The 53,539-nt window shown below is 61.5% G+C and carries 66 protein-coding genes and 2 pseudogenes (2 of these 68 cut by a window edge); 37 read left to right on the top strand and 31 right to left on the bottom strand.

The window, feature by feature from the left end; translation table 11 throughout:
• Positions 1-840 carry the 3' portion of a MarR family transcriptional regulator gene (locus HHUB_RS15225; protein ID WP_059059013.1) on the top strand. Its footprint begins 87 nt before the window's first position, so the window shows 840 of its 927 coding nt (coding positions 88-927); the start codon falls outside the window, past its left edge; it ends in the stop codon at positions 838-840.
• 12 nt (positions 841-852) lie between these two features.
• Here HHUB_RS15225 and HHUB_RS15220 read toward each other — a convergent pair whose 3' ends face one another.
• On the bottom strand, positions 853-2,082 hold the full coding sequence (locus HHUB_RS15220) for an RNA-guided endonuclease InsQ/TnpB family protein (RefSeq protein ID WP_059059104.1): 1,230 nt from the start codon (positions 2,080-2,082) through the stop codon (positions 853-855).
• A gap of 138 nt (positions 2,083-2,220) precedes the next feature.
• On the opposite strand from HHUB_RS15220, the gene HHUB_RS15215 reads away from it, so the two are divergent.
• Complete coding sequence (locus HHUB_RS15215) at positions 2,221-3,024, top strand: DUF6036 family nucleotidyltransferase (RefSeq protein WP_059059011.1); 804 nt, start codon at positions 2,221-2,223, stop codon at positions 3,022-3,024.
• An 11-nt stretch (positions 3,025-3,035) separates the two neighbouring features.
• Here the strand turns inward: HHUB_RS15215 and HHUB_RS15210 are convergent, their stop codons facing one another.
• The 3 genes from HHUB_RS15210 to HHUB_RS15200 form a co-directional block, all read right to left on the bottom strand.
• Positions 3,036-3,851, bottom strand: a complete 816-nt coding sequence (locus tag HHUB_RS15210) for a hypothetical protein (protein WP_059059009.1) — start codon at positions 3,849-3,851, stop codon at positions 3,036-3,038.
• Positions 3,852-4,021: 170 nt separating this feature from the next.
• Positions 4,022-4,582 (bottom strand): class I SAM-dependent methyltransferase, encoded by a 561-nt coding sequence (locus tag HHUB_RS15205; RefSeq protein WP_059059007.1) that lies wholly within the window; start codon positions 4,580-4,582, stop codon positions 4,022-4,024.
• A gap of 1 nt (position 4,583) precedes the next feature.
• On the bottom strand, positions 4,584-5,024 hold the full coding sequence (locus HHUB_RS15200) for a DUF302 domain-containing protein (RefSeq protein WP_059059004.1): 441 nt from the start codon (positions 5,022-5,024) through the stop codon (positions 4,584-4,586).
• 159 nt (positions 5,025-5,183) lie between these two features.
• Here HHUB_RS15200 and HHUB_RS15195 point away from each other — a divergent pair, with 159 nt between their 5' ends.
• The 17 genes from HHUB_RS15195 to HHUB_RS15115 all read left to right on the top strand — a co-directional run bounded on the left by HHUB_RS15195 (position 5,184) and on the right by HHUB_RS15115 (position 18,926).
• Positions 5,184-5,603 carry a helix-turn-helix domain-containing protein gene (locus HHUB_RS15195; protein WP_059059001.1) on the top strand — a complete coding sequence of 140 codons (420 nt, stop codon included), beginning with the start codon at positions 5,184-5,186 and terminating at the stop codon, positions 5,601-5,603.
• 84 nt (positions 5,604-5,687) lie between these two features.
• Positions 5,688-6,101, top strand: coding sequence for a thioredoxin (trxA, locus tag HHUB_RS15190; RefSeq protein WP_059058999.1), 414 nt, complete (start codon positions 5,688-5,690; stop codon positions 6,099-6,101).
• Positions 6,102-6,108: 7 nt separating this feature from the next.
• Entirely contained in the window at positions 6,109-6,507 is a 399-nt protein-coding gene (locus HHUB_RS15185; RefSeq protein WP_059058997.1) for a hypothetical protein, read from the top strand.
• Between the two features lie 77 nt (positions 6,508-6,584).
• On the top strand, positions 6,585-7,322 hold the full coding sequence (locus tag HHUB_RS15180; protein WP_059058996.1) for a DsbA family protein: 738 nt from the start codon (positions 6,585-6,587) through the stop codon (positions 7,320-7,322).
• Complete coding sequence (locus HHUB_RS15175) at positions 7,319-7,873, top strand: hypothetical protein (protein WP_059058995.1); 555 nt, start codon at positions 7,319-7,321, stop codon at positions 7,871-7,873. The genes HHUB_RS15180 and HHUB_RS15175 overlap by 4 nt, the downstream gene beginning before the upstream one ends.
• Positions 7,870-8,283, top strand: a complete 414-nt coding sequence (locus HHUB_RS15170) for a hypothetical protein (protein WP_059058994.1) — start codon at positions 7,870-7,872, stop codon at positions 8,281-8,283. Before HHUB_RS15175 ends, HHUB_RS15170 begins: the two co-directional genes overlap by 4 nt.
• 461 nt (positions 8,284-8,744) lie before the next feature.
• Positions 8,745-9,992 (top strand): M20 family metallopeptidase, encoded by a 1,248-nt coding sequence (locus tag HHUB_RS15165; protein ID WP_059058992.1) that lies wholly within the window; start codon positions 8,745-8,747, stop codon positions 9,990-9,992.
• A 130-nt stretch (positions 9,993-10,122) separates the two neighbouring features.
• Entirely contained in the window at positions 10,123-11,364 is a 1,242-nt protein-coding gene (locus HHUB_RS15160; protein WP_059059102.1) for an RNA-guided endonuclease InsQ/TnpB family protein, read from the top strand.
• Positions 11,365-11,443: 79 nt separating this feature from the next.
• Positions 11,444-11,668: a YgaP family membrane protein gene (locus HHUB_RS15155; protein ID WP_082687303.1), complete on the top strand. Its 225-nt coding sequence runs from the start codon at positions 11,444-11,446 to the stop codon at positions 11,666-11,668.
• Positions 11,669-11,670: 2 nt separating this feature from the next.
• Positions 11,671-12,264 (top strand): class I SAM-dependent methyltransferase, encoded by a 594-nt coding sequence (locus HHUB_RS15150; RefSeq protein WP_059058988.1) that lies wholly within the window; start codon positions 11,671-11,673, stop codon positions 12,262-12,264.
• A gap of 128 nt (positions 12,265-12,392) precedes the next feature.
• Positions 12,393-12,629: a sulfurtransferase TusA family protein gene (locus HHUB_RS15145; protein WP_059058986.1), complete on the top strand. Its 237-nt coding sequence runs from the start codon at positions 12,393-12,395 to the stop codon at positions 12,627-12,629.
• Entirely contained in the window at positions 12,626-13,771 is a 1,146-nt protein-coding gene (locus HHUB_RS15140; RefSeq protein WP_059058983.1) for an NAD(P)/FAD-dependent oxidoreductase, read from the top strand. Before HHUB_RS15145 ends, HHUB_RS15140 begins: the two co-directional genes overlap by 4 nt.
• A gap of 2 nt (positions 13,772-13,773) precedes the next feature.
• A complete protein-coding gene (locus tag HHUB_RS15135) occupies positions 13,774-14,400 on the top strand; it encodes a DUF1641 domain-containing protein (protein WP_059058982.1) in 627 nt (208 codons plus the stop codon).
• 116 nt (positions 14,401-14,516) lie between these two features.
• The gene (locus tag HHUB_RS15130; protein WP_218778843.1) at positions 14,517-14,855 is read left to right on the top strand and encodes a thioredoxin family protein; all 339 of its coding nucleotides are present in this window, start codon (positions 14,517-14,519) and stop codon (positions 14,853-14,855) included.
• Between the two features lie 15 nt (positions 14,856-14,870).
• On the top strand, positions 14,871-15,989 hold the full coding sequence (locus HHUB_RS15125; protein WP_059058980.1) for an aminotransferase class V-fold PLP-dependent enzyme: 1,119 nt from the start codon (positions 14,871-14,873) through the stop codon (positions 15,987-15,989).
• Between the two features lie 500 nt (positions 15,990-16,489).
• Positions 16,490-17,938 carry a cytochrome ubiquinol oxidase subunit I gene (locus HHUB_RS15120; protein WP_059058978.1) on the top strand — a complete coding sequence of 483 codons (1,449 nt, stop codon included), beginning with the start codon at positions 16,490-16,492 and terminating at the stop codon, positions 17,936-17,938.
• On the top strand, positions 17,931-18,926 hold the full coding sequence (locus HHUB_RS15115; RefSeq protein ID WP_059058976.1) for a cytochrome d ubiquinol oxidase subunit II: 996 nt from the start codon (positions 17,931-17,933) through the stop codon (positions 18,924-18,926). The genes HHUB_RS15120 and HHUB_RS15115 overlap by 8 nt, the downstream gene beginning before the upstream one ends.
• Before the next feature lie 245 nt (positions 18,927-19,171).
• On the opposite strand, the gene HHUB_RS15110 is transcribed toward HHUB_RS15115, so the two are convergent.
• Positions 19,172-19,981: an ABC transporter permease gene (locus HHUB_RS15110; RefSeq protein WP_059058974.1), complete on the bottom strand. Its 810-nt coding sequence runs from the start codon at positions 19,979-19,981 to the stop codon at positions 19,172-19,174.
• Positions 19,974-20,738 carry an ABC transporter ATP-binding protein gene (locus tag HHUB_RS15105; RefSeq protein WP_059058972.1) on the bottom strand — a complete coding sequence of 255 codons (765 nt, stop codon included), beginning with the start codon at positions 20,736-20,738 and terminating at the stop codon, positions 19,974-19,976. Before HHUB_RS15105 ends, HHUB_RS15110 begins: the two co-directional genes overlap by 8 nt.
• Before the next feature lie 77 nt (positions 20,739-20,815).
• On the opposite strand from HHUB_RS15105, the gene HHUB_RS15100 reads away from it, so the two are divergent.
• Together HHUB_RS15100 and HHUB_RS17445 are read left to right on the top strand one after the other, a co-directional pair.
• A complete protein-coding gene (locus tag HHUB_RS15100) occupies positions 20,816-22,765 on the top strand; it encodes a NosD domain-containing protein (protein WP_059058970.1) in 1,950 nt (649 codons plus the stop codon).
• A 9-nt stretch (positions 22,766-22,774) separates the two neighbouring features.
• Positions 22,775-22,945, top strand: a pseudogene (locus tag HHUB_RS17445) (RNA-guided endonuclease TnpB family protein); the annotation flags it as partial.
• On the opposite strand, the gene HHUB_RS15095 reads toward HHUB_RS17445, so the two are convergent.
• Together HHUB_RS15095 and HHUB_RS15090 are read right to left on the bottom strand one after the other, a co-directional pair.
• On the bottom strand, positions 22,945-23,517 hold the full coding sequence (locus HHUB_RS15095) for a DsrE/DsrF/DrsH-like family protein (protein WP_059058968.1): 573 nt from the start codon (positions 23,515-23,517) through the stop codon (positions 22,945-22,947). The pseudogene HHUB_RS17445 and the gene HHUB_RS15095 overlap by 1 nt on opposite strands.
• Before the next feature lie 2 nt (positions 23,518-23,519).
• Entirely contained in the window at positions 23,520-23,765 is a 246-nt protein-coding gene (locus HHUB_RS15090) for a sulfurtransferase TusA family protein (RefSeq protein WP_059058966.1), read from the bottom strand.
• 248 nt (positions 23,766-24,013) lie between these two features.
• Here HHUB_RS15090 and HHUB_RS15085 point away from each other — a divergent pair, with 248 nt between their 5' ends.
• From HHUB_RS15085 to HHUB_RS15045, 10 genes and pseudogenes are all read left to right on the top strand, one after another.
• A complete protein-coding gene (locus HHUB_RS15085; protein ID WP_059058964.1) occupies positions 24,014-25,207 on the top strand; it encodes an MBL fold metallo-hydrolase in 1,194 nt (397 codons plus the stop codon).
• Between the two features lie 8 nt (positions 25,208-25,215).
• Positions 25,216-25,707 carry a YeeE/YedE family protein gene (locus tag HHUB_RS15080; protein WP_059058962.1) on the top strand — a complete coding sequence of 164 codons (492 nt, stop codon included), beginning with the start codon at positions 25,216-25,218 and terminating at the stop codon, positions 25,705-25,707.
• Positions 25,707-26,165, top strand: coding sequence for a YeeE/YedE family protein (locus HHUB_RS15075; RefSeq protein WP_059058959.1), 459 nt, complete (start codon positions 25,707-25,709; stop codon positions 26,163-26,165). The genes HHUB_RS15080 and HHUB_RS15075 overlap by 1 nt, the downstream gene beginning before the upstream one ends.
• A gap of 10 nt (positions 26,166-26,175) precedes the next feature.
• Positions 26,176-27,351 (top strand): inorganic phosphate transporter, encoded by a 1,176-nt coding sequence (locus HHUB_RS15070; RefSeq protein WP_059058957.1) that lies wholly within the window; start codon positions 26,176-26,178, stop codon positions 27,349-27,351.
• Positions 27,352-27,553: 202 nt separating this feature from the next.
• A complete protein-coding gene (locus HHUB_RS17170; protein WP_169793429.1) occupies positions 27,554-27,703 on the top strand; it encodes a DUF7512 family protein in 150 nt (49 codons plus the stop codon).
• 18 nt (positions 27,704-27,721) lie between these two features.
• Positions 27,722-28,702 (top strand): sulfite exporter TauE/SafE family protein, encoded by a 981-nt coding sequence (locus tag HHUB_RS15065; RefSeq protein WP_059059097.1) that lies wholly within the window; start codon positions 27,722-27,724, stop codon positions 28,700-28,702.
• A gap of 108 nt (positions 28,703-28,810) precedes the next feature.
• Positions 28,811-29,215: a helix-turn-helix domain-containing protein gene (locus tag HHUB_RS15060; protein ID WP_059058955.1), complete on the top strand. Its 405-nt coding sequence runs from the start codon at positions 28,811-28,813 to the stop codon at positions 29,213-29,215.
• Between the two features lie 162 nt (positions 29,216-29,377).
• A complete protein-coding gene (gene trxA / locus HHUB_RS15055; RefSeq protein WP_059058952.1) occupies positions 29,378-29,737 on the top strand; it encodes a thioredoxin in 360 nt (119 codons plus the stop codon).
• A pseudogene (locus HHUB_RS15050) lies at positions 29,738-30,783 on the top strand (NAD(P)/FAD-dependent oxidoreductase).
• Between the two features lie 107 nt (positions 30,784-30,890).
• On the top strand, positions 30,891-31,124 hold the full coding sequence (locus HHUB_RS15045; protein WP_218778844.1) for an SHOCT domain-containing protein: 234 nt from the start codon (positions 30,891-30,893) through the stop codon (positions 31,122-31,124).
• Positions 31,125-31,178: 54 nt separating this feature from the next.
• Here the strand turns inward: HHUB_RS15045 and HHUB_RS15040 are convergent, their stop codons facing one another.
• The 10 genes from HHUB_RS15040 to HHUB_RS15000 form a co-directional block, all read right to left on the bottom strand.
• A complete protein-coding gene (locus HHUB_RS15040) occupies positions 31,179-32,120 on the bottom strand; it encodes a M78 family metallopeptidase domain-containing protein (RefSeq protein WP_059058948.1) in 942 nt (313 codons plus the stop codon).
• Positions 32,121-32,423: 303 nt separating this feature from the next.
• A complete protein-coding gene (locus tag HHUB_RS15035; RefSeq protein WP_059058946.1) occupies positions 32,424-32,771 on the bottom strand; it encodes a hypothetical protein in 348 nt (115 codons plus the stop codon).
• A gap of 141 nt (positions 32,772-32,912) precedes the next feature.
• Complete coding sequence (locus HHUB_RS16895; protein WP_143416477.1) at positions 32,913-34,130, bottom strand: homing endonuclease associated repeat-containing protein; 1,218 nt, start codon at positions 34,128-34,130, stop codon at positions 32,913-32,915.
• A gap of 186 nt (positions 34,131-34,316) precedes the next feature.
• Positions 34,317-34,538 (bottom strand): hypothetical protein, encoded by a 222-nt coding sequence (locus tag HHUB_RS15025; RefSeq protein WP_059059096.1) that lies wholly within the window; start codon positions 34,536-34,538, stop codon positions 34,317-34,319.
• Between the two features lie 139 nt (positions 34,539-34,677).
• Positions 34,678-34,989 carry a hypothetical protein gene (locus HHUB_RS15020; protein ID WP_059058942.1) on the bottom strand — a complete coding sequence of 104 codons (312 nt, stop codon included), beginning with the start codon at positions 34,987-34,989 and terminating at the stop codon, positions 34,678-34,680.
• 97 nt (positions 34,990-35,086) lie between these two features.
• Positions 35,087-36,247 carry a hypothetical protein gene (locus HHUB_RS15015; RefSeq protein WP_082687302.1) on the bottom strand — a complete coding sequence of 387 codons (1,161 nt, stop codon included), beginning with the start codon at positions 36,245-36,247 and terminating at the stop codon, positions 35,087-35,089.
• Between the two features lie 171 nt (positions 36,248-36,418).
• Complete coding sequence (locus tag HHUB_RS15010; RefSeq protein ID WP_179204625.1) at positions 36,419-36,970, bottom strand: hypothetical protein; 552 nt, start codon at positions 36,968-36,970, stop codon at positions 36,419-36,421.
• Complete coding sequence (locus HHUB_RS15005) at positions 36,958-37,623, bottom strand: hypothetical protein (RefSeq protein WP_082687301.1); 666 nt, start codon at positions 37,621-37,623, stop codon at positions 36,958-36,960. Before HHUB_RS15005 ends, HHUB_RS15010 begins: the two co-directional genes overlap by 13 nt.
• Complete coding sequence (locus tag HHUB_RS17555) at positions 37,620-37,751, bottom strand: hypothetical protein (RefSeq protein WP_008458061.1); 132 nt, start codon at positions 37,749-37,751, stop codon at positions 37,620-37,622. The genes HHUB_RS15005 and HHUB_RS17555 overlap by 4 nt, the downstream gene beginning before the upstream one ends.
• Positions 37,751-38,419, bottom strand: coding sequence for a DUF6166 domain-containing protein (locus HHUB_RS15000; RefSeq protein ID WP_238324116.1), 669 nt, complete (start codon positions 38,417-38,419; stop codon positions 37,751-37,753). The genes HHUB_RS17555 and HHUB_RS15000 overlap by 1 nt, the downstream gene beginning before the upstream one ends.
• A gap of 135 nt (positions 38,420-38,554) precedes the next feature.
• Here HHUB_RS15000 and HHUB_RS14995 point away from each other — a divergent pair, with 135 nt between their 5' ends.
• Positions 38,555-39,919, top strand: coding sequence for a restriction endonuclease (locus HHUB_RS14995; RefSeq protein ID WP_059058936.1), 1,365 nt, complete (start codon positions 38,555-38,557; stop codon positions 39,917-39,919).
• 13 nt (positions 39,920-39,932) lie between these two features.
• Here the strand turns inward: HHUB_RS14995 and HHUB_RS14990 are convergent, their stop codons facing one another.
• A complete protein-coding gene (locus HHUB_RS14990; protein WP_059058934.1) occupies positions 39,933-40,505 on the bottom strand; it encodes a hypothetical protein in 573 nt (190 codons plus the stop codon).
• Positions 40,506-40,712: 207 nt separating this feature from the next.
• Between HHUB_RS14990 and HHUB_RS14985 the strand changes: the two genes are divergently transcribed.
• Positions 40,713-41,576, top strand: coding sequence for a hypothetical protein (locus HHUB_RS14985; protein ID WP_238324114.1), 864 nt, complete (start codon positions 40,713-40,715; stop codon positions 41,574-41,576).
• Positions 41,577-41,598: 22 nt separating this feature from the next.
• On the opposite strand, the gene HHUB_RS14980 is transcribed toward HHUB_RS14985, so the two are convergent.
• The 7 genes from HHUB_RS14980 to HHUB_RS14960 form a co-directional block, all read right to left on the bottom strand.
• Entirely contained in the window at positions 41,599-41,994 is a 396-nt protein-coding gene (locus HHUB_RS14980; RefSeq protein ID WP_059058930.1) for a DUF7567 family protein, read from the bottom strand.
• A 132-nt stretch (positions 41,995-42,126) separates the two neighbouring features.
• Complete coding sequence (locus tag HHUB_RS14975; protein ID WP_059058927.1) at positions 42,127-43,404, bottom strand: RNA-guided endonuclease InsQ/TnpB family protein; 1,278 nt, start codon at positions 43,402-43,404, stop codon at positions 42,127-42,129.
• Positions 43,401-43,556, bottom strand: coding sequence for a DUF2080 family transposase-associated protein (locus HHUB_RS16305; protein ID WP_004048587.1), 156 nt, complete (start codon positions 43,554-43,556; stop codon positions 43,401-43,403). The genes HHUB_RS14975 and HHUB_RS16305 overlap by 4 nt, the downstream gene beginning before the upstream one ends.
• 133 nt (positions 43,557-43,689) lie before the next feature.
• Complete coding sequence (locus tag HHUB_RS16300) at positions 43,690-44,058, bottom strand: DUF7568 family protein (protein ID WP_082687300.1); 369 nt, start codon at positions 44,056-44,058, stop codon at positions 43,690-43,692.
• A 3-nt stretch (positions 44,059-44,061) separates the two neighbouring features.
• The gene (locus HHUB_RS14970) at positions 44,062-44,553 is read right to left on the bottom strand and encodes a hypothetical protein (RefSeq protein ID WP_059059090.1); all 492 of its coding nucleotides are present in this window, start codon (positions 44,551-44,553) and stop codon (positions 44,062-44,064) included.
• 104 nt (positions 44,554-44,657) lie between these two features.
• Entirely contained in the window at positions 44,658-45,074 is a 417-nt protein-coding gene (locus tag HHUB_RS14965; protein ID WP_059058925.1) for a hypothetical protein, read from the bottom strand.
• 73 nt (positions 45,075-45,147) lie between these two features.
• A complete protein-coding gene (locus HHUB_RS14960; protein WP_059058923.1) occupies positions 45,148-45,810 on the bottom strand; it encodes a DUF6735 family protein in 663 nt (220 codons plus the stop codon).
• 351 nt (positions 45,811-46,161) lie between these two features.
• Here HHUB_RS14960 and HHUB_RS16295 point away from each other — a divergent pair, with 351 nt between their 5' ends.
• Complete coding sequence (locus HHUB_RS16295; protein ID WP_082687299.1) at positions 46,162-46,737, top strand: ArsR/SmtB family transcription factor; 576 nt, start codon at positions 46,162-46,164, stop codon at positions 46,735-46,737.
• Positions 46,738-47,606: 869 nt separating this feature from the next.
• On the opposite strand, the gene HHUB_RS14950 is transcribed toward HHUB_RS16295, so the two are convergent.
• The 3 genes from HHUB_RS14950 to HHUB_RS14945 all read right to left on the bottom strand — a co-directional run bounded on the left by HHUB_RS14950 (position 47,607) and on the right by HHUB_RS14945 (position 50,707).
• Positions 47,607-49,415, bottom strand: a complete 1,809-nt coding sequence (locus tag HHUB_RS14950) for a zinc ribbon domain-containing protein (protein WP_059058919.1) — start codon at positions 49,413-49,415, stop codon at positions 47,607-47,609.
• Positions 49,416-49,509: 94 nt separating this feature from the next.
• On the bottom strand, positions 49,510-49,698 hold the full coding sequence (locus HHUB_RS17605; RefSeq protein ID WP_082687298.1) for a hypothetical protein: 189 nt from the start codon (positions 49,696-49,698) through the stop codon (positions 49,510-49,512).
• A gap of 112 nt (positions 49,699-49,810) precedes the next feature.
• On the bottom strand, positions 49,811-50,707 hold the full coding sequence (locus HHUB_RS14945) for a biosurfactant protein 1 (RefSeq protein ID WP_059058917.1): 897 nt from the start codon (positions 50,705-50,707) through the stop codon (positions 49,811-49,813).
• A gap of 136 nt (positions 50,708-50,843) precedes the next feature.
• Between HHUB_RS14945 and HHUB_RS14940 the strand changes: the two genes are divergently transcribed.
• The gene (locus HHUB_RS14940; protein ID WP_059058915.1) at positions 50,844-51,395 is read left to right on the top strand and encodes a DUF7342 family protein; all 552 of its coding nucleotides are present in this window, start codon (positions 50,844-50,846) and stop codon (positions 51,393-51,395) included.
• A 17-nt stretch (positions 51,396-51,412) separates the two neighbouring features.
• Positions 51,413-51,901, top strand: a complete 489-nt coding sequence (locus HHUB_RS17600) for a hypothetical protein (RefSeq protein WP_059058913.1) — start codon at positions 51,413-51,415, stop codon at positions 51,899-51,901.
• On the opposite strand, the gene HHUB_RS14930 is transcribed toward HHUB_RS17600, so the two are convergent.
• Positions 51,898-52,458, bottom strand: a complete 561-nt coding sequence (locus tag HHUB_RS14930) for a TATA-box-binding protein (protein ID WP_059058911.1) — start codon at positions 52,456-52,458, stop codon at positions 51,898-51,900. The two genes, HHUB_RS17600 and HHUB_RS14930, sit on opposite strands and share 4 nt — an antisense overlap.
• A gap of 197 nt (positions 52,459-52,655) precedes the next feature.
• On the opposite strand from HHUB_RS14930, the gene HHUB_RS17685 reads away from it, so the two are divergent.
• The gene (locus tag HHUB_RS17685; RefSeq protein WP_449271435.1) at positions 52,656-52,802 is read left to right on the top strand and encodes a DUF7563 family protein; all 147 of its coding nucleotides are present in this window, start codon (positions 52,656-52,658) and stop codon (positions 52,800-52,802) included.
• Positions 52,803-52,916: 114 nt separating this feature from the next.
• Here HHUB_RS17685 and HHUB_RS14925 read toward each other — a convergent pair whose 3' ends face one another.
• Positions 52,917-53,539, bottom strand: the 3' portion of a protein-coding gene (locus HHUB_RS14925; RefSeq protein ID WP_059059089.1) for a transcription initiation factor IIB. The gene runs 304 nt beyond the window's last position; 623 of the gene's 927 nt are visible here — the last part of the coding sequence; the start codon falls outside the window, past its right edge; its stop codon occupies positions 52,917-52,919.

The following is a 53,539-nucleotide window of genomic DNA, read 5'->3' as shown; positions in this document are numbered from 1 at the left end:
AAGAGTTACCTCTCTCGTGCCGTCGGCGACCTCGTCGAGAAGGGGCTCGTCTACACGGAACGCGATGGCCGGCGAAAACGAGTCGTCCCGTCGGATGCTCGCGCCGTCGAACTCTATCGGGACCTCGTCCGCCAGCACTCCCACATCGAGTTCCCCGAGCTGCTGACTGGGAAGGCACTCGAGGTGCTGTACTACTTCAACCAGCCGCGAACCGTCTCCGAGATCGCCGACCGAAGCGACAACTACCGCAACACGGTCAACCGCGTCCTCAAGCGCTTTCGTGACCGTGGTCTCGTCGGGACGGCCGACGGCCACTACGAGTTCAACGCCGACTTCGACCGCCTCCACGAGTTTTCCCGTGAACTCGCACACCATCTACATCGTCAACGCCTCGAATCCGTTGCCCCGAAGGGCACGATTCTCTGGGAGGACTACGACGAATTCCTCGCCCAGGCCGAGACGGAGGTCGACGCGGAGGCGTTCCACCAAACCGGCCTCGGTCGGTTCGCGGCCTTCGACCTCCAGTTCCTGCTCACCGGCCATCGCTACTACTTCTACTCCGAGGATCTCGACGCAGTCTCGCCGGCGGAACTTTGCTGTCACACCCTGCTCATCGACAACGGCAGCCGTCACCGCTCGTACTGCCTCCTCCTGCTCAGCCACGTCGACGTCGACGAGGAGGACCTCCGAGAGCAGGCGGTGAAGTACGACCTCGAAGACGAAATCGACGCCTTGCTGCGCTACCTCGAGACGTACGGCGAGGTTGATGACGAGCAGCTCCCGGCGTGGGACGAGTTCCAGGAGCTGGCGGCTGACTACGAGGTGCCACTACCACAGTAAGCTCACTACGGTCTAGGGACCGTGGTGTTCACCGTGGACTCCCGCTCTGGCCGAATTCGGCAGGGGTTTGACCCCGTTCGCGTTCACCATCCCGGTGTTCAGGCGCACGCCTACGGGTGCGCCTCCTTCGCCGCCAGTTTGGTTGCGAAGGAGTCGATAGCCAATGTTCTTCGCTGCGTTGTAGTCCGCGTGGTTCTCGTATCCACAGGACTGACAGCAGAATGTGTCCTGTGCCGGGCGGTTGTCCCCGTGTGTGAACCCACAAGATGAACACCGTCTCGACGTGTTCTTCGGGTTCACTTGCTCAACCTGGATTCCGCGTACCTCGGTCTTGTACGAGACGTAGTCGTACAGACGGCGGAACGCCCACTCGTGGAACCTACGGGCATCGGGCATCCGATGGCGGATATCCGTCAAGTTCTCGAAGGCGATCACTGTGCAGCCATTTTCAGCTGCCTCGTCTACGAGTTCGTTCGCGACACGGTGAAGATACTGCTCAAAGCGCCCCGTCTCCTTGCGGCCGACCGCTTGGACGTTCTCGTGGGCCCACCGCGAGCCACACTCTTGGAGCGATTTGCGGCGCTGAACGTACTCCTGTCGCCAGTGGTTGAGTTCGTCGGCAGACCAGAACACGCCAGTCGAAGTAACGGCGATGTTCTCGACCCCGAGGTCCACACCAAGAACCGTTCCGTTCTCGGCTGGAACGGGGTCGTCCACATCCGCCTTTGTTCGGACGTGGAGGTAGAAATCGCCACGGCGATAATGGAGTGTCGCACCAGTAGTCTCCCACTTGTTGCTCTGCAGATATTCGGAGAAGGGCGTTTCACGGTTTAGCTCGGGAATGACGTACTTGACAGTGACGCGTCCCTCGACGGTAGATAACGAGGCGTGGTCGTCGTGGAATGTGGCGTTTCGCTGGTTATATTCCACGAACGGCGAGGTGAACGTGGGCAACGAAGCGTACTCACCCTTCGACCACTTCGCGACCACACTTTCGAGTGCGTCAACGGCACGGTCGCGAGCCGACTGAACGTGATTGCTGTGAAGCCGTGTCTGCTCGCGTAGTTCGTCGTAAGTCAGGTCGTGCAGGACTGACTTGCGGGTCTCGGCCCATTCGCCGTCCCACGCAGCATCTACGACATAGTTGGCGGCCCACCGAAACTCGTCGATGGTCTCGTGAAGCAGGTCCGCCTGCTCTTTGGTCACATCGAGTTTGACCGGAACAGTGCGGTGGGCCTCCATATACATCACAACACAACCTGTGATTAAAAGTATTAATAAGGAATCGTAGCGAGTCAACCCTGCTATGGACTGTGAGACGGCTCACGAGTGTCGGTTTTATCCCGCACCCGTAGTCTCGGGTACTCCTATTGATCTACTATGAGACCAACCTTCGGCCGTGAGTACATCGAGAGCGAATTCCAGCGAATCGGGGACGGGCTATCTGAACCGCTCACGGTCTACCTGATCGGTGGTGGCGCGATGTCGCTGCGCGACCTCAAGGGGGCGACGAAAGATATCGACCTGGTCGTCCCGGATGGCGACGCATACGGGCAGTTGTGGGCCATCCTGATGGACCTCGGGTATGCGGAGGTCCAGTCACTGGATCCAGATTATCGGGCGCTTGGCGCGACGAGCTGCGTCGAGAACGACGACGGGTGTCGCCTCGACATCTTCAACCAGCAGGTCGCGAACAAGCTCGTGCTCACCGACGGGATGCAAGAGCGCAGCGAGCCGTTCCTCGACACGGATCGACTGACGGTCCGGCTGGTCAGCAACGAGGATATCTTCCTGTTCAAGGCGATCGCAGGCCGCGACGACGACATCGACGACATGAATATGCTCGTACAGGCCGGCCTCGATTACGACGTCGTCCGAGATGAACTCGAAGCCCAGATCGAACGCCTGGGGGACGATCAGTTCGCCACGTTCGCGAACGAGGCCCTGGTCGAACTCGAGGAGCGGTACGGAGTAACCACACCGATCGAGGACCGCGTCCAGGAGCTCACGAACAGGTACTACCGGGGGCTCGAAGTCCTCCAAGCACTCGACGAGCCGATGACCGTCGACGAACTGGCCGCCAAACTGGAGCTGGATACCGACGAGGTTCACGACCGGATCGCGTATCTCTCAACGTTCGACCGGGTCCGTCGGGATGGCGACACAGTCCGTCCCGTGGAGTAGTTTGGCCACGACTACGGGGAGGGAAGGCGGCCGTCTGGTCGGGGAACGCGGCCCCGTTTGATCTCGTGATCGACGCGGCGCAGGTGCTTGCAGCCGCCTTCGGGTGAGCGCTGCTGCCAGTCGGGACAGGTACACGATTCGTCGACGACGTCGACTTCGTACCTGTTGCCGGACGCGGACTGCACCTCGTAGCGGCCACCTTTCGAGAGGAGCGAGACGTCCATTGCTTCGGCGACGGCACGCTTCGTGCGGGGCTCAAGATCGTCCTGTGACTCTGCGTTCTCGTCGACGACCAGTCGGTCGCGAACGTCGCCCGTTCGGCCGCCGTCGGGAGCGACGGCTTCCGCAGGGCCACTGAGCCGCTCGTGGAGCACTTCCTCTACCGGATGGCCTTCCGGCCACAGGTAGTGCACTTCGCGGCGCTCTCGATGATCGTAGGACCCGCACGCCGCTGCGCTCCCGGTCCAGACGCGCCAGGCCCCGAGCGCGGCCATCACGTCGACGATGTCGCGGGGAACCGTCTGGTGGTCGTCCGAGAAGAACACCCGGAAGCGGGTACACGCTTCTTGCGGCAGGACGGTCTCCCACCAGTCTTCGCTGGAGCCCCAGCTATCGAACATCGCCTCGTCGCTCCCGTAGCCGACGGTCACGCCGTCGATCGGCGTCCAGTCTGCTGGGAGGTGGTCCGCTTCACCTTCGAGCACCCGGAGGACGGCGTATCGGAGGTACTCGTGGGCTTGGTTGTCTGTCGTTCGAGCGACCTGGTCGTGCTGCTCGGCAACGTGCTCGGCTTCCTTGAGGACTGTCGTGAGATAGCGGTCAGTCATTATTCGACGGAGGTCAGAACGCGCCTCCGCCCCTCCGCGGGCGCAGAAAAACTTAACCAACAATAGCGATTTCGCATTTAGATTGTTGGTTAAGAACCCCTGTATCTGACCGCCACGAACACGCTCTCGTCAGCACCTACGGAAAATTCTGCAAAATCCCACCAGACGGTTTACTCAGTACGTCCTATCAGCAGGAACGTTTCCGGTCGCTCGGCCTGGAACTCTATATCGAATCCGTGCTGGCGGAGTACATTTGCAACCTCGGCGGCCGAAAATCGTTCGTCGACGGGTGGGCCGTGGTTCCCACTCCCGGAAGATGTCCAATCGACGATAACGAACGTCCCCTGGGACGTGAGTACGCGACTGATTTCGCTTAGGGCCTGCTCGGTCGCGAATTCGTGGTAGGTCATCGTCGAGAACGCCGCGTCGAGACTGTCGGTATCGAGTGGAAGGTCGTCGACGCCACTCGTCACGAGGTCGACATTCTCGGGGACGCCTTTCTCCCGGTAGTAGTCGTGCATCGCGTCTTGGATGTCGACGGCGTACACGTGGTCGACAGTCGGTGCGACGTCGTCGGTGTAGAACCCGGTCCCGCTGCCCAGATCTGCGACCGTTTCGTCTCTATCTGGAGAGAGCGCCCAGAGGAGTTCCTCCGCGGAGAGGAACCGGTACCGTCGCTGTGCCTCTTCGAGTTTGTCAGCGCGGTCGGCGTCGAACGTGTGATGTCCCATCTTAGAGGTTCGCGAACGCCTCGTCGACGAGTTCGCCGGTGTCGGCGACGATGTCTGCCATCTCGTCGTCGTCGGACGCCATCCCGATGAGGCGGGCGATGCGCATGATAGAGACGTGATAGACGACCTGCTTGCCCGGTTCTTCTTCCCAAACGACGACGTTGCACGGCATCAGTGCACCGAGTTGGTTGTCGGTTGCGTCCAGCGCGCGGTCGGCGACTTCGGGGTTGCACGCGCCCAGCACGTAGTAGGGGTCGCGGCCGGCGTCGACCTTCTCGTTGAGCATCTCGGAGGGGGAGAATTCGACGGGGATGCCGAAGCCAGCGTCCGTGAACACGTCGCGGACGTGTTCGATCGCTTCATCGTGGCTCATTTCGAGAGTTACCTGTTCTTCACCGATGTCCGCAGGGTCGATCTGGCTTGGGTCGATTGGGAGTGCCATTCGTGTACTATCTTGGGTCTTCAGGACAAAGTCTCTTCGGGTCTTCTTTCGCGAAAGCGGATTTCCATGGGAAAGAGTGGCTCCAGTATCTGATCGGCTATCGGAGTATTGTAGTATTCGGGAACAGCTTTAATCGTCTCTGTCTCCCTATTTTTAGATATGGTGGCCACGTCAGTGCGTGAGGACCTCGAGCGCGATCTGGGGTGCCTTGACCTCCTGGGCTGCATTCACGGACTCAACGAGCGGGATCAGGTGGTCTTTCAGCTGCTACAACAGGCAGAGGAGGGTCTTACCGTCGACGACGTCGCAGATCGAATGGATTGTGAACGTTCGACTGCGTATCGTTCGATATCTCGACTCCTTGAGGCCGGCGTGGTAGTTCAGGAGCAAGTAAACTACGAGCACGGAGGGTACTACTACGTGTATCGTTCGCGGACATCCGAGGAAGTTGCACACGACATGCAGCGATTGCTCAACGATTGGTATGCGGCCATCGGACAGCTTATTCAGGAGTTCGAAGACCGGTACAGCCGGGACTTGGAGGATCGCGAGAAGGAGCCGATTGAGACCTGTCTCTGACCCCTATCGTTCAAACCCGCACTGGGGCAGTATTGTGCGAGTTATACAAAATACATAAGGCGGCGCGGTTCAAACGGACACCTAATGGCTGAAGATATCGAGAAGATCCGTCGACAGAAACTGGCGGAGCTTCGAAACAAGGCTGAAACGGGCGGTGCTGAGCCGTCCCTCTCGAAGAGCCCGTCCGAACCGATCCATATCGACGGCGGCGCCGAGCTGTCAGAAACTGCCGCCGAGTACGGTCTCGTGCTAGCCGACTTCTACGCCGATTGGTGTGGCCCGTGCCAGATGCTTGAACCAATCGTCGAAACGATCGCGGCCGAGACCGATGCGACCGTAGCGAAGATCGACATCGACGCGAACCAGCAACTCGCCGCAGAGTACGGTGTCCGGGGGGTACCCACGCTCATCCTATTCGCTGACGGCCAGCCGGCGGAACGACTCGTCGGAATGCAGGACGAAGCGCAGCTTCGCTCCGTGATCGAAGCGCACGCGTGAACCAACGATGACCGATGAGCCTACTGACGCGGATAACCGCTCACTGGGGGATACCGCTGAATCCCTCGAATCGACACTGATGGCTGATCTCGGTGAGACGCTGGTCGGCCTGGCGTCCTACGAGGATGGCGAGTACGATGTCCTGTACCGAGACGAGGCGGCGTCCTCACAGTACGCTGCGTCGGATATCCGGGCGATTCTGGAGCACATTCAACTGGAGGCGATCGGTACAGCAGTCTACGAGGAGTACCATGGAGAGTCGCTGCATGCGACCGTTCGCGTGTACGATACACTGGTCACCATCACCGTACCAGTCGAGGAGACGACCGGGCTCGTTGTCGTGGTACGGAATGATGACAAACACGATCCGTATTCGATAATTGAAACAGTCGAAAACGCGGTATAGGCGCCGTAGAGAGTAATTTTGGAATTCAGTTAGGACCACAACGTCTATCAGCCGATGCGAAGTGGTATTGTATATAGATGGACGAAGAGGGCAATATCACTCGACGGAGGGCACTCATCGCCGGCGGCGCGGTGCTCGCGTTCGGTAGTGGTGTCGCCTACATAGGATCACGATCTGGTGCGAGCGGACAGCACTACGTCCCCGACACCACGCACGCTGGTTCCGGGACGACCGGATTCGACGTCGACCTCGACGGCCGTCCCATTGCCGGTGAACGCGACGCGCCGATAGACATCTACTACTGGACGGACTATCTGTGTCCGTTCTGCAAGCAGTTCGAGACGGAGACACTCCCGGAACTCGGCCGAGAGCACCTCGATACCGGCGACGCGCGCCTGGCCGTGCTGCCCTACCCGAACATCGGAGAATACTCCACGCCAGCGGCGGTCTGGGGGCGCTGCGTGTGGTCGCAGGTCGCCGACAGCGACCCGGATGCGTTCTGGAACTGGCACGCGGCGGCCTTCGCCGAACAGCCAGAGTCCGGCACGGACTGGGCCGACGACGAAATGTTCGCGGCGGTCACCGAACAGACAGCTGGCGTTGACCTGTCCGCGGTCGAGACCTGCCGTGAGGAACGCGGCGCGACGATCCGGGAGCGAATCGAGCCGAACGTCGCCATGGCCCAGGAGTCGAGAATCCAGGGGACGCCCGGGTTCGTACTCTACAACCGTGACTCCGGGGCGGCCGGAAAGCTCGTCGGCGCCCACCCCTACGAGAACTTTGCCGACGCGATCGACCAGGTGAGACGGGCATGACCGGGGGTCCCGCCACCGCGACCCGCGACTGGACTCGCGACCTCCGCGACGCGCTCGGCTATCCGCTCACGTCTGACGCCCGGTTGCTATCGGCCGCCGTCGTGGCTCTCGCCACGTACGTCATCCTGGTGTTGAGCTCATTCCCCCAGTTCTCGGTCCAGGTGCTCTCGACCGACCCGACCGACATCGGCTACGCGGTTACGGCGCTCACGCGCGAAGTGTATCTGACTACCGGCTACCTTGGGCTCGCGCTAGTCGCCACGTACGCCGTCCTGGCCGGTGTCGCGGTAACCAACGCGCTCGCGCTGGTCCAGCGCACACGTCGCCGGAGTGTGTCGACGATTGTCGGCGTGCTCCCCGGACTGCTCGCCGCCGGCTGTGCGAGCTGTGGTGCGGGCGTGCTCGGCGCGCTGGGCTTCGTCGGTGCGATGGCGGCGCTGCCGTTCGACGGCAACCTCCTTCGAGTTGGCGGAATCGCCCTACTCCTCTTCTTCCTCGGTCGCGCCGGCGACCCACAAACGTGTTCGCTCGACGGAGGTGGGCGTGCATGACGGCGCTGCCGCGCCCGCGTCTGCTCCGGAGCGTCGGCGTGAGCATCGGGGTGTTTGTCCTGTTCGGGGCGGTGACCGGCCTGCTGCCGAACCCGGTCTACGTGCGGATGGTCTCTCGGACCCCGGCGGACTACCTGTTCCTCGTCGCGACCGCCGCCTTCGCCGGCGCGTTCGTCTACCAGCGCTCGCTAGCCGAGAAGCCAATTGGCGATCGATTCGCTGCCGGTGGAATCATCGGCGGATTCCTGGCGTTCGGCTGTCCGACCTGTAACGCCGTGTCGCTCGCGCTGTTCAGCTCGTCGGCGCTCATGACGTACTTCGACCCAATCCGCCCAATCCTCGGTGTCGTGAGCGTCGCGTGCTTCGCCGCGCTCCTGGTCTACCAGCGCCGGCGTTGCGAGGTGTGCTGACAGTGCGACCGACGGCCTCGACGACCCAAACGCACTTGGGCCAATCAGGCGAACAAGGGACTAATCGATGACTGGTTCGGACACGGAGGCGAGTTCGGAGGATGCGTCGACACCGCCGTGGCGACTACTCGGTGTTGGCGGCGCGTTGAGTCTCTGCTGTCTCTTCGCGGCGCCGACGGCTGGTGCCGCGGCTGCCGGGGGAACGGCGGCTGCACTCGGTGGTGGGCTCGTCAGAATCGTCGTGACTGCGCTAACAGCTGGCGTGATTGGCGCCTTGTATTGGCTTTACTCTTCTGGTGATACCGACCAAAGCTGCGCGATACGAACATGACGTCGTTTGTGGCGAACTTGGTAACGGCCGGGATACGGGACGGAAACCAGGCTTCCGTACTGACACTTGGCCATCACTGGCTCTCGCCGCTCTCGGTGGCGGGACCGCTCGACAGCAAACCCACTCCTGAATGAGTAATGACACTCCTACCGAGTACGTGCGAACACACCGAGAGGAACTGGTCGCGCTCACCCTCGACCTCCTCGCGATTGAGACGTCGAACCCGCCCGGCGACACGCGCGAAATCGTCGCCAAAATCGAACAATTCCTCGACCCGCTTCCGGTCGAAGTAGAGCGTTTTGCAGTCGACCCAGCAAAGCCGAATCTGCTCGTTCGACTACCGGGTGGGTCTGACCACACACTGCTGTATAATGGCCACCTCGATACGGTGCCCTTCGACGCAGATGCCTGGTCCCACGATCCACTCGGCGAGCGCGTCGATGAACACGTCTACGGCCGCGGTGCAACCGACATGAAGGGTGCCGTGGCGTCGATGCTGTTCGCAATACAGGCCTTCGCAGCCACCGATACTGAGCCACCTGTCGACCTCCAATTCGCGTTCGTGAGCGACGAGGAAGTAGGTGGTGACGCCGGCTTGCCAGCGTTACTGGACGCTGGTGAGCTCGACGCTGACGCATGCGTGATTGGCGAGCCGACCTGCGAGGAAGGTCGCCACTCAGTCACAATCGCGGACCGGGGCAGCATTTGGCTGACGCTCGACGCCAGCGGTGAGGGGGCCCACGGCTCCCGACCAATACTCGGCGTCAATGCCATCGACCGGCTCTACGACGCCGTCGGGACGATGCGCGAACGGTTTGGCACCCAGCGACTCGAGATCGACGCTGACGTGGCACCGATCGTCGAGGAGTCAGTCGAATACTACGCCCCCTCGATGGGTGAGGCCGCCGCCCGAGAGCTGTTCTGGTACCCCTCGATCAATCTCGGCGTCCTCGAGGGCGGGGACGCGATAAACACCGTCCCGCAGTCTGCGCAAGCCGAAGTTGACGTGCGACTGACCGCAGGTGTCCACACGCCCGATGTGCTCGCGGAGATCCGGGAGTGCGTCGCCGACTGCGAAGGTATCACAATCGCCGACGTCTCCTGGAGCGTCGGTACGGCCGAAGTACCCGCCAGCCCACTCGTCGAAGCCGTCGCGTCGACCGCGGAGGAGGCCACAGGTGATCACGTCTTCCGGCGGAGCGCTACGGGTGGTGGTGACGCCAAGAAACTCCGGAATGCGGGCATCCCAACCGTCGAGTTCGCGCTCGGAACCGACACTGTCCACGCGCCGGGTGAGTACGTTCCGGTCGACGTACTCGTCGACAATGCCGTCGTCTACGCTCAGCTACCAACACGGTGGCAGTCCCAGCTCGGTTAGTAATGCCTCCAGGCTGACGGTTGTACAAGTGGTACAAGGCGACTGCCTCGGGGCTTGACCCCGAGGGTGAAGCCGATGACTTTCCAGTATTTTAACATCCTCCAACTCCCAACCGAATATGAAGGAACCGATGACCCTCACGCTCCGCTTCCGCGCCTATCTTTCCGATGCTGTGGCGAGCGAAGCGTGGCGACACATTGACATCCTCAGACAAATCCGCAACCACGCAGTCAGAGACTACTACACGGCAGACTACACCGATAAACCGTCAGAATACGACCAGCACAAGAAATTCACCGACTGGAAACAACACTGGTCAGTGTTCAGTGACCCGTCCGCTCACGCTGCTCAACAGGCAATCAGTCAAATCCACGACGATCTCGATGGCCTCGAAGAAAAACAAAATAACGGGTATGATGTTGGTCGGTTGCGGTGGCAAGGAAGCGGTGAGTTTCGGTCGATATCGTACAATCAGTCCAGTCGCTTCAACGTAGATCACAACACGGGCGACGACCAATTCGTACGACTCCGACTCGAAAAACTCGGCTGGTTCAAAATCCGAGCGAACCGCCGCGTTCCACCGGCAGACGACATCAACGAAGCCATCCTGAAAAAACAACCCACCGGCGAATGGTACGTCTCACTCGTCGTTGATGACGCAACCCAACCCAGTGAGAAACCAGCACTCACCGAGATTGACCCGGACGACTGCATCGGCGTTGACGTTGGCATCACAAGTTACATCCATACGTCCGAGAATCTCACCGTAGATACGCTGGATCTCTCCGACGAGTACGACCGGTACGCCCGTAAGCAACGGGGTCTTGCCCGGAAAGAACATGGGTCCAGTAATTGGGAGGCGCAGCGACAGAAGGTAGCGAAAGCGAAGCGGAAGATCAAACGGAAGGTTCTGGATTTCCAGCATAAGTTGACGACGTGGCTCGTCAAGGCGTATGATGTGGTCGCGGTGGAAGACCTGGATGTGAAGCCGATGCTGGAAGGCAGTCACAGTGCGAAGAACAAGCAGGATGCGGCGTGGGCACGCTTCCGAGAGTTACTGGAGTACAAGGCGGAGGTTCACGGAACACACGTTATATCGGTGGAACCTGCTGGTACGACGAAAGAGTGCGCGTCGTGCGGTGTTTCAACGGATAAGCCGTTGTGGGTGCGTGAGCATTCGTGTCCGGCGTGCGGGCACACCGACGACCGCGATTTGAACGCAGCAAAGAATATTTTGAATCGTGGGTTACGGCAGTTAGGGGCGGGACGCTCCGAATCAACGCCTGTGCAGACTGCGCTCCCTACGTTCACACCTCAACGCGAGGCAGTGGATGCAAAGCGCGTCGTTGAAGCAGGAAGCCCCGAGGCTTGACCTCGGGGCCAGTTCACCGGATTGCTTGGGCAGTGAGGGGAATCGTCGGGAAACACTTAGGTAATAGCATGGTGTATTTGTGGGTATGAAGAACAATATTGGCGCGGCAGACAGCCGAATCCGGATCGGTATCGGGCTGGGTTTGGCGGCTGTCGGAGTGGCCTCACTCGGGGGGCTGCTTGGAGTTGGGACGGTTGTCGGCACAGTCCTGACCCTGCTGGGTCTCGTTCTCGCCGGGACTGGCCTCGTTCGAGTCTGCCTCCTGTATCGCCTGCTGGGAGTGGATACGTCGGGGTCCCGCTAGAGATGGAGCGCTTCCAGAACACCGGCCAACCCGACTGGGATTGGTGGAGCAAACTCTGGCCGACACCCGGCGCGACGCTCCGGGAACTCGGCGTCGAATCCGGCGAGTCGGTCGCCGAAGTCGGCTGTGGAAGCGGCTACTTTGCGCTTCCAGCTGCCCGAATTGCCGACCCTGAGCCGGTTTACGCTATCGACCTGGATGCGTCACTGCTCGGTGAACTCGATGATCTCGCTGAGCAGCAGGACATCGAGAACGTCGTTCCGACTCACGGTGACGCCCGGAACCTGACTGGGGTCCTCCCCGACTCAATCAGCACGCTCGTCGTGGCAAACACGTTCCACGGCGTCGACGACCAGTCGGGATTGGTCAAGCAGGCGTTCCAGGTGATCGAACCTGGCGGAAGCCTGATCATCGTCAACTGGCATGACCGGCCACGTGAAACGACGACTGTCGGAACGGAACCCCGCGGACCTCCGACGAAACTTCGGATGACGCCGAGAGAAACTGAAGAAGCCGTGCTTCCGGCCGCAGCGTTCACGCTCGACCGGCAGGTCGAGTTGCCGCCGTACCACTACGCGCTCGTGTTCGAGCGGTGAACGCTCCTCCTCTACGATTTCAATATTACCTCTCGGTCGCTCATTCCAGGCCTACAGATTTTCAGAATCTTGGAACTCGCACACAATACTAATATAGGACAGTTCCAACTGCCGCCTGTGAGCTCTCTATGACTGATATCGAGCCTGACGACACCGTCGATGCCAGAGGCGCAGCATGCCCCGGCCCGTTGATGGACCTCATCGGAAAGATTCGGAGCGTCGAGTCCGGGGACGTGATCCGACTGCTGAGCGACAACGACCAGTCGCTCACCGACGTCCCCGAGTGGGCCGAGGAAGCCGGCAACGAGCTACTCGCGGTCGAAGAGCTCGACGACCACAACGAGTTTTACGTGGAGAAAGCATGACTGAACACGTCGTTATCGTCGGCGGCGGGACCGGCGGCACCGTCCTCGCGAACGACCTCGCCGACCGACTCGAACCCGAACTCGACGCCGGTGACGTCCGAGTCACGCTCGTCAACGACGACCCCGACCACGTCTATAAGCCGGTCTGGCTGTACGTGCCGTTCGGCCAGCGCGAACCCGACGACGGCCGTCGCCCGCTCGACGACCTCGTCGACGACGCAATTGACGTCCGGATCGACCGCGTGTCCGACATCGACACCGAGGCCCAGCGGCTCCAGTTCCACGGGAGTGCCCCACCAGTCAGCTACGACTACCTCGTGCTGGCGACCGGCTCGACGTTGGAGCCCGACCAGATTCCGGGCCTCACGGAGGACGGTCACAACTACTACAGCGAGTCGGGCGCGACCGACTTGCGCGACGAACTGTTGGAGTTCACCGAGGGTGACCTCGTGTTGAGCGTCATCGGGACGCCCCACATGTGTCCGGCGGCACCACTCGAATTCGTCTTCATGGCCGACGACTGGCTTCGCGAGCGCGGCCTCCGCGAGGATGTCGATATCACGTATACGTATCCGATCCAACGCGTCCACGGCAACCCTCACATCGCCGAGTGGGCCCGCCTCATCATGGAGGAACGGGACATCCAGGTGGAGACGTTCTTCAACGCCGAGTCGGTCGACCCCGACGCGGAGACCATCACGTCGATGGAGGGGACCGAACTCGACTACGACCTCCTCGTGACGATTCCACCCCACGGCGGCATCGACCTGATCGAAGAGGCTGGGCTCGGCGACGACGGCTGGGTCGACGTCGACAAGCACACGCTCGAAGCAGAAGCTGCCGACAACGTCTACGCGCTCGGCGACACCGCCGACACCGGCGTCCCGAACGCGGGCAGCGTCGCCCACTACCAGGCCGGCGTCGTCGGGCAGCGCCTCGCTAGCGAGATCCGTGGCCGCCCGGCGACGGCGACCTACGACGGGAAGACGCTGTGCTTCATCGAGACCGGGATGGACGCGGCGTCGTTCGTTGAGTTCGACTACGAGAATCCGCCGTCGCCGGCGCCGCCCTCGGAGAAACTCCACTGGTCGAAACTGGCGTACAACGAGTCCTACTGGCTCACCGCGCGGGGACTACTCTGACCATGTCCAAGAACCAAACTAACGCGCCGACCGACCTCGAAGCGGCGATCGAGCAGAACCCCGAAGCGGTCGCCGAGTTCGTGGAGCACCTCGACGCCGTGAACGAGCTACTGGACGTGCTCTCGCTCGGCGAGAGCGCGCTCGATGACGAGATGGTCCGCGAGCTCTCGGCCACGGGATCGACACTGGCAGAGTCCGCCGACGGACTGGCGACCGACGAGACCGTGGCGCTGGCCGAAACGGTCGGGGAGAACGGCGACGACCTGCGGGAGGCCCTTGATACGTTGCTCGCGCTCCAGCAAAGCGGAACGCTCGACCACCTGGCCGAACTCGCGGAGGTAGGGTCGTTGGCGACCGCGGCGCTCGACGACGAGATGGTCACGTCATTGGCCGGTACCGGTGCTGCGGTCGGCGAGGTCGCGCAGACGGCCGCTGACGACGATACTCGTGATGGCATCCAAACGCTGCTGGAGAGCGTCGGTGAGGCGGAGCAGAGCTCCCCCGAGCAGGTCGGGGCCGTTGGTCTGCTTCGCGGATTACGTGATCCGGATGTTCAGTACGGGTTGGGCTATCTGCTGGCGCTTGCAGGCGCGCTCGGCCGTGCGCAATCCACGGAGAAGTCACACTAACCGCTCTCTCCGAGGCGGGCCACTTTCCCGGTCGATGTAGACGGGGAGTGACCGCACCGTATTGTATTGTGCGGTAGACCCAAGACTATTAAACGCCGGGTGCGTAGAGGCTGGTAATGGCAACGCAGACAGCGAAGACGGACCGCGTGGTTTCGCTTGATGACGACGACCTCGAAACGGTCGTCGAAGACAGTAGCGTCGCGCTCGTGGAGTTCTACACGGAGTGGTGTGGCACCTGCAAGCGGATGAAGCCGGTTCTCGAAGCCCTCGCGGAAGACACTGACGCGACGGTGCTGACGATCGACATCGAGTCGAACCTCGAGACGGCGATCGAGTTCGGTGCCCAGAGCACGCCCACGTTCGTCCTCTTCGTTGACGGGCAACCGGTGAAACAGCTTCGCGGCGGCCAGAACGAACAGGCACTCCGCGACCTGATCGCCCAGTACCACGACTAACTCACCGACAACGAGATGAACCCGAGAGAACTCCGCGCCGACACGCCCGCCCTGCACGAGGACGTCTATCTAAACTTCGGCGCCCACGGGCCGAGTCCACGGTACGTCGTCGAGGCTGCTGACGAGTTCGTACGGTCACACGAGTACGAGACGAGCACGCGAAACGACCCCTACGAGGTTGCGTTCGACGCCTACGACCGCGTGCGGGAGCGCGTCGCCACTTTCGTCGGTGCGGACGACGACGAGATCGCGCTCACGGAGAGCACGACCGCGGGCATCAACGCCGTCGCGACCGCCATCGACTGGGAGCCCGGCGACACCGTCGTTCGAACCGACCTCGAACATCCGGCCGGGACGCTCCCGTGGCAACGCCTAGAACAGGAGGGCGTCGAGGTTCGCGTCGTCGATACGGAGAACGGTCGCATCGACCTCGACGCCTTCGCCGAGGCCGTCGCCGACGCGCGCCTGGCCTGTTTCAGCGCGGTGACGTGGACGCACGGCACCCAGTTACCCGTCAGCGATCTCGTCGATATCGCCCACGACGCTGGTGCGTTCGCGCTCGTCGACGCTGTGCAAGTGCCGGGACAGCTTCCGATGGATGTCGGCGAGTGGGGGGCGGACGCTGTCGCGGCGGCCGGTCACAAGTGGCTGCTGGGGCTGTGGGGCGGCGGCTTCCTCTACGTCGATCGGACAGCTGCTGACTCTCTCCTACCCACCACAGTTGGGTACCGAAGCGTCGAGACGCCGACTGCAGATCCCTACGAGTTCGCAGCTGGCGCCCGCCGATTCGAGGTCGGCTCGGCGAACCCGGCTCCACACGTCGCCCTGGCGGAAGCCATCGAGGCGGTCGACGAAGTTGGAGTCGACCGTATCGCTGCCCGAATCCAAGAATTGGCTGGCCGGCTGGCCGATGAGGTTCCCGACGACCGGCTTCTCAGTCCTGCAGATCCCGAGTCGGGACTCGTAACAATCGACGTGGACGACCCCGAAGCGACCGTCGAGCGACTCGCGTCGGAGGGAATCGTCGTTCGTGCCGTGCCGACGCCGGACGCTGTCCGCGCGTCGGTCCACGCGGTCAACACTCACGCTGAGGTCGAGCGGCTGCTGGACGCTCTCGAATCGGAGTGGACCTGACAACCGCAGAAGGGTTTCCTTCGCCTATCGCATTTCGTCAGGCTGAACCCTGTATCAGTAGACCACACATCTGCTGGCGCACCCCGAAATGGAGGCAGCTATTTGTCGACGCCTGTCCCGTCCCGCACCTGTTCCGCTCTGTTGGGCGCACCACCAAATTGGCTAACGCTATCCTAATCGACGCCTGCTCGCTGAGATAGCGGTTCGTCTCTGGAATGAGAGCGCTTTGTCGTCACTCACTGACGGCGCAGCGTGAGCGGTTAGGTTCCTACCGAAGACCACCCTCTGATAGCACTAGTTTTCTCGCACGGCCTCGGTGGTCCTCGCGTCGAGAGGTTCAATGCTGTTTCTCTCGTTTCCGAACCGGGCGTATATCAGAACCTGAACTTATCTATTGTTTCTGGAAAATTACATTCCAATCTATAAAAATTTTGTGGTGTATATCGAAATTCGGGAATCGCCTAGTAGCTAATCATATTGCGCTCCGCAGTGTCTAAACCATGGTCCCAGCGACACTTCTACCCACCGTCGACCTGGGGTGGATAGCCTTGCTCTCTCCGGAAACCGCGAGCCGTATGCAGTTCGGGTGGACGATCTCCGTGCACATCATTTTCGCGTCTCTCTCGATCGGGCTCGCACCGTTTATCATCTACTTCACCTGGAAAGACGTACGAACTAACGAGCAGCAGTATGCGCGGTTACGCTCGTTTTGGGTGAAGGTGTTCGCCGCTGGCTTCGTGATGGGAACGGTCACCGGTATCCCAATGAGCTTCCAGTTCGGGACGAACTTCCCGCAGTTCGCCACAATCGCCGGTGAACTGATCGGTGGGCCACTCGCATTCGAGGCGAAGATGGCGTTCTTCTTGGAAGCCGTCTTCCTCGGCGTGTTGCTGTACGGCCGCGAGCGCGTCGCGGACCGAACGTACGTCCTCTCCTCGGTCCTCGTCGGGGTCGGTGCCTGGCTGTCGGGGTTCTGGATTCTGGTCGTCAACGCGTGGATGCAGACGCCTCGGGGCTACGAGATGGTTACCCGCAACGGGATGGAGGTAGCCAAGCTCACTGACCCGGTCGCGGCGTTCCTCACCCCGCGAATGCCGTGGATGTACGTTCACATGATGAACGCGTCGGTGATATCGGTCGCGCTGCTCGTCGCGGGCGTCTCGGCGTACGTCGTCTGGAAGAAGCCGAACGCGGACGCCTGGAACTCCGCGCTCAAACTCGCCGTCGTCCTGCTACTCGTCTCGGCGCCGTTGCAGGCGGTCCACGGCGACGCCTACGGCCGACACGTCGAGGATACGCAGCCCCAGAAGTTCGCCGCGATGGAAGCCCACTACGAGACGGGGTCGGCCGACCTCCACCTGCTCGCGTTCCCGAAGTCCCTCGACGCGCTCACCGACCCGCGCGCCGAGAACCTCTTCACGGTGAGTCTCCCCGGAATCGGGTCGTTCCTCGCCAGTGGCGGGGACTTCGACGCCGAGGTCATCGGCCTGAACGAGTACGAGGAGAACCCCCCCGTCGCGCTCGTGTTCTGGTCGTTCCGCTTCATGGTCGGGCTCGGGTTCCTGTTCATCGCGCTCGCGCTCTGGGGCGGGTACCTCACGTACCGCGGACGGTTGACCGAGAGTACGCGCTACCTGAAGGCGATGATCGCGGCATCGCCATTCGGCTATGCGGCGTTGCTCACCGGCTGGTACGTCACCGAGATCGGCCGCCAACCGTGGGTCATCCAGGGCGAACTCAAGACGAGCGAGGCGGTCTCCTCGACGCTCACTGGGACCGAAGCGACCCTGACCCTGGTCGGGTTCGTCGTCCTCTACGTCGCGTTGATACTGACGGCGCTGTACGTCCTGAAGTGGCTGATTCGTAGAGAGCTCCGGTCGCTCGGCGTCCAAGAGTCGAGTTCGGGCCGCTGGCGTGGCCCTCTCCCGTGGGTGACCAGCGATGACTGACCCACTGATTCCCGTCGACACGTACCTCGTCGACTCCCTGCCGGAGGTCTGGTTCGGCGCCGTGATGTTCGCGTTGGGGATGTACATCGTCCTCGACGGCTTCGACTTCGGTATCGGGATGCTGTACGCGACCCGGGCGGACGAACACGAGCGGGAGACGTTCCTGGCGGCGTTCGGCCCAGTGTGGGACGCCAACGAGGTGTGGATCGTGGCGTTCGGGACAATGTTGCTGGCGGCGTTCCCGCGCGTGTACTCGCGGCTCCTGGCGGACAACTATCTGCTCGCACTCGGGTTCGTCGTTGCGTTGGTGTTCCGCGGGCTCGGTCCGGAGCTCCGCGAGCAGCGCGAGGACGAGCGCTGGAAGCGCTACACCGACTACGCCTTCGTCGGCGGGAGCGTGTTCGCGCCGCTGCTGTTGGGGATGCTCGCCGGCCGGTGGCTCTTCGGTGAGGCGACGCTACCGGTGGTGCTGACCGGCGTCGGTCTGGTCGCGGTCTCGATAGTCACGGGGACGGCGTTCCTCGCCGCGAAGACCGACCCTGAGTTGGCGTCGGAGTTGCGTTCGTACGGCGTCGGCGCGACGGTCGCGTACCTCGGCGGCGTGGTCGTCCTGTTGGGGACCGTTGTCGCAACCGATGCGGGTGGGGCCGCCGGCGCGGTGCTCTCGCTGCCCGTCGCTGCAGTCGTCGCGCTCTCTATCGTCGCCGGGGTGAGCGGGAGCGTGCTGGCCAGACGCGGCCGGTACCGGGCGTGGCTCGCGAGCGCGCTGGCGCTCCCCACGCTGCTGACGCTCTTGGTCGCGGTGTTGCTGTATCCGACGGTCTATCCGCCGACCGGACTGCTGGTGAGAGAAGCCGTCGTGTCGCCGCTAGCGTTGAACCTCGTGACCGTCCTCGGATTCCCGGTCCTGCTGCTGGTCTTGTGGTACTTCAAATTCCTTTACGGCGTCTTCAGCGGTCCAATCGAGGGCGAGGGTTACGGCGGGTGACATCCTCCCAGACCGACCTTGGCTGGACAACACGAGCAGGTATACATACGATAGGTCTCACCGGCGAGCGTTCGTTCAACCTAGGCAGCTCCGACGAGGCAGCATTCGGTGAGGTACGAGAGACTATCTGAGAAGTGACTGTCTGATTCAGTCGTCCTCGACGTGATCGTCCTTGTCAGTAACGACATCGTGCTTACCGTACATAAGTGGTCTTTAGCATTCGACTGTATTCGTCACTTTGACGATTACTCGATTCCGGTTAGCCCGGCCGCCGTGAGCACGGACAGTGATGTCCACACAGCAAGTGAGAACACACTCGCGGCCGGGGATGCAGCTCGGACCGTCATCGTGACGGCCGGCTCGACAGCGTAGGTCAGCACGAGTCCGCGATACGCGCTTAGCGGACTTGCTGCAAGCGCGCTACCCAGTCCACGCTCGACAATCCACCCTCGTCCGACCCCGGCAATCACGACGAGGTCGAAGCCGACGACGACCACGAGCAACAAGCCGACCGCTGACACGAGTCCACGACGAGCAGACCGCGCTATTGACGAAAGCAATAGCGTGATGGCTAGGACAACACCCGCGAACACCATCGTCAGCGCGACGTACCGCGCGTAGTACACTGGCGAGTCTAATCCCCCGGATTGTGCAAGCACGTTCGGTGAGCCGCCCGACAGTGGAACGACGAACGCCGCTGCCAACAGTGTCACGAGGATAATACCGAGTGCGACTGCGAGTCGGCCACAGTAGACGCCGAGTCCGTACCGAATTGGCGTTACCGGAAATGTATCGAGGACTTTCAGCACCCCCCGCAACCGGTCGCCGAGAATTGCACGATACCCGAGTGCAACCACCAGCACCGGCACCAGAACCTCGACCGGCGTGAGTAACGCGAGTACGAGCGGTACATAGCCTGCTTGCCCGCCGAGGATCGCAATCGCCACGACCAGCGCGAAGAATCCGAGGGCCAACAACCAAACCGACCGGGACCGTACAAGTGACCGCAACTCTCGCTCGAAAATGGCGGTGAACTGCCGGGTGGCGTCACTCACTGCGATCACTCCCCTTGGATGTAACCGTGCGGCCCCGGACCGCTGTCTCGAAGGCGTCCGCTAGGGTGTCCGTCTCCGTGTCTGCACGCACTGCGTTCGGAGACCCAGCCGAGACGATATCGCCATCAGACACCACAAGTAGGTAATCGGCGTCGGCCGCGCGCGACAGGTCGTGGGTCGTCAGCACGACGGCCTGGTCGCGCTCGGTCAACCCGGAAATCACATCGTATACGTGCCGAGTCATCTCTGGATCGAGGCCGCTCGTCGGTTCATCAAGCACAACCAGTTCGGGTGATCCTAGTAGACTCACCGCGATGCCAAGGAGACGACGCATCCCCCCAGAAAGTGCATCCGTTCGACGATCGGCCGCGGCTTCGAGTCCAACGCGTGCGAGTGCGGCATCGACGTCGGTCTCGCCCGCGAGCAACGCCGCGTAGAACGCTATCGTCTCGTGGACCGTCGCCGACGGCTGAAACCGTGGGTCTTGCGGGAGATACCCGACAGGTCGTTCGCCACCGGCATGGAGTGTGATTTCACCAGCAGTCGGTGTGTCTACGCCCGTAATGAGTTCCGCCAGCGTCGTCTTCCCGGATCCATTCGGCCCGATAATCGCCGTCACCCTGTTATCGGGTATCGAAAACGATACCTCTTCGAGGACGGCGACATCGCCGAACGATTTCGAGATATCCGTAGCCTCGACGACAGCCGACGCTGCCGCAGGGGTGTTTTCGTCGCTCGTGGCGACACGTTCACCCATTCGTGTGGCAATTTACTGGCCACTCGAAAAAGTGTACTGCCCCACCACTCTTTGTCACGCCTCCCATAACGTCTGATATGGAGTTCTGGCACGTGGCTGCTGCTGGCGTACTCGTCCTTGCAGCCGTCCTCGGGCCGTTCGCTATGAGCGGTGGTAGTCAGCAGGTAACCGCCGTTCCGATGGAGGATACGAAGTCCACGGGGGTCCCGGAAAACGTCGTTGTCCGCGCTCACGAATCGACGCTTGCGCTGCCAACCGGGCAAGTCGCGTTCTCCCAATTCAAATTCACCGTCGGATACTACGGTATCACGTCGATGGTTGCGGGACTACAGGAGAGTACGGAACGGGAATTCGGGCGGCCAATGGCTGTGTACGTCTCGGATTTCACCGGAACTGGCGTCTACGTTGGAGGTGATGGGCTCCTTCGAACCCCGATGGACGCAGATCCTGGGTGGATGACAGCTAGGACAGCCTACTTCGTCGTTGGCAGTACCGCCAGTATTCCAACGCGGAATCAGACACTGGTGCCGTTCTCGAATCGGAGTGACGCCATCGAGTTCACCCAACAATACGGTGGACGGCTGGAACGGTGGGGCGCGGTCCATCAGTTAGATGTCGGCGTTGCGGGGCGTTCCGCGTCGGAATGGCAGCGCTTCAGTGAGACCCGAAGCAAGCGCGCGGACCGTACGGCCGCTCGTGCGCGGTCGCTTCTCAATCGGCCAGTTACGGCGACCGTCGAACCAAACGAATCGCTGACCGCAGCGGTTCAGGCTGCGCCACCGAACACAACGATTCGGCTGGCGAGCGGGAACCATTCCGTCTCCGACATCACGATAGACAAACCCCTGACGATTCGTGGCGACGGCGCCAACCGAACGCGCATCATCGGTGACAGAAATCGCAGCGTCGTCTACGTGAACACGTCACGCGTTGCGATCGCCGACCTCTCACTGGCCGGCATCGGGACGGTACGGACCCGCGATAGCGCGAACGTTACGAGCGTGCCTGTCCGGAACGAGTCGTTCCGGGAACGGTACTGGACGACGCACGGATACGGCGACGCCGGACTTGTCTTCGAGCGATCCGCGAGGTCTCTCGTCATGGACGTTCGAATGCAGACGCGCGCAAATGGCGTCATCGCACGGAATAGCCCGAATCTCACGGTCTCGAACCTCACGGTTGTAGGAACGCAAGATTGGGAGGACGGGTTCCTCGGCGTCTCCATTCTTGGTGCACCCGCCCTCGTTCAGAACTCTACGTTCTACGGTGGGAAAGTCGGCGTCTTCGCCCACGACACCCAGTCGTTCACTGTCCGGGACTCCTCGATGGAGGGGATGATGATCGGCGTGTTCAGCGTGTACGCTCAGGGCGCGTTCGCTGCTGGTAACGACGTCGAGGACACGTATGTCGGCGTTTATATTCATGACCGGTCGAACCGGAACGTCGTCACGAGGAACGCCGTCGAGAACAGCAGGAACGGTGTCCTCGTGTTCGGTCGGTCGAGTTACGTCGCGGAAAATGTGGTGACTCACAACCGACATGGAATCGTCGTGCAAGGGCAGTATTCAGTCTACGAGGAGAACGTCGCGGCGTTCAACCGTGTGGGCATTCGGGCGATGTCGCTGTTCCCGACGAATCGCGTCACCGATAATGACATCGCGTATAATCGCCAGTACGCCGACACGGCGCGCTTCAACGTGTTACATGTCTGGCAAGGGAACTACTGGCGGGGTGCTCCCGGTGTAGATACTGACGGTGACGGCTCACTTTCGCGAGCCTTCCGCCCCACAGGACCAGTCGGAATGGTCGCAGACGGTGGGACCGGAGCCCCGACGTTGGCTCGATCCCCCACCCTCAAACTGCTCCGCCAGCTACAGCAGACGATGCCCGGGCTCCGATTTGGCGGCGTCGTGGACGCATCTCCACGAGCAAGGTCAGGCCATCCAACGCTGTTGGACCAACTCGCAGATACCCAACGTCCGCCGGGTCAGTTCGACGACGAGGACGAATGGGACTTCACATTCTAAACAATCTGTGACGAGTTCGACCACTGGCGGCGCAAATACGAGAAGCGGCGTGGCGATCTGCAAGGACACGGTACACGGTGGGCGCACGAGAATATGCAGGCTGTCGGGCGTAAAGAGGAAAGCCGATTCAAACTGACGCTTCACCGGATGGCGAACGGGGTAGTAGCTGAATCTCGTGATTACACAAGGAGTTGGATGTCGGCGTCGGCCATGTCCTCGAGGGCTGTCGCGGCACCGACCCCCGTGGTGACGCCGTCGTAGAAGTCGTCCTCGTCGTAGTCCATCAGGTCGATGGTCATCTGACAGGCCTGGAACTCCACGCCCATGTCGAGGCTCGTCTCAATGAGTTCCTCGATGGAGGCGGTGTCGTTGTCCTCGATTTTCTTCTCCATCATCTTCGTCGTCACGCGGTCCATGCCCGGGAGCGCGGCGACGGCGTTCGGGACGGGCATGTTGGGGTTGCCGACGGAGCTGAGTTTGAGGTTCTTCGAGCGTTCCTCGTGGAGGATTTCCAGCCCCCAGAACGTGTGGAAGACGGTCACCTCGTAGCCGAACGCGGCCGCGGTGCTGGCGAGGATCAGCGGCGGGTACGCCATGTCCAGCGTCCCCTTCGTGGCGATGATGCTCATCTTCTTGGCGTCGTCCTCGCTGGTGGCGTCGGCGAGCGCGTCCTCGAGTTCGTCGACGCGCGCGGCCAGTTCCGCACGCGAGGGCGCGTCGTCGGCCGACGCGTCGGGTGTGTCCGTGCTCATCGTTACTCCGTCTTGCGGACGTAGTGTTTGTACACGTCGTCGCCTTCCTCCTGCTCGACGAGCTCGACGCCGGCGGTGCCGGACGCCCAGCCGTCGATGTCGCTCATGCTCCCAGAGTCAGTCGCCAGCACTTCGAGGATTTCACCCTCGGCGAGGTCGTCGATGGCGGACTTCGTCTTCACTACTGGCATGGGGCACGATGCGCCTTTGACGTCGAGCGTCTCCGTGATGTCGAATTCAGCACTCATTGGTTATCTGCTCCGTGAGTCTGTATTGGAGCTATCGCACAATACCCCCTACCCAAGTAAAAGATTGTCGATTCTTGTGAACACTACTAACTACTCTAAGCCACAATTAGGCGCCAAATGGGGAATAGCCCCTATTCAGGGAGTTTAATCCGGTTGTAACGGAATTCAGCCCAGTATAGTATTGTCCAAATATGGAATTACTATCCAAATGCTTTTGTGCGACCACCCAGTAGAAGCGACTGCACAACATGAACGCTGACGACTTCCCGACTCCGGACATCGACGTGGACTCCGTCGACCCGGAGACGCTGAAGGATCGTATCGACGCCGGCGAGGACGTCACGCTCCTCGACACACGAATGACCAGCGACTACGAAGAGTGGCACATCGACGGTGAGAACGTCACGTCGATCAACATCCCGTACTTCGAATTCCTCGAGGACGACATCGACGAGGACGTCCTCGACCGGATCCCAGACAACCGCGAGGTGACCGTCCTCTGTGCGAAGGGCGGCGCCAGCGAGTTCGTCGCGGGCACGCTTGCGGAGCGCGGCTACGACGTCGACCACCTCGAAGACGGCATGAACGGCTGGGCGAGCATCTACGACGCCGTCGAAGTCGAAGGCTACGACGGCGCCGGAGCGCTCCTCCAGTACCAGCGCCCCTCCTCGGGCTGTCTCGGCTACCTCCTCTACGACGATGGCGAAGCCGCAATCATCGATCCGTTGCGTGCGTTCACCGACCGCTACCTCGACGACGCCGACGACCTCGGCGTCGACCTGCAGTACGCCCTGGACACGCACATCCACGCCGACCACATCTCGGGCGTGCGCGACCTCGACGACGAGGGCGTCGAGGGCGTCATCCCCGAGGCTGCTGTCGACCGTGGCGTCACGTACGCGGACGATCTGACCACGGCCGCGGACGGCGACACCTTCGACGTCGGCGACGCCACCATCGAGGCCATCCACACGCCCGGCCACACGACCGGGATGACCTCGTACCTCGTCGACGACAGCCTGCTCGCGACCGGCGACGGACTGTTCATCGAGAGCGTCGCCCGCCCCGACCTCGAAGAGGGCGACGACGGCGCGCCCGACGCCGCACGCATGCTCTACGAGTCCCTGCAGGAGCGCGTGCTGACGCTGCCCGACGACACGCTCGTCGGTGGCGCGCACTCCAGCGACGCCGCCGAGCCCGCTGCCGATGGCACCTATACCGCCCCCATCGGCGAGCTCGTCGAGGAGATGGACGCACTCACGATGGACGAGCAGGAGTTCGTCGACCTGGTCCTCTCGGACATGCCGCCGCGGCCGGCCAACTACGAGGACATCATCGCGACGAACCTCGGCCAGAACGCCGTCGACGACGACGAAGCGTTCACGCTGGAACTCGGCCCGAACAACTGCGCGGCCAGCCAGGACTCGCTCGCAGGTGACTAACGACGCCGATGGTAATCGACCCACTTCCACTCCAGGTCGCCGCCGAGCTGTTCCCGAACGGCATTAGCCGCTACGCTATCGGCGGGCTGCTGGTCGGGCTCGGCGTCACTGTCATCTACCTCGGCACCGGCATCAGCGCCGGCGCCAGCACGTTCCTGGAGTCGACGCTGTCGTACGTCTCCGACCAGTCCCGCTTCCAGCAGTACGTCAGCTCCCGGGACTGGCGACTCGTGTTCACGCTCGGCATCGTCCTCGGCGCGGCCGTCTACGCCGTCGTCTACCAGGGCGGCGCGTGGACGACCGACGTCCAGCCGTGGCGACTGCTCGTCGGCGGCGTCTTCGTCGGCATCGGCACGCGCGTCGGCAAGGGCTGTACGTCCGGCCACGGCGTCTGTGGCGTCGGCTCAGCCTCGAAGACGTCCATCGCGGGCGTCCTCACGTTCCTCACCGTCGCCATCGTGACCGCACAAGTAGTCGCCGCGCTGGGGGTGAGCCCCTGATGAGTGACCGGCATCCCGCGTTCATGCCGTTGGTTCTCGTCGGCGGCCTCATCTTCGGGTTCGGGCTCGCGTACAGCCAGATGGCCCGGCCCGAGGTCGTCCTCGACTTCCTCCAGTTCGAGGACTTCGGGCTGGTGTTCGTGATGTTCGGCGGCGCCGCCGTGACGGGGTTGACGTTCTTCGTCGCGCCGCGGCTGTTGGGCCGCGCGCCGCTGACCGGCGATAGCTTCGAGCGCCGTCTGAAATCCTTCGACCGGAACGTCCTCATCGGTGGCGCCATCTTCGGCGTCGGCTGGGGGCTCTCCGGCATCTGTCCGGGCGCCGCCTACGCGAGCCTCGGCATCGGCAACATCACCATTCTCTGGGCGCTCGCCGGGATGTTCCTCGGCGCGTACGCCCAGGGCTACTGGCGGAGCCGCAGCCAGGCGCGTGACACCGCCGCGACGGGCGCAGACTAACTCACTGGTTATGGACCCCGCTCTTATCGCCCTCTTCGTCGGTGCAGCGCTGGCTAGCCTGTTCATGGCGTGGGTTATCGGCGCCGGCTCAAGTGGGGCGACGCCGTATGCCCCTGCCGTCGGGGCGAACGCTATCTCGACGATGCGTGCCGCCCTCCTCGTCGGTCTTTTCGGCTTTGTCGGCGCCGTCACACAGGGCGGCAACGTCTCGGAAGCCATCGGGAGCGGCCTCGTCGGTGGAATCAGTCTCCCGATCGCTGGCGTCATCCTCGTACTCGTGTTGGGTGCGGGGCTGATGGCGGTCGGCATCACGACCGGCTATCCGATTGCGACTGCGTTCACGGTGACCGGCGCCGTCATCGGCGTCGGCCTCGCGCTGGGCGGCTCGCCGGTCTGGCCGAAGTACCAGCAGATCGCCGCCGTCTGGGTGTTGACGCCGTTCGTCGGCGGCGGCATCGCGTTCACCATCGCAAGCCTGCTCCCGCGCCCCGACGTCCCCGAACGGTACAGTATCCCCGTGCTCACCGGGCTCGTCGGAGCGGTTCTCATGAACGTCCAGTTCAGCTTCCTCGGTACGGGGAGCGCGGCAGGCACCGTCCGCGGTGTCGGACAGCAGGTGCTGGCAATCGACGGACTCGTGTCGGCGGTCGGGATTACTGGCCTCGCAGCGCTGGCCGTCGCAGCAGTCGTCTGGTGGGACGTCCGCCGCGACGAACGCGGCGGCCTGCGTCGGGTGTTGCTGGCGCTCGGGTCGCTCGTGGCGTTCTCTGCGGGCGGGAGTCAGGTCGGGCTCGCCGTTGGACCGCTGCTGCCGTTGCTCGACGAGGTCGGGATGGTCTCGACGTTCACCGTGCTCGTCGGTGGCGGTTTGGGGATGCTCGTCGGGTCTTGGACGGGTGCGCCGCGGATGATCAAGTCGCTCGCCCAGGACTACTCATCGCTGGGGCCGCGGCGCTCCATCTCGGCGCTCGTGCCGTCGTTCCTGATCGCACAGCTGGCAGTGCTGCTTGGCGTTCCGGTCTCGTTCAACGAGATCGTCGTCAGCGCCATTATCGGGAGTGGCGCCGCTGTCGGCGGTTGGGAAGCAGTGGATGCCCGGAAAATCGGTGTGACGGTGGGTGCCTGGGCAGGATCGTTCACGCTCTCGTTCGCGCTTGCGTATGCGATAGGTCTTGTATTTCTGTAGGTAGCCCCAGTCTAGGCCGACATCATGGGGCTGTTGCGCGATTCGGGTGGGGGTGTGATTGGTCATCGATAAGTTATGGAATACGACCGCAAATAGTATTGTGTAGTCGTCCCAAAAGCGTTAATACACACTGCCGGTTACGGTTCCGTGTGCAGAAAAGTATGATTCGCACAAACCCGTCTCAGGTTGGTGGACAGCGGCGATGATCGATACGCTGTCGCTCCCGTCGACCGTACAAGCAGCCGGACTAATCGGCGCCGTGTTGCTCGAAGCGATGGCCCTTCACGTCGGCTACGGCGTCGTTACGAAGGCGCTCGGTCCGAACGTGAAGCGAGCGCTCGGAGGTGAGTAAGCTGTGGAACTGCTCGGGATGAGTCTGCTGCTCGTCGGCTTCTTCGTCGGGTTCGGGCTGCTCATCGGCATTCTGTTCGGCTTCTTCGGGATGGGCGGGTCGTTCCTCGTCACGCCCGCCCTGCTCGTGATGGGCTACCCGTCGCGGGTCGCCGTCGGTAGCGGGCTCGCGTTCGTGTTCGGGACGAGCGTCATCGGCGCGCTCCGCCACCGCGACCACGGCCACGTCGACTACAAACTCGCAGTCATCATGACCGTCGCGATGACGCTCGGCATCGAGGTCGGCAAGCGCGTCGTCGACGCGCTCCACGCGGCAGGGAACGCCGACCTCGTCATCAGCGTCGCGTACGTCGGCCTGCTGGCAACAGTTGGCGTATTCACGCTCCGGGACGCCCGCGCTACGGGGGCGTCCTCGACGAGCGTCGACCTCTCAGAGCGCGTACAGGCACTGGAAATCCCGCCGATGGTGACGCTCCGCGGTGACGTCCGCGTGTCCGCGAGTATCATCTTCGGCATCGGGCTGGTCGTCGGCGTCCTCTCCGGGCTCCTCGGCGTCGGTGGCGGCTTCCTGCTGATGCCTGCGATGATGTACGGACTGGGTGTCCCGGCCGCGATTGCCGTCGGGACGGACATCCTCCAGATTACGATCTCGGGGGCGTTCGGCGCGTTCGTCTACGCACGGGACGGGTTCGTCGCGATTCCGGTCGTGGCGACGTTGCTCGCCGGGAGTGCGCTCGGAGCGCGCATCGGCGCGGGTGTCTCGAACCTCGTCGACGAGGACGACATCAAGGGGTACTTCGCGACGATGCTACTCGTAGGTAGCGTCGCTGTCGCCGCCAAACGCGTCGGCACCGCCTTGGACATTGGCGTACTCAACACCGTGAGTATCGTGCTCATCTTCGGCGCGACCGTCGTCGTGAGTGGTGCGATCCTGTTGGCTGCGGTGTGCCAGCTTCGCGACGACAACACTGGCTTCTGGTGCCGCCTTTCGGCGACGTAATTCTCTTCCGCGGAGTCGTATCATCGGTTCTCAGCCAACTATAGCACGAAATTGTGCAATCCATACAAAATCTTATAACCGCACAGCCCATACGAGTTAGTGATACTAATGCCAGATTCGATGTCTGAACAACTCCGCAGTGACATGGAGTGCGAGGGGCTGCTGGAGTGCTTCCACGGCCTCAAAGAGCTCGACAAGGAGTGCTTCCAGGCGCTCGTCGAGGCCGAAGAACCGCTGACCGTCGACGAGATCGCCGACGCAGTCGACCGCGAACGCTCGACCGCCTACCGGGCTATCCAGCGCCTGCTCCAGACCGGGTTCATCGAGAAGAACCAGATCAACTACGACCAGGGCGGCTACTACCACGTCTACTCGCCGACGGACCCCTCGAAGATCGCCGACGACATGCAGCGGCTGCTCAACGACTGGTACGCGAAGATGGGCCAGCTCATCCAGGAGTTCGAAACCAAGTACGAACAGTCCGAGACTGCGGCCCCGGCCGCCGAAAGCTAACCTTCCCCTCTTCTCTCTCCCTCGGGTTCTGATACTTCTCGGGAAGCAGATCCCCACGTGCTACAGCGTTGGGACCACTCTTTCCTTCCGACAGCCTGTATTGGATAGTATTGTATATATTCTCCAAAGCCCTTAATTAGCGCTGATGCATACGTACTGGTGATGGCAACTGATACTGCATCCGGCGCTGGCACTGCGTCCACGAACGAACCGCTCCACGTCGACGGCCAGTCCCAACTCGACGAGGTCGTCGCAGAGAACGACGTCGTCCTCACGGACTTCTACGCCGACTGGTGTGGGCCGTGCCAGATGCTCGAACCGACCGTCGAGACACTCGCCGCCGAGACCGACGCGACCGTCGCAAAAGTCGACGTTGACGCCAACCAGCAACTCGCCTCCGCGTACGGCGTTCAGGGCGTTCCCACGCTGATCCTGTTCGCCGACGGCGAACAGGTCGAGGAAGTCGTCGGTCTCCAGGGCGAAGACCAACTCCGAACGCTCATCGAGACCTACACCGAGTAAATGACTGAGGACATCCACGACCTCGTCATCGCCGGGTCGGGGATCGCAGGCCTCTCGGCAGCCGTCTACGCTGCGCGAGCCGACCTCGACCCACTCGTTCTCGAGGGCGACGAGCCGGGCGGCCAGCTCACCCTGACGACCGACGTCGAGAACTACCTCGGCTTCCCCGACGGCGTCGGCGGCATGGACCTCGTCCAGCGCGGCAAAGAGCAGGCCAAGCAGTTCGGCGCCCAGTTCGAACACGGTCGCATCGAGGACGCGGATTTGGACGGCCAGCCGCTGGAGCTATCGCTATCGAACGGCGACACGATCTACACGCGGTCGCTGATCGTCGCGACCGGCGCGAGCGCGCGCTGGGTCGGTGCCGAAAACGAAGACGAACTGATGGGCCAGGGACTATCGACGTGTGCGACCTGTGACGGCGCGTTCCACCGCGGCGACGACGTCCTCGTCGTCGGCGGCGGCGACAGCGCGATGGAAGAAGCGTTGTTCCTCGCGAAGTTCGCCGACTCAGTGACGGTCGTCCACCGGCGTGAGGAACTGCGTGCGTCCGAGATCATGGCCGACCGTGCTCGCGACCACGACGACGTCCAGTTCCGCTGGAACACGGAACTCGAAGCCATCCACGGCTCCCAAGCGGAGGGCGTTACCGGCGCCACGCTCGTCTCACATCCCGAGGGGTATCCCAGAGAGAAAGCCGAGTCCGGTTCGACATCGAGCGAGAGACCGTCGATGTCGGCGGGGTGTTCTACGCCGTCGGCCACACGCCGAACACGCGGTTCCTCGAGAGGACCGGCGTCGAACGAGACGAGAGTGGCTACATCTTCACGCAGACCGACGACGCTGGTCGGCCCACGGCCCAGACGGCCGTCGATGGGGTGTTCGCTGCTGGCGACGTTGCTGACCCCCGCTACCGGCAGGCGATCACGTCTGCGGGCACCGGGAGCATGGCCGCTCTCGACGCCGAAGCGTTCCTCGAGTCGCTGCAGAACGCAGACGAATCGACCGCTACTGAAACCGCCAGTCCGGAACGATCCGTGACATGATTTCCAAGTTCGCCACAGCACTCGTTCGTAGTACCGCTGGGTCCGCCCTCGTGTTCGCAGTTACCGGGACAGTCACTGCTCAAATGGGCGGTGGTCACTCGGGTGGGATGGGCGAGATGGGCGGCGGAATGGGTGGCTTCGGCTGGGGGCCTCTCCTCTGGTCGCTACTCCTACTGAGTGTGGTGTTCATCGTCGGCTATGGGGTCTACACACGCGGGCGGGCTCCGGCTCCCGAACAATCACAGACGGATACTGCATTATCGACGCTTCGCTCCCGATACGCTCGCGGGGAGCTCTCCGAGGAGGAGTTCGAAGAGCGGCGTCGCCGACTTGAGGAGTGACTGGGGCGGGTCGTCTAACAGGGCCGCATCCTATTTTGACTACTATTTCTGGTCCTAATGGTGTGATAAGTTGTCTCCGAGCGCGTCGATAATCTCTTCTGCTGTCCGACTAATCCGTCCGAGCCGCTCGCGAACGATCTCGGGATCGTCCGACTCCCACGCAGCGAGGTAGAACGCTGACCCGCTCGTGTCGAGCCCGCAGTAGCGCCCGACGACGTACGCGACGGCTTCGGCCTCGACTTCGCGTTTCGCCCGCTCGGTGTCGTCGTCGACATCGAAGTGGAGCAGGGCGTGTGCGTACTCGTGAATCAGCGTCCGCGCAAGGTCGGCCTCGTTCTCCCGATCACGCACCTCGACGAGCGGCTGAACGTCGACGAGACTCAGCTGCTCGCAGATGCCCTTCGCCTCGCCGTGGGTCCACTCCTCGGCTGGAACGATTCGCACCGTCACGCCGAGGTCGTCAGCGGCGACAGTCAACTGTTCGACGAGGTCGCCGGCGTCCCCGGTCGCTTCCGTGTCCAGATCGGGAAGCGGATCGCCTTCGGTCTGGGAGACGTCGAACACCGGCGCGGGCTTGAACCCGACCAAGCCCTCGGACCACTCTTCAGGCGGCGTCTCGTCGTACCCACAGTCGCTCTCTTCGTGGTAGCTCGGCGAATTCTCGCACTCCGGGCACTGCGTGGTGATGATCGGCGCCCAGATCCAGATGGCCGACTCACCCTCCGTGACGTGGCGGTCGAACTCCTCCTGCCACGTCCGGTAGCCCGCCACCCGGCTCGCCTCGGAACACTGCCGCTTGATGAGGAGCGTGTTCCGGTAGGAGTAGTCGTGGAAACGACTCTGGACGTCGAGCCACTCCTGGAACTCTTCGCTGGCCTGCGCGTCGTCGACGCCGGCGACGAGGTCGTCGATCCACTGTTCGATGGTACTGTTCATCTCGTCTGAACGCGTGTCGGTCTGGTCGAAGGAGACCGACGAGTCTCTGGTCGTGGACATCGTGTTCACCGAATCGAGTTCACGGCGACTGCGTCTGTTCAGATCGCGCCGCACCCCTCAGAGGCGCAGCAGAAACAGCTCCCTGTGTATATTGTTTAAGTAGGGGTGGGAGTTAGAGGATAGTGTTAACAACCGAGGAAACCACATTTCGCTCGGATGGGGATACTGACTACACTCCGCAAAGCCGTCGAGGGGAAGTCGTCGACGGTGTGGGAGTGCCGGCACTGTGGAGAGACACTCACAGAGGATGCTGATGAGTGTCCAACTTGCGGTGCCGAAGATGTCGCGTGCTACGAAATCTGATTAGCGAAGCGTTGATCGCTCCTCAGCGAAGCCGACCGTGACGAGATACTCGAGAAACTCGTCGAACCGCTCGACGTCGCTAGGCGTGTCGGTCGCAAGGTGACGCGCCCACTCGATGGCCCACTGGAAGGCGGGATCCGTGCCGCCCTTGCCGTGAATGTACCACCACCGGGCCGCTTTCAGCACGACCAGCGGATTCGTCGGCGGCTGCTCACCGGCGAGCCCACGGGTAATGGACTCGATTTCGTCGGGGACGTCGGCGGAATCGACCTCCGCTGATTGCGTGTTGTCGATATCGACCGGGATCTCGTCGATCGAGACGTTGTCAGGACGCTGTTGTTGACTCACTGGAAGTCACCTCTGAGAGCTTTCGAAGGAGCCCTCGCCCTCTCGGGGGGCACGAAAAACAGGTCGCGAAATCACGCCGGCGGCAGGTGGACGCTCTGCTCGCCGGCAGATATCTTTGTGCTGAACGTAAGACTTCGCTTGTTAGTCAACTACTGGTTGGACTGGCAGCCGTTCGAGGCGGCGATGGCACGGGATACAGAGAGTCAGCAGGTTACTCGGTACATCTGCATCATCGACCGACTGGTCTGGGTCGTTGTAGAACCGGCGTCGAGGAATCCGGTGGTGAACAGGGAGATCACGTCCGAACTTCTCGCGGTGAGCTTCGCGGCCCATACCGCAGCGCAGACAGGACTCGTTGTCACGGGTGATGATCTCCTCACGAATCTGTGGCCAGTTCGAGCCAAACGGAACTGTCTCAGTATCTGACTGACGGTAGTTTTCTAGATAGTCCGGGTCGGCCGCTTGAAGGGCCGTTCGCCAAGTTCCGAATTCACGCTGATACGGATCGATGGTGAACTTTCCGTGTTCGTTCATTTCCGTCGTTGTCGGTGGGTGGCCCAGATCATCCGCGACTGCCCGCAGTTCGGCTAATAACTCCTCCCGTGAGATTCGCCACCGCTCATTCGGCTCGAAGCCGGCAGCTCGGAGAGCTTCATTCCATGAACCGAATCGCTCCTGATAGACTGCTCCACTCCATTTCCCTTGGTTCCGCATCTCATCCTTCCGAGGGACATGGCCTAGCTCTTCGGCGAGACTGTTGAGTTCGGATATTAGATCCTCTTCGCTCACATTCCACACGGAGTGGACTTCCAACCCAGCCTGTCGAAGAGCACGATTCCAGGTTCCAAACGCTCGCTTGTACGAATCCGAGGTGTAGGGGCCACTCCGGTCCATCTCATCTACCGTGGGCGGTCGACCCAGTTTCTCAGCGAACTCTTGTAAGGCAGAAATGAGTGCCTCCTCGGAGAGGTTCATTTCGACGTTCGGTTCAAAACCGGCCGCCTGTAGTGCTGCATTCCACCCTGCAAATCGCTTGCAGTATGTCTTCACCGAATACTTTCCGTGATTACTGTATTCTCGCTCTGACGGAGTTCCCCCTACGATGTCGGCAACCGATTTGAGATCAGTAAGGAGGTCCTCTTCGGGCGTTGATGGTCGTCCGTTTGGATCGTTCGTTCCGGTTTGAAGTCCGGCAGCCTCGAGTGCGTTATTCCACGACCCGAACCGATTCCCGTACGTCTTCGAAGCATGAGGTCCTGAATCGTCCATCTCACTCTGCGATGGGGGACGACCGAGTTCTTCAGCGAATTTCTGGAGCCGATTGAGGAGTTCATCGTCTGAGTACAGCTTCTTGCCCATGATCTCTGAGGGGGTTGAGTCACTCAGTTTGGATCTGGCTCAGTATTTGAATGTCCGCTCTGGTGTCTGTGATCCTTCATCGATGTTGGTTGCCCCGCACCCATTCAGGGGCCCGAAAAACCGAGACTCAGGCAGTTAACCAACAATAAGGAAACCCACGCGGAATGTGTTGGTTAAGAACAGAACTTACTCTTCGCCCTCACGTAGCTCTTCAGCCTTCCACTTGAGCCGGCGCAGAATCTGCGTTCGATTCTGGTGGGCGTTCTCGTAGGCAACGCACTCCTGGAGGGTTTCCATATCCGGAATCGTCTCGATCCCTGCCTTGATCAGGCGCGTGTTCGGTGCTTCAAGTCGTTTTTCAGGCGGAAATTCGTCTGACGCCTCTGAGTCGTCTGTAGAAGTACCCATAACGGATGCCTCCACCTATCGAGGGCACGAGCAACAGCAGAGAATTGAAGCAGTAGATCTTGGGAAGGTGCATCCACTGCGAATGAGACCATCAAAATAGAGGCCTTCACGACAGGATTCGCGCTGTCTCGAAGCCCAATCAGGCTTCCGAGGATTCGAGCAAAACGAGGTTCTGAACAGGGTATGGGTTATTCTCGCCGGCGAACTCGTCCTCAGGGACGTAATGCCAGAGTTGACCGTCTACCTGGTAGAGAAACGACTCGCCGCCTTCTGCTTCAACTCGTACCCGCTTCCCGACATTATCGTCTTCTTCCCAGCCGATCACGGTCAACGGCTCAACGGGCCATTCAAAGAATTTGACCGAGTCACCACGCTCCAACTCTTCAAAAGTCTCTATATCCCCCTGCTGTGGCTCTCGCGCGTCGAGAGTCGGATTATGCTCAATAGACATGGTCTCTGGGTACGCCCCTACTCACTTAATACTGTCAGCAGTAGATTCCAGCCGCTAGAACGGAAGCACGCCTGGCGAATTTTCTCTCCGACTGCTCTTAGCCCATCGCCTCTTGGAACCGCTCACGCAGCGCGTCCTCTCGCTCTTCGAACTGATCGACTTTCTCCTGCAGGTCGTCGCTGACGCGCTCGATGCTCGCCAGCGCTCGTTCGCCGGCCAGCGAGGCCTGTGACCCATCGTCCCCGTCCGCCTCTAGCTGCTGCTCGTAGGCCTGCTCGACGCGCTCGACCGTGCCTTCCGGATTGAACAGGATGTCGTTGGCGATGCGGACGTACTGATCGAGGGATGCCCCTTCCTTCCCCTGGAAGAAGTGGGTGAGGGCGTACGTCGCGCCGGAATGCAGCGTCCACATATCGATCTCGAAGGGGGACGCCGCATTGGCTTCTGCATCGCCGGCGGCACGCTCGGCCAGGTAGTCCGGGAACCCCAGCAGAGTGTAGAACTCCGTGACGGTGAACGGGAGTTCGGAGAAGTCGAGTTCGATGTCCTGGGCGTCCCGGATGAACTCGAAGAGGTCATCGGCGACGAGTTCGACCTGTGCGAGGAGTTCCTCCCACCAGGTCCGGAAGTTCCGGACGTCGCCGACGTGTTTGATAACCTCCTTGTCGGTGAGCGAGCGCATCGTGTTCGAGCAGTAGCCGTCCTGGGCGAACCCCTCCACGTAGACGGCGTGCTCGCCGAAGAAGTCGTAGCCAGACGTGACGCCCATCGTGATCGGGTCCGACCGGCCAGGAAGGCGCACCTCGAGACCATTGAACATAATGTCCATGTGGACCTCGCCGCCTCCCCGGTAGCGCCGAATCTCGCCGAACATCACCTCGCCCAGCGGGGTCCCGTCGATGGTCTCCTCGCGGAGGACCTCCTCCAGCGGGCCGTAGACGTCGACCGGGTTGATGATCGAGTACGAGTCGGTCGGAATATGGAACAAGGAATCCGTTTCGGCTTCCTCCTCACGGGCCTGCTCTCGAGCGCGACTCGGCTCGACGAGCGCGTTGAACCGCTCCGTCTCGACCCACTCGTCGGTGTAGGGATTCTGGTACGCCACGGTCGTCTCGACGGCCTGCGGAAGATCACGGACCGCCTCGGGGAAGGTCACGGGGTCTGCATTCCCGTGACGCTCTCGGTACCACTCGGGTAGTTCGGTGTCGGTACGTCCATCGACGCCAGCGAAGATGGTTCTGGACTCTGGATCTTTCATCTCAGTCACCTCACTTCAGGAATCCTCGTCGACGTGCGACTGCATCGTCTCGCGCCCTGCGCCCCTCTCCCGGGCGCAAAAACAACACCACGTTAACCAACACCCGTCTCTGAACGGCGAGGAGTGTTGGTTAATCCAGGTCCAGTCCGCGGCTCGGATCAGATGTCGGAACTACTCAGATTCGTCTCTCCGTACCCGGACCTGCCCAGGATTTGGAATCCAGGGGTGTGCTTCCCAGCAATGCCGAGCGTGACTATGCGGTGAGTCGAACTCTCTACTACAGGATCCACACTCGTAGGTGGCATCGGGCCAAGGTTCGCTGACGAACATCGCTGTCACCGTCGTCTCCACCGGCTCGGGGGCCTCGCTCCGCGTAACGTACCTGTAGCCGAGAACCGTCCGTTGCCCCATCGCTGTTCGGGCGACCTCGGTTGGCTTGTCCTCGGGGAGATACACCCAGCGAACGAAGTCGTCGACCGATTTCTTGGCTGAGGGCTGGAGGATGAGCCATCGCTCGTGGTCATCTCGGAACAGGTAGCGTTCGGTCCCCCTATTTTGGAGGTATATTGGGTCACCCCTGCCGGGGACGAGCTGCAGTCCGAGCGACGGCGATACCGGTTTCAACAGCTGGTTGACGACCGATGGGCCGTCATCTGTCTGGCTGTCCGAATCTGTCTCCGCTACGAATTCATCGAGACTGGCATTCGTGGTCACGGGGACCATCTCCCGAGTGAGGCCTGTTCCCGGTCGGACTCTGCTGGGACTTCGCAGAGAAACCGCCACTTTGGCTGCTCTCGGATCTGCTTATCGGGGCGATTTCCCGCTTGGCCGGGGTCCGTTTTACCGGCACAGTGCCAGCCCTTGTCTCTGAGCGCTTTGATCATCGAGCCGTCGAAGTCGGCTCGCACGAACGTCAGCAGGAGCCGAACGCCTCGTCGCCGACCGTGCCGACGCACGAACCGTTCCATCGACCGGGCGAGGGCGGCAGAGGCGAGATTGGGGAAATCGACGCCGATGCAAATCCGTGCTGCCTCGACGATTTCGTCACCCTCGAATCGCGTTCCGTCGTACTCCAGCGAGCGAATCAGCGGATAGCGCCACGTAATCGCACCTAGTAGCTGGTCCTGGTAACAGAGTCCGTGATGGACGAGATTCGTCCGGGGGACATCGTCCATATAGGAGTGATGTGCTTCGTAGATCGCGCCGGCGACGTGGCGCGGGATCGCTTCGATATGGACGCGCTCTGCGAACCGCAAACCGAGCGGCGCCGTGACCGGCTGCCCCTCCCGATGGATGGGACACGAGCACTCCTCGGGGGTAGGCGTATACTGGAAGCCGGTACTCCGTATTTGGTCTAGAGAGTGAGTTTCGGTCACGAGTCGGTGTCGTCGGTGCGCTCCTGTCGGTCGTTGTATCGCTCCAGTTCACGCCCGATTTTCTCGAGCGCCTCGACACCTCGTTCGAGGAGCTGGTGGGTGGCTCGCGCCAGTCGAAGCGTCTCCATCAGTGCTCCCCCTCCGGGGGTTCGATGAGGTCGTTGCTCTTTTCGGCGAGTTCCCGGATTACCTGTTCCACGTCGGCCTCCTCAACAACCGTCCGATGCGCGAGCGGGGCAGGATATGCACGGTCGCCCTGGCTGCAGAGCACGACCAGCCACTCGTCGCTTCCATCCCCGAGTACGATGTAGTGGTCGCGATCAGCGCGCTGGAACACTCTTCGATCAGGGCGAGAGACGGCTCGCCAGTTCTCGGGGAGCGTCGGTGACGGCCGTCCTCCGTCGGCGAGGGCGACGACGTCGTCGGTAAGGGTCGCCATCGCGGCGTCGATCTCCTCGCCGGGGAGGTGCCAGCACGCCGCGGCACCGTCGCACTCCAGCTGTGAGACCACCTGATTCCGGAACGCGATGTAGTGCTCACGGGCGAACTGCTCATCGTCGTAGTAGTCGAGGAGGAGCGCGCACGCGAGCTGGGCGGGCCCGCTACCACTATACCCCCACTCGAACCCGCTTGGACTGTGGTTGACGAGGTCCAGACTGCGCTCGAGGGAGAGTCGCCGATGCTCCGAGAGGTTCAGGACGACGGCTTGGCCGTCGACGCGGAAGCCGACGTATTCGACTGCGTCTCGGTGAGCCTGACCTGGCGATGCGACTGGAACCGATTCCGAACTGGCCATAGGTACATTCCCGTTCATCGTTGCTCGCGGGCGGTTCGGTGACCCCCGCACCCCTCTCAGGGGTTCAACAAACAGGACGGCGTAGCGTTCGGCAACGTATTTGGCAGTTGCAACGTACTGTCCACATAATTGAGGATGGCTGTACTGGACAATCTCTCGGGGTTCGAGTTCGAGGACGTGATGGAGGACGTGTTCCGCAACCTCGGCTACGAGAACGTCCGCCAGGCCGACCGCACGGCTGACGAGGGTCGCGACGTCATCATGGAGGAGGTCGTCGACGGCACGCGGCGCGCGATCATCGTCGAGTGCAAGCACACGGGGACGGTCGGGCGGCCGGTCGTCCAGAAGCTCCACTCCGCCATCGCAACATTCGACTTCGACGGCCCGAAACGCGGAATGGTCGTCACAACCGGCCGGTTTACGAACCCTGCTCAGGAGTACGCCGACCGCCTCCAGCAGAACGACGACCCACATCCAATCGAGCTGCTCGATGGCGAGGACCTCCGGGAGATCGCCGACGAGATCGGCCTCGACCTCTACAACGGTCGCATCGAGATTCTCTGCGACGAGACGCTCCGCCCGTACGACCCTGCCGCCGACGTCGACGCGCCCGTCATCGAGGCGTTCCGTGACATCGAGAACATCGAAGCCGCCGATCTCCCAGAACCGCATTCGGCGGTGACGTTCCGCCCGGTGGTCGCGGTCACCGCGGACACGAACGCCGTCTTCGAGACGTCGGTGGGAGTCATCCACCGGATCAACGACCGGACGCGATTCGTTGCCCACGCCGAACGCGGGCAGCCGCAGGTCGTCGACGAGGACGTCGCGACGCTGGTCACCGAGAACCTCCACGCGACGGTCGATCTCGACGCCGAGCAGTTCGGAGAAGTATTCGACGACGTCGAGGAGCGCCGGTTCGGCCAGACCCAAACGGAGTACAAGGAATGGGCCGTCGAGCGGCTCCAGCAACACCACACGACGACGGTGACCTACACCGGCGACAACAACGTCACGTACGACAAGACCTGCGAGCCGAACCGCTCGGACATCTCCGTCCAATCGATCGAACCAGTGTACCTCCCCGAGGTTCGGCACACGACCGACCTCCAGGAGTACACCTACCCCTATGAGTACTACGCGGCAGGCCCGTCACGGGTAACAGCCGAGGACGGCATCCACCGCTGCGTCCATTGTGACACGAGCGGCATTGATGAGACGTACACGTTCTGTCCGAACTGCGGGGCAATCGCCTGCTCCAGCCACATCAAAACGGAGCGGCTGGAAGGCGAGCCGGTCTGTACGGGCTGTGCGGTGACGGAACGGTTCGCGCTGAAGACGAAGTACTTCTACGACGAGGAGAACCTCGAAGCGTTCCGCGAGGAGTACGCCGCGATGCCGCTTCCCGAGAAGGCGATAGAGAACAAGTGGCTGGCCGGGGGAAGCGTTGTCGCGACGCTGCTGGTCGTCGTCGGCCTACTCGTCATCGGCGGCATCATCTGAGCGGGCTAAGCGTTCACGCCGGCTCAGCGACCAGCTCTTCGAGCGCGTGCTCAAGCGGGCCGTGGAACTGCCAGCTGGCCCGCTCGAAGGCTTCCTCGGTCGGACCATCCCACCGGGGGAACGCGGAATGACCACTCACCTTGACGGTCCACTCGGAGGGGTCGTCGAACGGGTTCCGGGTCGGGAGTTCAACGACGTAGAGGTACTCTTCGTCGCCGTGGATGCCGTCGGCCGGATTCTCGACCCCGTGTCCGAGCAGAAACATCGGCTGGTCGAGGTGCTCCATATTGTCCGGCTCGAGGAGATCCGAGGGTTGGTCAGCGTGGATGCTCCGATCACGCCCTTCGTCCACGTAGAGGGTCATCGTCGAGAGCGTGTCGAGGAACAGGAACTGGGCAGCTGCGTACGCAGGCCCGCGCTCTGTTCGTGTCTCGTCGAGCAGTTCCTTCAGCTGGACAAGGTCACGGAGGACGCTGTCGGGATAGCCGTCCGAGTGGCGGTAGATTTGTGCGATGCGGTCGGTATCGGACTGTTCGCCTGCGGTCTCGCTCCGTTGGATGAATCGGAGTTGACTTCGTGTCGACATCGATCACCGCCGGCGCGTGTGCGCCGGCACCCATCGCCGGCGCAGAAACAACCTCTCCTGAATCGAGTGGGGTCTCTGGGATCTCGACGAATGGCTGAAACTGAGAAACTTAAACCCGGTTAAAAACGGATTCCGGAATTCGCAAGATGGCAGTCGGGTGGGGTCCTTGCTCGGAAACTGATGCTCTTCCAGCCCAAAGGTATGCGTATGTCATCTGAGTCTGAGAGGGGCTCACCGCTCCCCGATCCGGATGAGATTGCCAGGCGGGCCGAACGACAGCGTAGTCTGTACGAGGAGGCCGCCGAGAATCCAGACCGGGTGGTGCCAGCGATGTTCATCGAGGACTGCGCCCGGTGCGAAACGCTCGCCGATAAGCGGCGTCGTGAGGGCTTCTATAAACACTTCTATCGGACACTCCCTGACCGAGAGACGGCGAAGCTGTCCAGCGACGATCTCCCCGAGGAGATTCAGTCTGCTGCGCCCGTCCATCGTGCAATCGATGATACGACTCTCGAGGACGAGAGCGCCGACGTGGCTTCCGTCTCGGAGCTGTGGGAGCAGATCGGCACTGGTGAGCACCCGGGAAAGCTGTGTCAAGCTCCGCTGGTCCACTACATCGACCGTGAGGACTGCTATATCCACGCAGAACCAACGCGAGTCGGCTTCAGCTATGGTCTCCCCGTGTTCGTGTACAAACGCCGGCAATCGGACAACCACTACGGAGTCTTCTTCTCCAGTGAGAAGGCGTATCTGTGGCTCTGTGGGTGGATTCTGCACGCCAACGGATTCTTCGACCCGAAAGAGTTCATCCCATCACTCTACTTCTTGAAGGCCACGGACCCATCCACAGTTGCTCCTGAGCTGGTGTCCAAAACAGAAGATCTCGTGTTTCGTAACGGATTCCCCGGCGTAGACGCGCCCGAAATCACAGACCTGCCGGACGGGGTCAATCTGTACCAATTCCCGTACAGCAAGGACACGTATGCGGATCAGTTTGCTCGATGGCGCCGTCTCTACTTCGACGAGCGAACCCCTCGTGGATGCGGGTCCTGCGACGTGTGTCGGGCGTAAATTCACCGCCCTAACGCGTGCTCTACGCCAGGTGCGACACCTCTGATGGTTCTTCGATGTCGTCGAACTCGCCGCGCTCGACAGGTTCCCAGTCCTCACCCGGCTCTGGACTCCACCAGTCGACCTTATAGGCGCCCGGTGCACCGAGGATCTTCACGCGCGCCGACCCATCAGGCAGGTCGCGGCGCAGTTTCTCGTCGACGTGGAGGTTCCAGGTCGTGGTAGAATCGAAGCAGGCGAGCACGGCCTCCTCGTAGCCGCGCGTCTCTCGGGATTCCTGGAGTTCGACCTGGGTGTTGCAGTTCTTGCAGAACACCCCCTCGAAGGGGATGTGAGTGAAGACCTCCTGCCCGCAGACGGGGCACCAGAGGAACTCGAACAGTGCCTCGCTGTGTCGGTCAAGTTCTTCGAGGCTCATTGGTTGACTCACCCGGTCGTACCGGGCTACCACCTCGTGCCCGGCCGAAAAACAGCGGCCAGCGGGGATCCACCCGCTCACCGTTCGGCGCCGTGAACTGTCTCGAGAACGGTCCTCGAGACTTCCCGTGGATTAGTCGGACACTCCCGCGACGCCATCGGTCTGATAGCCTCGAACGGCGTCGTGGGTCACGGTCGGGGCGTCCACGGCCCCCGATGCCTGCCGTCGCACCGTCCGCACAGTGGGAAGGCTGTTGAGAGCAGGCACAGTCCACTCTTGATGCTCTTCGATACCTTTCACGGCGATATTCACGCTTGCACTCCGGTCGGCGTGGTCTTGATGCGAACAGGACTGGCACTTGAACCGCTTCTTGTGACGGTTCGATCGTTCCGTATGACCGCACATCGGACAGCATTGGCTCGTGTATTCGGGATTGATCCAAGCCGTCGGAATACCCGCGAATGCTGCCTTGTAGGACGTGTAGTGCTGAAGCGCGCGGAACGGGAGGCGGTGCAAGCGTCGGTTCATCCGGCATCCGTAGTCGAGGCCATCGCGCATCTCTTTGAGGTCTTCAAAGACGATGCACGGCTTCTCGAACTGCTGGCTCCACTCGACGATATGACGGCTCACTTTGTGGAGTCGGTCGCGGACAAACCGTTCCTCACGTCCTTCCAACGTGTCGTGGATGCTGTCCTTCCCCGCGTTCTGCACGCGCTTCCGCATCGTGAAATAGCGGTGGCGCTTGAACTTGATGTCCGGAAATTCGATAACGACTGTGTCCTCGACACTGCCCTTGGAGAGTGCAGTCAGCGCCACATTGTCCTCGTTGACATCCACGCCAACGACTGTCCGTGAATTTTCCTTGTCTCGAACGGTCCCCTCGGAGCTAGTTACGTTGACGTGCAGCTCGGCGTTGCCGTTTCGGAACAGGGCTTCCGCCGTCCCAATCGTCCATGCATCGCTTTCGAGGGCGGTCTTGAGAATGTCGAGATGAGCGTCGTCACCATCGAGGACGCCCTTGACGTGCTTGTAGGGCTTCGCGCTGATCCGGAACGCCACGTCGCCGTCGTCGGTGAGTGACAGGTTGTACCCCTCCTCGTAGTTCGCCCGGAGCGGGTACGTTCCGTCTTTGGTGTGGCTGGGTTTGTTGTAGTCGTCATACTCGTAGTAGTTCTCCATCGCACCGAGTGCTTTGGCGACGACGCGCTGTATCGTGTTTTTCACGAGGCTGGCGTCCTCGGCCACGCGGTCGGGAATGACGTTCCAATCCACACCTTCCTTGGCGAGTCGGATAGATTGGTTGTATACCGACCTCGCTTCGAGGGTGGCGTCGTACAGCAGGCTCTCATTATCGCTCTGGATGTCGAGCTGGAAGTCCAGCGTCTTGATGAGAGCCTGTGAATCAGTCATTCTTCGTCTTGTTCGGTTGGTTCTGAGGTACGGACGACTTTCACGTTAGCCCCACGCCAGCGTTTGGGGACGGTGACGTGGGCGCTGTTCCCGAACTCCTTGACTTGGCCGTCGAGAACTTCCTCGCCGTCGATTTGAAACCGATTCGCCATATCGGTGTATATCCTTTGGATATACTTAATTCGATCGGTGGCTGATCCTCCATATAAGCGAGAAGCGAACGAACCACGCATACCTGTTCCTTAGCGGAACGTACGGCCTTCACTCTCGGAGTCAAGCCCTGAGTCACGGCGTACTCCGTCCGTAGACGATGCGTGAGGGGGCTTCGTACCCACAGTCGGGGCAGTCATACCACCGCTGGACGTTCGCCCCGTCTGCTGCCTTCTCGCCGACGCGAACGTCGTTGTTCGGACATTCCGGACAGCTGAGGTCCGGCGTGGGCCGCTCCCGGAGTTTGTCACGGAACGACGTCGCATCCTTCGTCTCATATCCCCGCGACCAGACGGGGTAGCCGTCGACGAGGATTGCCCCACGCCATTTGTATCGGTAGGAATCCGGGGCTCGATGCAGGACGGCTCGCGCCCCGGTCTCGGTGTTCCGATACGCAAGCGTCGGCGAGCGGCTCTCGCGTCGCCAGTTGGTGATGGGAGGCATTATTCAGAAGTGGACGTCAGCGGGTACGATCCAGAGCTCTTCACTCGCCTCGAGGAGTCGATCCAGCTGTCCACGGTGGCGAATGCCGGTTCCGTGTTCGGTATACAGGAAGATCGTCGGGCCGTCGTACGCACCGACCTTGTGGAAGGCGTGCCGGGCGAGGTCCTCGTCGCGCATGATCTCCTCGTCGGAGAGCTCGTCGATGGCCTCCTTCACCCGATCGAGATTACGCTCGAACTCTTCCTTCGTCGCCTCCCAGCCACGCTCGAGGAGATCCTGGCCGTCATCAGAATCGACGGGGGCTGCAGTCGGGAGCTCACCCCATCGCGCCTTCCCCGCAACTGACGTGTCCTCCTCATCGAACGTGACGTAGTAGTCGAAGACGGCGCCGGCGTGTGGGTCCGCGCCGACCAGGCGGTCGAACACCGACTTTCCGGTGGCCAGCGCGTCGTCGTGCGTCGATGCCTCTACGAGTGCGTATATCACCATATGCATCTCGAACACCTCGAAACGCCGACGCACCGGGGGTCGTTGCTCGCTCCAGCTGCGCCGGCACCCATCGCCGGCGCTCGAAAAACTCTCCTCGTGACGGCGGATTCTCAGGCCTCGTCCGCTCGTTCGACAGTGATAGTCAGGTCGCCCGATTCGTAGTCTGCCTCGAAGTCGACCGCGAACGCATCCGCCTCGTAGGCGGCGTGGTAGGCGCGGTGGCGTTCGAGCGAGCCAGTCGCCTTGAAGTGGAAGAATGCGGCCGCCGTGTAGGGCTTGCTCTGGGTTTCGACCTGCGACTCGACGGATGCGGGGAGCGCGATTTGGGGCGTCTCCGTGTCGATACTCGCAGCGAACTCCTTCGCTTCCTCGACTGTCGCTCGCGAATGTGCCGGTGTCTCGCCGGTGAGCACGTTCACCGGGGTTTCTGTCTCGTCGGTGAACAGGACGCCTTCGAAGGTGTGTGTTCCGAGGATCGCTTCGGGATCCAACTCGCAGTCGTGAAACGGGTCGTCCTCTGAGGTCATCGAATCACGAGCCTACGGCGGGGCTCACCCATTCCGACCCTGAAAAACAGCAGTTGCCACGAAGCAGATCGACCTAGGAGTGGTTCAGACTCGCCTTCTCGAAGGGTGACTCTCCGGTCGGAATGAGCAGCTCCTGTCGGTCTCCAACTCGCTCGGCCAGCTTCCGTTTCAGGTACTGTCTCGCCGTCGACGGCGTGAAGACGCCCTTGTCGAGCATATCGCCGACGACGTCTTTGAGGGCCGCGAACTGGCCCTGCAGGTGGCCGTCGCCGACCGGCTCGCCGTCGTACCAGCGCACCGTCGCGAGCGCGCCGTTCCCGACTGTTTCTCCCTGTTCGACCGTCTCCGAGTCGTACTGGAGCCCGAACCACAGCGTCCGATAGGCGGTCACCTCGAACGTCGTCGACACCACGAAGAACGCCTCGTGGTGGAGGTAGTCGAGATGGTCCGCGACGATCTCGTCGAAGGTGAGCCCGGTGGCACGGGGCTTCGGCTCGACGACCGTCGACGGCCGATCCTCGCCAGCGAGGTAACCGTCGACGGCTTCTGCCTCGAGGCCATCGGCCAGTTCCGTCAGCAGCTGTTTCGCCCACTTGGAGTCAGTGTCGTCGCCACCGAACGGCGTCTCAGCCGAGATTCGGTGCTTGAGCTTCAGGTTCGCTGCGCCCCAGTGGCTGTAGTGGAGCGTGTACTGTCCGCCTGTGCGTTCGTACGCAACGAGTGCGCGGTGTCCCATCGAGCAATCACCTCACGGGGCGACTGCGACTGGATCGCCCCGCACCCCTCCCGGGGGACGAACAACGCTACTCGTCGATCGGGTCGTGAGTTTGATCGTTGCGGGCGGTTGCGCGCAGTAGTGGTGTCTGAGTCATCTGTGACCGATTTGATTCCTGTTAACCGTGGCCTGCTAATCACATCAGAACATACAGTGACACTGCGGACTATGCACGAATTACCACACGAGGGTACTGAGTCGGATTTTGGAACCCAACTGAAGATATATCGCGGAAATTCAGGCTACTAAAAGAACGATTGAACTGGTCATTATGATTATCCGAACCTAGGTAGTACAGACGCACAGCCCACAATGAGCCGAATCTTTTCTTTTTCCACACGTGAAAATCCAGCAGAAGAGCAACTGATTGAGATCGGTGATGATGCCGCCGATCCAGTGTGCGAGGCATTAGCATCTGATACCGCACGTGACGTTACCGCCGCCATCTATCAGGAACCACGAACCGCCTCGGAACTCGCTGATGACGTTGACACCTCACTCCAGAACGTGCAATACCATCTTGGGAAACTGGAGACGGCAGGAATAATTATGGACGTCGGAACTGCGCACGCAGAGTCGGGCAATCAGATGACGCTCTACGGCCCTACGCATGACCCACTGATACTTGTGGCGCAGTCCTCCGAGACGAAGCCGATGTCGAGCGAGCAGCTAAAGGACGTACTGGGTGTCGTCGGCATCATCGGCGTATTGAGTCTCCTCGCCCAGTGGATCGTCACACGCATCCGGGCGACGACTGTCGAAGTAACCTTTACTGGACCCGGTCCGGAGATGAACCAGCCGGACCCCCTTTGGGGGCTCCCGGCTGGTCTCGTCGTATTCGCAGTCGGACTGATTCTAGTTGCTGGCTGGGCCTGGTATCGAACCTAAGCTGGCCACTCCACTTCTCGCTTGGGTGGTTCTCAAACTGCCGCTCAAAGAGCCATTTGTCCGGGCAAGACCATTATCCAGTAGACCAACCACTACTCACATATGCGACCTCGACTCCAAACGTTCGCCCTCGTAACACTCGTCCTTCTATCGGGCTGTATTGGCTCCGTGGCCTCCCCGACGTCACCACCAGCACAGACACCCCACACTACGTCAGAAAACACCGTCCAACCGCTAGAGTCTGCGTCGTTCTGGCTGTCCGGAACAGCTGCCCGCGTTGAAGCCGACACGGTGTATGTTGAACAGGGCAACGACACCGTTGTTCCGGTCACAATAACGAACCACACGGACGTACAGCGGTGTTACAAGGCAACCGTGCTGAACGAATCAACGCTCGCCTGCTTTGGTCAGTTCGATATGAGTGCTTTGCAGAATCATCAGGGGGAGGAGGTATGTCTGTTAGCCGACGTAGAGAACCGTTCGATTCACGCGGAACAAGTGTACTTCAATGCGGTCTGTGGCGGCCCACAACTCCCTTCAGAGTCATCGTCGATCGCCCGAGAACGGTAGACATCCAGGTTCGATATTAAACACACGCTGTAGCATCTACCGATTCTGGGGGTAAAGAGGGGCTATGAGTAGGAAATAACGCCAGTCGCATAGGCTGACGAATGCGTACCCGCCGCGATCGGCGTACCGCTTCACGAACAGGGGAGGAGACGTTTTGTGGACCCCGTTGCCTGGATATCGAGTTCTTTGTCAGCCTCGATGTGGTAGCGAGTTCTCGTAAGAACTCGTGGTTCATGATCCCACCCTCGTAATCCCGGAACTCCACAAGTATCGTTCACCTCAAAGTCATCGTAGCCGTTCTAATTTTCGGCAGGATTTGGAAGCATCTCATGGGAATCGGTCGTGCTGGCGAGCAAGCACTGCCTCGTAATGCTCCCGCTGGGACACCGCAGTCCCGTCTTCCTGCTCTGATTTTGTTGCAGTCCTCCCTCTGCCCGGCTTCGTATCGTACTGAGGGACGAAGAACGGTACTCGGACAATCGGGTCTGACGGCCACTCGCCGGATCCTGTTCACTGCTGGCCGCGGACTGAACGCCAGGCACCGACACGGGTTCTGGTTCCTCCGTGCCGGCATCAGAACGGACACGCTCGCAGGTGCGGCGTGATGGAAAGCTGGCGTGATTTCCCCGCGCCGTGTAGACACAGGGATTCGCCGTTTCCATCCGACTCCCAGAGAGGTGTTTTCGTCCGACGTTGACCGCGCCGACCACATCTCGGTCGCACTCATACTCACAGCTGGGACAGTAGAAGTGGCCGCCGTTGCGTAACTCGGTGTGATCGGTCGGGGACTTCACGGTCTTGCCGCGTTCGCCACATCGCGGACAGTAGCGTGATGTCCCCCAGGGATTCACCGTCTCGACGTCGAGCCCGAGGAGGTCACCCTTGTACCGAAGCAGCTCAAGTAACTTCCCATGGGCCCACGTCGAGATGCTCCATGCCGTGACACCACCCGTCTCTTCGGCCTCAAACTGCCCTAGCGACTCGAGGACGATCGTCTCGCACTCGTGAACGGCCGCGAGCCACACCAGCTGATTTGCTACATCGTGCTGGATCTGGTCGCGGAGACGTCGCTCCTTCCGTCGCGTCCGGCGATATTCGTTGAGGAGGTGAGCGAACTGCTCGGTATGGCTCTTGCCCTGTTGGCGGAGTTCGGCAAGGCGGCTGTCTATGCCCTCGGCGTCGGCTTTCACTCGAAACAGTTTGTCCTTCGCGTGGTGGTCGACGAAGTTGGGTGGCGCGATCTGGGATTCCTCCTTCCTGTCTTCAGACCCTTCCAGCACAACCGCAGTCGCCTGCTTTTTCACGCCGAGGTCCACAGCGAGAACACGGTCGGAAGTGGTGTCAACGGGGGTCTCGGGAATATCCACTGGCACGTCCAGCGTATAGCCGTGTTCGGAGGAATGCAGTGTCGGCGCTTTCAGCTCCCCTGCCTCAAGCATCTCGTTGAACCGTTGGTGGGCTGGGAACCGTATTTCGTGCTCTATCCAGTCGGAATACGAGTTGGGCGATAGCGAATCCGGCGCCTTCAGCGTCACCATGACGTCTCCGTCCGTGACTTGGACATCGTGGACGTCTCCACGGCTGTCCGGGCCGAAGGGAACCGTGTCGTCGGGCTGGGGACAGTCGACGAGGTCCGTGTATGCTTCAGGAAATCGGCCATGCCGGTCGTAATGATTGTTTAGCTGCTCGACGACGGTTTCGATATTGCTCCACTGAATGTACGGTGAGTCGCCACTATCGAATAGGCGGCTTCGAAGCTGCTGCCATCCAACCCGCCTGATTTTGCGTTCCTCGACAGTGTCGATGATGAATCGGAAGGCACGGTACTTCTCACGATGAGCTTTTAGAATCCGAGTAACACGATGGTAGATACATCGCTTGAATCGGTTGTAGAGGTATGCGTCTGTGTCCTCGAACGGCTCGTACTCGTCGTCTCGGACGTAGGTGTGGTCGTTGCTATCGCGGGACTGAATCGCTTCGAGGTGCCTGTCTCGCCAGTATTCCTCCTTGAGCAATCGACGGAGATGGCGTTGCCCGAGCTCTAGGATTCGGGAACAGGCGGCGTGATACTCTCGGGGAATATGGAATTGTTCAGTGAGGTGGGTCATTTGTTGGCCTCGTGGTTCTCTCCCCCGCACCCCTTCTGGGGGGCAATAAACAGCCTCAGGAGCGAGACATCCGGATTCATCGTTATACCGCCGCTCAGGACTCGATCTGTGTTCCGGCGTCCCCGCTGTGTTCCGGCTGGGAGAGCAGACTCACGTCTTGCAGGAGAGCTCTCGCTGCCTCGATCCGCTCCTGATCTGCGTCGTCGAGTCCGGCCGTCTCGATGCGTTTGAGATTGGTGAGTGAGCGATGCAGTCGATATCCGGGTGTGTTGCGTGGATCCATGTGAAGCGCCTCGCCGATTCACGGCGCAGAGAAACCTCTCCGGCTGCGGGTAGCTGTCGGACGGGGCCTGCTCGTTAACCAACATTGGTGTGTTTCTGTGTCGCTATGTTGGTTAAGACGAGTCATAACCCGCTTTGCTGGGTCCGTAGCGAGCCGAGCCACACACCCGACACTCCCAGATCGGTTGCCCCGTCCACGCTTCATCCGGGACCGACTCGTGGGTCTTGAACTGATGGTCGGTCGCCCCTCCACAGGTTTGACAGTCGAGTTCCTGCGTCGTCGGTACCGACGACTCTTGCCGATCAGCCCCAGCTTCGCCAGTAGATTCGGTCAGCGCCATCGCTGGAACCAGCCACACCGCGTCGACGGCGTCGTCGAGGACCGCGTCGAGACGCGACGCGCCGCGGATGCCGTCCCCACGCAGGTCGTAGAGGCGCGTCGGGGCCTGCTCCGGACGCTCCGACGCTTCTTGGCCGTGCCACCCAGTCCGGTCATGGGCGGCACTGAGAAGCCGCTCACCCTCCGCTGACGACACCTGTACCGCGTCGGGAAGTGAGGGCCATTGCTCGACCAGATGGCGCGCTGGCGCCTCGTCGAGGTCGTAGATGAGCGTGTAGTCGTCGACGGCCGGCTCCGCCTCATTGGCGGTGAGGAGGTTCGCCGCGGCGCCGCCCTTCGCCACGGCGCCGTAGAACGTGGTCGACTCGACGACCAGGTGGACGATGCCGAGGAACGTCGTCGACGCTGTCTCGTTCGTGCTAGTGGCGTCACCATCGAGATGGTTGGTGAGACAGAACCGGCATTTCGTCTGGCCGTCTGGGACTGACGCCCCACACGACTGGCACTCGCCATCGGTTACCGTCGGCGCATCGGGGTAGCCACCAGAGCTCGTCGCGACGCGTTGCCGCCGGGGGTCACCTTCACACCCCTCGTCCAGCCTCGTGTCCGGAATGTGGGACGCCTCGCCGGTCGGCCGCAGTTCCTCAAAGTCGGAATATCGGTTGTACATCGGTTGGCTCATAGCTTCTGCCGTTATCGCATTTCAACGTCCGGACGCCCTCGCTCACAACATCCTCTTGATTATGCGAGAGAGTACAAACATATATGGGTATAGGGTGCGAACACTGTCGTAAGAGGTGCCAAGCATGCCCGAATCTTCGCGAGATGGGGTCCAGTCGTGGACTGAGTCGATGAGCGCCCGCGACCGCATTCGGGCGGTCGCCGAGACGCTTCGCGAACCGCGGACGGTCAACTGGATTAGCGAACAGGCCGACGCTGCCTGGAGTACGACCAACGAGGAACTCCAGGATCTCGTCGACCAGGGGCAGCTGCGTCGCGTCGAGGCCGGCGATACGACACGTTACCAGCCTGACTACACGCGTCTGCTCTTCGAGGAGATCCGTACGCTCATCAAGGAAAACACGCGCGAGGAGCTGCGGAGCGAATTGGCCGCGATCACCGAGGAGATCGAGGAGTGGCAGGCAACCTACGACGTTGAGACGTGGGAGGAGCTCGAACAGTCGCTCGCTGACAGCGACCTCGCAAGTGCGGAGCTGCGCGAGCGTCGCGACGTCATTGCGTTCTGGCGTGAGAACAAGGAGGATCGCCGCCTCATCAAGCACGCACTAGAACTCTACTCTGACGTCGAAGCCGCCCGCGAACAGATGGCCGACATGGCCGACCGCGCCACGAGCTAATCCTCCTCTCTCACAGAATGATCTTTCTCGCTGGTCGCGACCGCTATACACAGCGGACCCTTCTTCGCGACGTTCACGACCGGTTGACGAATCAAGCTGGGTGTGAGGATGTGCGCTATCGCCCGTCTCGACGCCGACCCCGGTACGTCACCGCGGATGTCGATCCGACGACGTTCCTGAGTAACTCTTACGGCGCGGCGACCGCACGACTGGAGATTCGCTTCTGGTACCCCGCCGGCGTCGACCACGAATACTACCGCATCAACTGGATAGAACCGGAGAGAAACCTGATGCTCGGCTTCCACCAGGACGCCGACCATCCAGACCTTGGGCCCTGTCACATCCAGCTCAACCACGAAGACACGCCTGTCGATCGGCATAGCGCGTCGTTTCTCGATGTGCACCCACTTGCCGCACTTGATAACCGGCTTCAGCAGTTCTCATCCGCGTTAGCGGCGATTCGCTGGGAGAATGAGACGCCCTCGCTTCCTAGCTGGCCGGCTTAGTCAAATAGGCCGAGTTCGGAAAGCCGGTCCTGCACGTGGATGAGCGCTTGCTGGGCCTCTTCTGTTTCGTTCCCACCAGTAATGACGAGCTTCCCACTGCCGAAAAGAAGAACGACGACGTCGGGGTCGTCGAGGCGGTAGACGAGGCCGGGGAACTGTTCCGGTTCGTATTCGACTTGCTCTAATCCCAGCCCGATTGCGATTGCGTTCAAGTTTAGCGACTGCTCGAGACTGGCACTGGAGACGATGTTCTGCACCGTAATCGCCGGACTATCGGCGACGTCGACCCCTAACTCACGGAGGTCGGCGAAGACGATTTCGAGGGATTCGTGGACGTCGTCGACGCTTTTGGCGCCGGTGCAGACGACTTTCCCCGAGCGGAATATTAGCGCGGCTGCCTTCGGCTCCTGGAGGCGGTAGACGACCCCGGGGAAGTCCTCTGGCCTGTAGTCGGCGCCGTCGAGATCAATAGCGAGTTGGTCGAGGGCGAGTTCTTGGCCGACATCACTGGACGCGACGACGTTCTCGACGTGAATCGTCTCCACGGGCACGCCCATACGGTACTACACGTCGGACACCGTACTTAAAACACGGCGAGTAGAGTGTCAGCTTTCCGTATCGACAGTTGGGTTGGGACTACTGGACGGTCATGCAACAGATACCGCTCTGAGTGAACGCAATTGTTCAGACGCCTCGATATCATTCAGACCCCGCTGTCAGAAGGCTTATGATAGATGATATGTCTGCTATTGGTATGGCGGAATGTCAGAACTGCGGCAGCCATGTCACGGAGGTCTACGTTCGTGTATTTACTCCGGATTCCGTTGAGAGTCCCCGTGTATGTCCGAACTGTGAGGATATGACTCGTGGCCGTGATGGCGTCCGTGAACAACGATCGTAGCGCAATATTTGTAAAGCGAGAGCTATCGCAGCGTTGCTGGGTGTACTGCCCACGTGCCGGAATTAGCGGTCGGCCAGTTCTACTGCAGACACCGCTTTAGGATTCCGCACGTCGTCAGGCCACCTGCTCCTCTAAGGTATCTCGGTGTGCCCGAACAGTCGCCTTCGAGGCGTTCGCCACGTCCGCGGCCTCGGATTGCGTCAGCCATCGCCCCTCCTTGCGACCGGCCTTGTAGAGGCAGGCCGCTGCGAACCCGGCCGGATGGACGCCCGTCGTGACGCCGCGCTCCTCGGCCTGCTCCGCGAGCGTTCGGGCCCGCTGTCGGATCTCGTCCGGACACTCGAGGTCCGAGGCGAGGCGCGGCACGAACATGCTGGGGGAGACGGGCTCAGCGGGGAGGCCCAGCTCCTCGTTCAACGTTTTGTACGCGTTCGTAACCCGTGACTCCGCGACGCGGGCCATCTCGCTGACGTCATCCACCAACCGCGAGAGGCCGTTGCACCGGCAGGCCCCGTAGACGCTGGCCGCGGCGATGGCCTCGATGGACCTGCCACGAAGCAGATCCTCGTTCTGGGCGCTCCGGAAGAGCTGACACGCTTGGTCGCGGACCGAATCAGAGAGTTCGAGCGCACTCGCCAACCGACGCACCTCGCCCAACCCGTGTGCGAGATTCCGTTCCGCTTTCGACCGCCAGCGCCCTCGGGTCTGTTCACGGCGCATCCGTGCGAGTCGCCGTC

This window comes from Halobacterium hubeiense (genome assembly GCF_001488575.1).
Lineage (GTDB): Archaea > Halobacteriota > Halobacteria > Halobacteriales > Halobacteriaceae > Halobacterium > Halobacterium hubeiense.
The sequence above is the reverse complement of the archived record's forward strand: the minus strand, read 5'-3'. Positions and strand labels throughout refer to the sequence as shown.

Excerpts from the sequence above, each read along its gene's own strand:
- HHUB_RS15220 (WP_059059104.1), bottom strand. The coding sequence starts at position 2,082 with ATGGAGGCCCACCGCACTGTTCCGGTCAAACTCGATGTGACCAAAGAG.
- trxA (WP_059058952.1), top strand. The coding sequence starts at position 29,378 with ATGGCAACTGATACTGCATCCGGCGCTGGCACTGCGTCCACGAACGAA.
- HHUB_RS15130 (WP_218778843.1), top strand. The coding sequence starts at position 14,517 with ATGGCAACGCAGACAGCGAAGACGGACCGCGTGGTTTCGCTTGATGAC.
- HHUB_RS17600 (WP_059058913.1), top strand. The coding sequence starts at position 51,413 with ATGATCTTTCTCGCTGGTCGCGACCGCTATACACAGCGGACCCTTCTT.
- HHUB_RS17555 (WP_008458061.1), bottom strand. The coding sequence starts at position 37,751 with ATGGAGACGCTTCGACTGGCGCGAGCCACCCACCAGCTCCTCGAACGA.
- HHUB_RS15160 (WP_059059102.1), top strand. The coding sequence starts at position 10,123 with ATGACCCTCACGCTCCGCTTCCGCGCCTATCTTTCCGATGCTGTGGCG.
- HHUB_RS14970 (WP_059059090.1), bottom strand. The coding sequence starts at position 44,553 with ATGCATATGGTGATATACGCACTCGTAGAGGCATCGACGCACGACGAC.
- HHUB_RS15015 (WP_082687302.1), bottom strand. The coding sequence starts at position 36,247 with ATGAAAGATCCAGAGTCCAGAACCATCTTCGCTGGCGTCGATGGACGT.
- HHUB_RS14980 (WP_059058930.1), bottom strand. The coding sequence starts at position 41,994 with ATGAGCCTCGAAGAACTTGACCGACACAGCGAGGCACTGTTCGAGTTC.
- HHUB_RS15165 (WP_059058992.1), top strand. The coding sequence starts at position 8,745 with ATGAGTAATGACACTCCTACCGAGTACGTGCGAACACACCGAGAGGAA.
- HHUB_RS15075 (WP_059058959.1), top strand. The coding sequence starts at position 25,707 with ATGAGTGACCGGCATCCCGCGTTCATGCCGTTGGTTCTCGTCGGCGGC.
- HHUB_RS14995 (WP_059058936.1), top strand. The coding sequence starts at position 38,555 with ATGGCTGTACTGGACAATCTCTCGGGGTTCGAGTTCGAGGACGTGATG.
- HHUB_RS16305 (WP_004048587.1), bottom strand. The coding sequence starts at position 43,556 with ATGGCGAATCGGTTTCAAATCGACGGCGAGGAAGTTCTCGACGGCCAA.
- HHUB_RS15040 (WP_059058948.1), bottom strand. The coding sequence starts at position 32,120 with ATGTCCACGACCAGAGACTCGTCGGTCTCCTTCGACCAGACCGACACG.
- HHUB_RS15210 (WP_059059009.1), bottom strand. The coding sequence starts at position 3,851 with ATGACTGACCGCTATCTCACGACAGTCCTCAAGGAAGCCGAGCACGTT.
- HHUB_RS14940 (WP_059058915.1), top strand. The coding sequence starts at position 50,844 with ATGCCCGAATCTTCGCGAGATGGGGTCCAGTCGTGGACTGAGTCGATG.
- HHUB_RS14945 (WP_059058917.1), bottom strand. The coding sequence starts at position 50,707 with ATGTACAACCGATATTCCGACTTTGAGGAACTGCGGCCGACCGGCGAG.
- HHUB_RS15170 (WP_059058994.1), top strand. The coding sequence starts at position 7,870 with ATGACGGCGCTGCCGCGCCCGCGTCTGCTCCGGAGCGTCGGCGTGAGC.
- HHUB_RS15090 (WP_059058966.1), bottom strand. The coding sequence starts at position 23,765 with ATGAGTGCTGAATTCGACATCACGGAGACGCTCGACGTCAAAGGCGCA.
- HHUB_RS15120 (WP_059058978.1), top strand. The coding sequence starts at position 16,490 with ATGGTCCCAGCGACACTTCTACCCACCGTCGACCTGGGGTGGATAGCC.
- HHUB_RS15105 (WP_059058972.1), bottom strand. The coding sequence starts at position 20,738 with ATGGGTGAACGTGTCGCCACGAGCGACGAAAACACCCCTGCGGCAGCG.
- HHUB_RS15020 (WP_059058942.1), bottom strand. The coding sequence starts at position 34,989 with ATGTCTATTGAGCATAATCCGACTCTCGACGCGCGAGAGCCACAGCAG.
- HHUB_RS15000 (WP_238324116.1), bottom strand. The coding sequence starts at position 38,419 with ATGGCCAGTTCGGAATCGGTTCCAGTCGCATCGCCAGGTCAGGCTCAC.
- HHUB_RS14975 (WP_059058927.1), bottom strand. The coding sequence starts at position 43,404 with ATGACTGATTCACAGGCTCTCATCAAGACGCTGGACTTCCAGCTCGAC.
- HHUB_RS15115 (WP_059058976.1), top strand. The coding sequence starts at position 17,931 with ATGACTGACCCACTGATTCCCGTCGACACGTACCTCGTCGACTCCCTG.
- HHUB_RS15215 (WP_059059011.1), top strand. The coding sequence starts at position 2,221 with ATGAGACCAACCTTCGGCCGTGAGTACATCGAGAGCGAATTCCAGCGA.
- HHUB_RS15100 (WP_059058970.1), top strand. The coding sequence starts at position 20,816 with ATGGAGTTCTGGCACGTGGCTGCTGCTGGCGTACTCGTCCTTGCAGCC.
- HHUB_RS14990 (WP_059058934.1), bottom strand. The coding sequence starts at position 40,505 with ATGTCGACACGAAGTCAACTCCGATTCATCCAACGGAGCGAGACCGCA.
- HHUB_RS15080 (WP_059058962.1), top strand. The coding sequence starts at position 25,216 with ATGGTAATCGACCCACTTCCACTCCAGGTCGCCGCCGAGCTGTTCCCG.
- HHUB_RS15200 (WP_059059004.1), bottom strand. The coding sequence starts at position 5,024 with ATGGCACTCCCAATCGACCCAAGCCAGATCGACCCTGCGGACATCGGT.
- trxA (WP_059058999.1), top strand. The coding sequence starts at position 5,688 with ATGGCTGAAGATATCGAGAAGATCCGTCGACAGAAACTGGCGGAGCTT.
- HHUB_RS15205 (WP_059059007.1), bottom strand. The coding sequence starts at position 4,582 with ATGGGACATCACACGTTCGACGCCGACCGCGCTGACAAACTCGAAGAG.
- HHUB_RS15150 (WP_059058988.1), top strand. The coding sequence starts at position 11,671 with ATGGAGCGCTTCCAGAACACCGGCCAACCCGACTGGGATTGGTGGAGC.
- HHUB_RS15140 (WP_059058983.1), top strand. The coding sequence starts at position 12,626 with ATGACTGAACACGTCGTTATCGTCGGCGGCGGGACCGGCGGCACCGTC.
- HHUB_RS15185 (WP_059058997.1), top strand. The coding sequence starts at position 6,109 with ATGACCGATGAGCCTACTGACGCGGATAACCGCTCACTGGGGGATACC.
- HHUB_RS14930 (WP_059058911.1), bottom strand. The coding sequence starts at position 52,458 with ATGGGCGTGCCCGTGGAGACGATTCACGTCGAGAACGTCGTCGCGTCC.
- HHUB_RS15045 (WP_218778844.1), top strand. The coding sequence starts at position 30,891 with ATGGGCGAGATGGGCGGCGGAATGGGTGGCTTCGGCTGGGGGCCTCTC.
- HHUB_RS15085 (WP_059058964.1), top strand. The coding sequence starts at position 24,014 with ATGAACGCTGACGACTTCCCGACTCCGGACATCGACGTGGACTCCGTC.
- HHUB_RS15125 (WP_059058980.1), top strand. The coding sequence starts at position 14,871 with ATGAACCCGAGAGAACTCCGCGCCGACACGCCCGCCCTGCACGAGGAC.
- HHUB_RS16295 (WP_082687299.1), top strand. The coding sequence starts at position 46,162 with ATGAGCCGAATCTTTTCTTTTTCCACACGTGAAAATCCAGCAGAAGAG.
- HHUB_RS16300 (WP_082687300.1), bottom strand. The coding sequence starts at position 44,058 with ATGCCTCCCATCACCAACTGGCGACGCGAGAGCCGCTCGCCGACGCTT.
- HHUB_RS17685 (WP_449271435.1), top strand. The coding sequence starts at position 52,656 with ATGGCGGAATGTCAGAACTGCGGCAGCCATGTCACGGAGGTCTACGTT.
- HHUB_RS15135 (WP_059058982.1), top strand. The coding sequence starts at position 13,774 with ATGTCCAAGAACCAAACTAACGCGCCGACCGACCTCGAAGCGGCGATC.
- HHUB_RS15180 (WP_059058996.1), top strand. The coding sequence starts at position 6,585 with ATGGACGAAGAGGGCAATATCACTCGACGGAGGGCACTCATCGCCGGC.
- HHUB_RS15070 (WP_059058957.1), top strand. The coding sequence starts at position 26,176 with ATGGACCCCGCTCTTATCGCCCTCTTCGTCGGTGCAGCGCTGGCTAGC.
- HHUB_RS16895 (WP_143416477.1), bottom strand. The coding sequence starts at position 34,130 with ATGGGCAAGAAGCTGTACTCAGACGATGAACTCCTCAATCGGCTCCAG.
- HHUB_RS15010 (WP_179204625.1), bottom strand. The coding sequence starts at position 36,970 with ATGGTCCCCGTGACCACGAATGCCAGTCTCGATGAATTCGTAGCGGAG.
- HHUB_RS15095 (WP_059058968.1), bottom strand. The coding sequence starts at position 23,517 with ATGAGCACGGACACACCCGACGCGTCGGCCGACGACGCGCCCTCGCGT.
- HHUB_RS15145 (WP_059058986.1), top strand. The coding sequence starts at position 12,393 with ATGACTGATATCGAGCCTGACGACACCGTCGATGCCAGAGGCGCAGCA.
- HHUB_RS14965 (WP_059058925.1), bottom strand. The coding sequence starts at position 45,074 with ATGACCTCAGAGGACGACCCGTTTCACGACTGCGAGTTGGATCCCGAA.
- HHUB_RS17605 (WP_082687298.1), bottom strand. The coding sequence starts at position 49,698 with ATGGATCCACGCAACACACCCGGATATCGACTGCATCGCTCACTCACC.
- HHUB_RS15195 (WP_059059001.1), top strand. The coding sequence starts at position 5,184 with ATGGTGGCCACGTCAGTGCGTGAGGACCTCGAGCGCGATCTGGGGTGC.
- HHUB_RS17170 (WP_169793429.1), top strand. The coding sequence starts at position 27,554 with ATGATCGATACGCTGTCGCTCCCGTCGACCGTACAAGCAGCCGGACTA.
- HHUB_RS14985 (WP_238324114.1), top strand. The coding sequence starts at position 40,713 with ATGTCATCTGAGTCTGAGAGGGGCTCACCGCTCCCCGATCCGGATGAG.
- HHUB_RS15175 (WP_059058995.1), top strand. The coding sequence starts at position 7,319 with ATGACCGGGGGTCCCGCCACCGCGACCCGCGACTGGACTCGCGACCTC.
- HHUB_RS15025 (WP_059059096.1), bottom strand. The coding sequence starts at position 34,538 with ATGGGTACTTCTACAGACGACTCAGAGGCGTCAGACGAATTTCCGCCT.
- HHUB_RS15065 (WP_059059097.1), top strand. The coding sequence starts at position 27,722 with ATGAGTCTGCTGCTCGTCGGCTTCTTCGTCGGGTTCGGGCTGCTCATC.
- HHUB_RS14960 (WP_059058923.1), bottom strand. The coding sequence starts at position 45,810 with ATGGGACACCGCGCACTCGTTGCGTACGAACGCACAGGCGGACAGTAC.
- HHUB_RS15060 (WP_059058955.1), top strand. The coding sequence starts at position 28,811 with ATGCCAGATTCGATGTCTGAACAACTCCGCAGTGACATGGAGTGCGAG.
- HHUB_RS14950 (WP_059058919.1), bottom strand. The coding sequence starts at position 49,415 with ATGACCCACCTCACTGAACAATTCCATATTCCCCGAGAGTATCACGCC.